The 57,671-nt window shown below is 63.9% G+C and carries 43 protein-coding genes (2 of these 43 cut by a window edge); 18 read left to right on the top strand and 25 right to left on the bottom strand.

The window, feature by feature from the left end; genetic code table 11:
• Positions 1-348, bottom strand: partial view of a site-specific tyrosine recombinase XerD gene (xerD, locus tag BN1119_RS01590; protein ID WP_041992890.1) — the beginning only. Its footprint begins 570 nt before the window's first position; only the first 348 of its 918 coding nucleotides appear in the window; its start codon is at positions 346-348; its stop codon lies beyond the left edge, outside the window.
• A gap of 157 nt (positions 349-505) precedes the next feature.
• Here xerD and fldB point away from each other — a divergent pair, with 157 nt between their 5' ends.
• The 4 genes from fldB (at position 506) to BN1119_RS01570 (ending at position 4,814) form a co-directional block, all read left to right on the top strand.
• Positions 506-1,024 carry a flavodoxin FldB gene (gene fldB, locus BN1119_RS01585; RefSeq protein ID WP_041992887.1) on the top strand — a complete coding sequence of 173 codons (519 nt, stop codon included), beginning with the start codon at positions 506-508 and terminating at the stop codon, positions 1,022-1,024.
• A 392-nt stretch (positions 1,025-1,416) separates the two neighbouring features.
• Positions 1,417-2,817 carry a TldD/PmbA family protein gene (locus BN1119_RS01580; RefSeq protein WP_041992884.1) on the top strand — a complete coding sequence of 467 codons (1,401 nt, stop codon included), beginning with the start codon at positions 1,417-1,419 and terminating at the stop codon, positions 2,815-2,817.
• Positions 2,818-2,875: 58 nt separating this feature from the next.
• A complete protein-coding gene (locus tag BN1119_RS01575) occupies positions 2,876-4,216 on the top strand; it encodes a TldD/PmbA family protein (protein ID WP_041992881.1) in 1,341 nt (446 codons plus the stop codon).
• A 223-nt stretch (positions 4,217-4,439) separates the two neighbouring features.
• A complete protein-coding gene (locus tag BN1119_RS01570; RefSeq protein ID WP_041993806.1) occupies positions 4,440-4,814 on the top strand; it encodes a VOC family protein in 375 nt (124 codons plus the stop codon).
• A 69-nt stretch (positions 4,815-4,883) separates the two neighbouring features.
• On the opposite strand, the gene BN1119_RS01565 is transcribed toward BN1119_RS01570, so the two are convergent.
• A complete protein-coding gene (locus BN1119_RS01565) occupies positions 4,884-5,822 on the bottom strand; it encodes a L,D-transpeptidase family protein (RefSeq protein WP_041992878.1) in 939 nt (312 codons plus the stop codon).
• Between the two features lie 351 nt (positions 5,823-6,173).
• Here BN1119_RS01565 and BN1119_RS01560 point away from each other — a divergent pair, with 351 nt between their 5' ends.
• Positions 6,174-7,541, top strand: coding sequence for an endonuclease/exonuclease/phosphatase family protein (locus tag BN1119_RS01560; protein WP_041992875.1), 1,368 nt, complete (start codon positions 6,174-6,176; stop codon positions 7,539-7,541).
• A gap of 62 nt (positions 7,542-7,603) precedes the next feature.
• On the opposite strand, the gene BN1119_RS01555 is transcribed toward BN1119_RS01560, so the two are convergent.
• The 3 genes from BN1119_RS01555 to dsrO are packed head-to-tail and all read right to left on the bottom strand — an operon-like array spanning position 7,604 to position 12,610.
• Entirely contained in the window at positions 7,604-10,711 is a 3,108-nt protein-coding gene (locus BN1119_RS01555; protein ID WP_041992872.1) for a tetrathionate reductase subunit A, read from the bottom strand.
• Positions 10,711-11,838 (bottom strand): NrfD/PsrC family molybdoenzyme membrane anchor subunit, encoded by a 1,128-nt coding sequence (nrfD, locus tag BN1119_RS01550; protein WP_041992869.1) that lies wholly within the window; start codon positions 11,836-11,838, stop codon positions 10,711-10,713. Before nrfD ends, BN1119_RS01555 begins: the two co-directional genes overlap by 1 nt.
• A complete protein-coding gene (dsrO, locus tag BN1119_RS01545; protein WP_041992866.1) occupies positions 11,828-12,610 on the bottom strand; it encodes a sulfate reduction electron transfer complex DsrMKJOP subunit DsrO in 783 nt (260 codons plus the stop codon). Before dsrO ends, nrfD begins: the two co-directional genes overlap by 11 nt.
• Positions 12,611-12,946: 336 nt before the next feature.
• Between dsrO and BN1119_RS01540 the strand changes: the two genes are divergently transcribed.
• The 3 genes from BN1119_RS01540 to pepE all read left to right on the top strand — a co-directional run bounded on the left by BN1119_RS01540 (position 12,947) and on the right by pepE (position 16,245).
• On the top strand, positions 12,947-14,749 hold the full coding sequence (locus BN1119_RS01540; RefSeq protein ID WP_244463662.1) for a sensor histidine kinase: 1,803 nt from the start codon (positions 12,947-12,949) through the stop codon (positions 14,747-14,749).
• A 1-nt stretch (position 14,750) separates the two neighbouring features.
• The gene (locus BN1119_RS01535; RefSeq protein WP_041992860.1) at positions 14,751-15,362 is read left to right on the top strand and encodes a response regulator transcription factor; all 612 of its coding nucleotides are present in this window, start codon (positions 14,751-14,753) and stop codon (positions 15,360-15,362) included.
• 142 nt (positions 15,363-15,504) lie between these two features.
• Positions 15,505-16,245, top strand: coding sequence for a dipeptidase PepE (pepE, locus tag BN1119_RS01530; protein WP_041992857.1), 741 nt, complete (start codon positions 15,505-15,507; stop codon positions 16,243-16,245).
• Between the two features lie 64 nt (positions 16,246-16,309).
• Here the strand turns inward: pepE and BN1119_RS01525 are convergent, their stop codons facing one another.
• From BN1119_RS01525 to BN1119_RS01510, 4 genes are all read right to left on the bottom strand, one after another.
• Positions 16,310-16,798, bottom strand: coding sequence for a DM13 domain-containing protein (locus tag BN1119_RS01525; protein ID WP_041992855.1), 489 nt, complete (start codon positions 16,796-16,798; stop codon positions 16,310-16,312).
• Positions 16,799-16,907: 109 nt separating this feature from the next.
• A complete protein-coding gene (locus BN1119_RS01520) occupies positions 16,908-18,449 on the bottom strand; it encodes a DHA2 family efflux MFS transporter permease subunit (protein WP_041992852.1) in 1,542 nt (513 codons plus the stop codon).
• Between the two features lies 1 nt (position 18,450).
• Complete coding sequence (locus tag BN1119_RS01515; protein ID WP_041992850.1) at positions 18,451-19,518, bottom strand: HlyD family secretion protein; 1,068 nt, start codon at positions 19,516-19,518, stop codon at positions 18,451-18,453.
• 37 nt (positions 19,519-19,555) lie between these two features.
• Entirely contained in the window at positions 19,556-19,984 is a 429-nt protein-coding gene (locus tag BN1119_RS01510) for a MarR family winged helix-turn-helix transcriptional regulator (RefSeq protein ID WP_041992847.1), read from the bottom strand.
• Positions 19,985-20,107: 123 nt separating this feature from the next.
• On the opposite strand from BN1119_RS01510, the gene fumC reads away from it, so the two are divergent.
• Positions 20,108-21,499 (top strand): class II fumarate hydratase, encoded by a 1,392-nt coding sequence (gene fumC, locus BN1119_RS01505; RefSeq protein ID WP_041992844.1) that lies wholly within the window; start codon positions 20,108-20,110, stop codon positions 21,497-21,499.
• A gap of 133 nt (positions 21,500-21,632) precedes the next feature.
• On the opposite strand, the gene BN1119_RS01500 is transcribed toward fumC, so the two are convergent.
• Positions 21,633-22,070 carry a VOC family protein gene (locus tag BN1119_RS01500; RefSeq protein WP_041992841.1) on the bottom strand — a complete coding sequence of 146 codons (438 nt, stop codon included), beginning with the start codon at positions 22,068-22,070 and terminating at the stop codon, positions 21,633-21,635.
• 411 nt (positions 22,071-22,481) lie between these two features.
• On the opposite strand from BN1119_RS01500, the gene putA reads away from it, so the two are divergent.
• Positions 22,482-26,444 carry a trifunctional transcriptional regulator/proline dehydrogenase/L-glutamate gamma-semialdehyde dehydrogenase gene (putA, locus tag BN1119_RS01495; protein ID WP_041992839.1) on the top strand — a complete coding sequence of 1,321 codons (3,963 nt, stop codon included), beginning with the start codon at positions 22,482-22,484 and terminating at the stop codon, positions 26,442-26,444.
• A 354-nt stretch (positions 26,445-26,798) separates the two neighbouring features.
• Here putA and alr read toward each other — a convergent pair whose 3' ends face one another.
• Both alr and dnaB read right to left on the bottom strand, forming a co-directional pair.
• A complete protein-coding gene (gene alr / locus BN1119_RS01490; RefSeq protein ID WP_041992837.1) occupies positions 26,799-27,872 on the bottom strand; it encodes an alanine racemase in 1,074 nt (357 codons plus the stop codon).
• Between the two features lie 190 nt (positions 27,873-28,062).
• Positions 28,063-29,457, bottom strand: a complete 1,395-nt coding sequence (dnaB, locus tag BN1119_RS01485) for a replicative DNA helicase (protein ID WP_041992836.1) — start codon at positions 29,455-29,457, stop codon at positions 28,063-28,065.
• 281 nt (positions 29,458-29,738) lie between these two features.
• Between dnaB and BN1119_RS01480 the strand changes: the two genes are divergently transcribed.
• Positions 29,739-30,593 carry a Tim44 domain-containing protein gene (locus BN1119_RS01480; RefSeq protein ID WP_041992834.1) on the top strand — a complete coding sequence of 285 codons (855 nt, stop codon included), beginning with the start codon at positions 29,739-29,741 and terminating at the stop codon, positions 30,591-30,593.
• A gap of 489 nt (positions 30,594-31,082) precedes the next feature.
• Here the strand turns inward: BN1119_RS01480 and BN1119_RS01475 are convergent, their stop codons facing one another.
• The gene (locus BN1119_RS01475) at positions 31,083-32,954 is read right to left on the bottom strand and encodes a methyl-accepting chemotaxis protein (protein ID WP_041993805.1); all 1,872 of its coding nucleotides are present in this window, start codon (positions 32,952-32,954) and stop codon (positions 31,083-31,085) included.
• 261 nt (positions 32,955-33,215) lie between these two features.
• On the opposite strand from BN1119_RS01475, the gene prfB reads away from it, so the two are divergent.
• The 5 genes from prfB (at position 33,216) to BN1119_RS01450 (ending at position 40,497) form a co-directional block, all read left to right on the top strand.
• A protein-coding gene (prfB, locus tag BN1119_RS01470) for a peptide chain release factor 2 (RefSeq protein ID WP_111874099.1) occupies positions 33,216-34,314 on the top strand; the annotation gives its coding sequence in 2 pieces (ribosomal slippage) (positions 33,216-33,290 and positions 33,292-34,314; 1,098 coding nt in all).
• A 22-nt stretch (positions 34,315-34,336) separates the two neighbouring features.
• The gene (gene lysS, locus BN1119_RS01465) at positions 34,337-35,872 is read left to right on the top strand and encodes a lysine--tRNA ligase (RefSeq protein ID WP_041992831.1); all 1,536 of its coding nucleotides are present in this window, start codon (positions 34,337-34,339) and stop codon (positions 35,870-35,872) included.
• 316 nt (positions 35,873-36,188) lie between these two features.
• Positions 36,189-37,976 carry an assimilatory sulfite reductase (NADPH) flavoprotein subunit gene (locus BN1119_RS01460; RefSeq protein WP_041992828.1) on the top strand — a complete coding sequence of 596 codons (1,788 nt, stop codon included), beginning with the start codon at positions 36,189-36,191 and terminating at the stop codon, positions 37,974-37,976.
• A complete protein-coding gene (cysI, locus tag BN1119_RS01455) occupies positions 37,976-39,688 on the top strand; it encodes an assimilatory sulfite reductase (NADPH) hemoprotein subunit (protein ID WP_041992826.1) in 1,713 nt (570 codons plus the stop codon). Before BN1119_RS01460 ends, cysI begins: the two co-directional genes overlap by 1 nt.
• 50 nt (positions 39,689-39,738) lie before the next feature.
• Positions 39,739-40,497: a phosphoadenylyl-sulfate reductase gene (locus BN1119_RS01450; RefSeq protein ID WP_041992824.1), complete on the top strand. Its 759-nt coding sequence runs from the start codon at positions 39,739-39,741 to the stop codon at positions 40,495-40,497.
• Between the two features lie 69 nt (positions 40,498-40,566).
• Here the strand turns inward: BN1119_RS01450 and BN1119_RS01445 are convergent, their stop codons facing one another.
• The 5 genes from BN1119_RS01445 to BN1119_RS01425 form a co-directional block, all read right to left on the bottom strand.
• Positions 40,567-41,040, bottom strand: coding sequence for a 2TM domain-containing protein (locus tag BN1119_RS01445; RefSeq protein ID WP_041992822.1), 474 nt, complete (start codon positions 41,038-41,040; stop codon positions 40,567-40,569).
• A gap of 179 nt (positions 41,041-41,219) precedes the next feature.
• Entirely contained in the window at positions 41,220-42,191 is a 972-nt protein-coding gene (gene proX / locus BN1119_RS01440; protein ID WP_041992820.1) for a glycine betaine/L-proline ABC transporter substrate-binding protein ProX, read from the bottom strand.
• Positions 42,188-43,339 (bottom strand): glycine betaine/L-proline ABC transporter permease ProW, encoded by a 1,152-nt coding sequence (gene proW, locus BN1119_RS01435; RefSeq protein WP_041992818.1) that lies wholly within the window; start codon positions 43,337-43,339, stop codon positions 42,188-42,190. Before proW ends, proX begins: the two co-directional genes overlap by 4 nt.
• Positions 43,336-44,532 carry a glycine betaine/L-proline ABC transporter ATP-binding protein ProV gene (gene proV / locus BN1119_RS01430; RefSeq protein WP_041992815.1) on the bottom strand — a complete coding sequence of 399 codons (1,197 nt, stop codon included), beginning with the start codon at positions 44,530-44,532 and terminating at the stop codon, positions 43,336-43,338. Before proV ends, proW begins: the two co-directional genes overlap by 4 nt.
• A gap of 538 nt (positions 44,533-45,070) precedes the next feature.
• Positions 45,071-46,054: an MsnO8 family LLM class oxidoreductase gene (locus BN1119_RS01425; protein WP_041992812.1), complete on the bottom strand. Its 984-nt coding sequence runs from the start codon at positions 46,052-46,054 to the stop codon at positions 45,071-45,073.
• 145 nt (positions 46,055-46,199) lie between these two features.
• Here BN1119_RS01425 and BN1119_RS01420 point away from each other — a divergent pair, with 145 nt between their 5' ends.
• Positions 46,200-49,136 (top strand): HD domain-containing phosphohydrolase, encoded by a 2,937-nt coding sequence (locus BN1119_RS01420; protein WP_052448014.1) that lies wholly within the window; start codon positions 46,200-46,202, stop codon positions 49,134-49,136.
• A gap of 7 nt (positions 49,137-49,143) precedes the next feature.
• Here BN1119_RS01420 and BN1119_RS01415 read toward each other — a convergent pair whose 3' ends face one another.
• The 5 genes from BN1119_RS01415 to rplU form a co-directional block, all read right to left on the bottom strand.
• Positions 49,144-50,820 carry an AMP-binding protein gene (locus tag BN1119_RS01415; protein ID WP_041992810.1) on the bottom strand — a complete coding sequence of 559 codons (1,677 nt, stop codon included), beginning with the start codon at positions 50,818-50,820 and terminating at the stop codon, positions 49,144-49,146.
• Between the two features lie 236 nt (positions 50,821-51,056).
• A complete protein-coding gene (locus tag BN1119_RS01410) occupies positions 51,057-52,427 on the bottom strand; it encodes a YjiH family protein (protein ID WP_041992807.1) in 1,371 nt (456 codons plus the stop codon).
• A 395-nt stretch (positions 52,428-52,822) separates the two neighbouring features.
• A complete protein-coding gene (cgtA, locus tag BN1119_RS01405) occupies positions 52,823-54,025 on the bottom strand; it encodes an Obg family GTPase CgtA (RefSeq protein ID WP_041992805.1) in 1,203 nt (400 codons plus the stop codon).
• 186 nt (positions 54,026-54,211) lie between these two features.
• Positions 54,212-54,469 (bottom strand): 50S ribosomal protein L27, encoded by a 258-nt coding sequence (rpmA, locus tag BN1119_RS01400; protein ID WP_041992803.1) that lies wholly within the window; start codon positions 54,467-54,469, stop codon positions 54,212-54,214.
• A gap of 19 nt (positions 54,470-54,488) precedes the next feature.
• Entirely contained in the window at positions 54,489-54,800 is a 312-nt protein-coding gene (rplU, locus tag BN1119_RS19745) for a 50S ribosomal protein L21 (RefSeq protein ID WP_005304210.1), read from the bottom strand.
• Positions 54,801-55,042: 242 nt separating this feature from the next.
• Here rplU and ispB point away from each other — a divergent pair, with 242 nt between their 5' ends.
• On the top strand, positions 55,043-56,014 hold the full coding sequence (ispB, locus tag BN1119_RS01390; protein WP_041992797.1) for an octaprenyl diphosphate synthase: 972 nt from the start codon (positions 55,043-55,045) through the stop codon (positions 56,012-56,014).
• A gap of 335 nt (positions 56,015-56,349) precedes the next feature.
• Here ispB and hflC read toward each other — a convergent pair whose 3' ends face one another.
• Both hflC and hflK read right to left on the bottom strand, forming a co-directional pair.
• Positions 56,350-57,234 carry a protease modulator HflC gene (hflC, locus tag BN1119_RS01385; RefSeq protein ID WP_041992793.1) on the bottom strand — a complete coding sequence of 295 codons (885 nt, stop codon included), beginning with the start codon at positions 57,232-57,234 and terminating at the stop codon, positions 56,350-56,352.
• Positions 57,235-57,237: 3 nt separating this feature from the next.
• On the bottom strand, positions 57,238-57,671 hold the end of the coding sequence (gene hflK, locus BN1119_RS01380) for an FtsH protease activity modulator HflK (protein WP_041992790.1). Its footprint extends 718 nt past the window's final position; only the last 434 of its 1,152 coding nucleotides appear in the window; its start codon lies off the right edge, out of view — the gene reads right to left on this strand; its stop codon occupies positions 57,238-57,240.

Raw genomic sequence — 57,671 nt, 5'->3', positions numbered from 1 at the left:
CTTCTTGGGCAGCTTGGGCCCCTCCAGCAGCACGGTGGGATCATCCCCCCTCAGCTTCTCCCGGTTGAGATACTGGTAGAAACGACGCAGGGCAGAGAGGAAGCGGGCCGTGCTGCTGGCGGCAAAGCCCTGATCCACCCGCCAGGCGAGGTAGTGCTGGATGTCGTCCATCCCGGCCAGCAACAGGGCGCCGCCCTGGCCATCGAGCCAGAGGGCAAACTTGCCCAGATCGACCCGGTAGGAGGCGATGGTGTTGTCTGACAGACCCCGCTCCAGCCAGAGGGCATCGAGGAACTGCTCGATCAAGGGATGAGGCGGCGTGGCGGACGAGGCGGCTTTGCGGGTCATGGCGCGAGTCGGGTTGGGAACGGACCTCCATTCTAACGCCAAGGCGGGGCGAGGCGGCAAGGGTTACCACGCCAGCCCGAAGCAGGATGAGCGGGCTGGGAAGGGGACGCCACTCTCTGGTAAACTCGCCCCTTTACTTGAGCTGGCGGGAAGAGCGATGAAGATTGGTCTGTTTTACGGTTCCACCACCTGTTACACCGAGATGGCCGCCGAGAAGATCCGCACCCTGCTGGGCCCGGAGCTGGTCGACATTCACAACATCAAGGATGTCCCCCTGGCGCGCATGACGGAGTACGAGATCCTGATCCTCGGCATCTCCACCTGGGATTTTGGCGAGCTGCAGGAAGATTGGGAATCCCGCTGGGAAGACATCGCCGATGTCGACCTGGAGGGGCGCATCATAGCCCTGTTCGGCATGGGAGATCAGCTGGGCTATGGCGAGTGGTATCAGGATGCCCTGGGACTCTTGCACGATCAGCTGGTGCCCAAGGGGGTCAGGCTGGTGGGTTACTGGCCCAATGAGGGCTACGAATTCGACGCCTCCAAGGCACTGATCGACGACGGTCGCCACTTCGTCGGCCTGGCCCTCGATGACGCCAACCAGTACGAACAGACCGACGAGCGACTCGAACAGTGGACCCTGCAGATCCTCGGCGAGATCCAGGCACTGCTCTGACAGAACAACCCCCACTGTGGGCCTGGCAAGATCACACCAGACACGGCTCTGACAGAGCGACCCCACTGTGGGCCTGGCAGCCCCTCGGCGAGATCACACCAGGCACGGCTCTGGCAGAGCGCCCCCCACAGTGGGCCTGGCAGCCCCTCGGCGAGATCACACCAGGCAAGGCTCTGACAGAGCGACCCCCACAGTGGGCCTGGCAGCCCCTCGGCGAGATCACACCAGGCACGGCGTCATGCCTTCCCTCGCGCCTGTTTTCTATCGTCGCCATCGGGTTTGGCCTAGCGACTTTTGTACCCTGGTCTGTAACAATGTTAACCAGCGCCCAACATAAGCCTAAAAATCAGGGCGCTGGAAGCAAACAGGAATAGACCAGAAAAGGACATTCTATGAATCAATTCTCTCTCCTGGCCCCCGCCATCGCCCGCGACGTGCTCGATCACGCCCTGGCGCTTGGGGCCGACTTTGCCGAGCTGTTTGTGGAGCGCAAGCGCCGCAGCCAGCTCAGCCTGCTCTCCAGCCAGATAGAAAACATCAGCGGTGGCCTCGATTTCGGCATAGGCGTGCGCCTGTGCTACGGCCACAAGGTGCTCTACGGCTACACCAACCTGGCCGACCGCGACGAGCTGCTGCGTATCGTCACCCTGCTGGCGGCCAAGGACAGGCGTGACCCCCTGGTCACCGCCACCGCCTTCGACTTCACCCGCTTGACCGATCGCAACCCTGTGGTCCTGCCGCTCTCGGCCGACAAACAGCTGGAGCAGAAGATTGCCTACCTGCACACCATGGACGCCGCGGCCCGCGCCGAGAGCGAGCGGGTGAGCCAGTTCTCGGGCAACCTGCTCGGCTGGGAGCAGGAGGTGGAGATCTTCAACAGCGAGGGGCTTTGGATAAGCGATCGCCGCCACTACAACCGCATCATGGCCCAGGCCATCGCCGCCCTTGGCAGCGAGCAGACCATGGGCTACGAAGCCCCCGGCGCCCTGATGGGCTGGGAGCATGCCGAGAGCATAGATCCCCGCGAGCTGGCCCTCACCGCCACCCGTCAGGCGCTGGTGAAGCTGGGGGCAGCCCCCTGCCCGAGCGGCAAGCTGCCAGTCATCATGGAGAGCGGCTTTGGCGGCGTCATCTTCCACGAGGCCTGCGGCCACCTGCTGGAGACCACCTCGGTGGCCAAGAAGGCCTCCGTGTTCCACGACAAGATGGGCCAGCTCATCGCCAATCCGGCGGTCAGCGCCGTGGATGAAGGCTTGCAGAGCAACGCCTGGGGCTCCATCAACATCGATGACGAAGGCATGGCGACCCAGCACACCCAGCTCATCAAGGAGGGGGTACTCACCGGCTTCCTGGTGGACAGGATGGGGGCCCTCAAGACCGGCCATGCCCGTACCGGTTCAGGACGGCGGGAATCCTACAAGTTCGCCCCCACCTCCCGCATGCGCAACACCTATATCGAGCCGGGCAGCCACAGCCTGGACGACATGCTGGCCACCGTCGAGCACGGCATCTATGCCAAGAAGATGGGAGGCGGCTCGGTGCAGCCGGGCACGGGCGAGTTCAACTTCAACGTGCAGGAGGCCTATCTCATCGAGGGGGGCAAGATCACCCGGCCCCTCAAGTCGGCGACCCTGATAGGCACGGGCCCCCAGGTGCTGAAAGAGATCTCCATGGTAGGGAGCAATCTGGCCCTGGCCGCCGGCATGTGCGGTTCGGTTTCCGGCTCTGTGCCCACTTCTGTGGGTCAGCCTGCCCTCAAGGTGGACAATATCCTGGTGGGAGGTAATTCCTGATGAATGACACCATTAAGCTCCTGAAAGTGGACCTGATGCTGATCGGGGGGAACGCCTGATGAGCCAGCTCGACATGAATCAACTGCTCACCCGCCTGCTGGACAAGGTCGCCGATCTCGGCGCCGAGGCGGACATCATCGCCAACCAGGACAAGGCCTTCTCCCTCAAGGCCGACAAGGGCGAGCTCAGTGAATACAAGGTCACCAGCAGCCAGCAGATCGGCATTCGCCTGATAAAGGAGGGCCGGGTCGGCATCGCCTACTCCGAGTCCCTCGATGAACCGGCACTGGATGCCATGGTGCAGGATGCCCTGGATGCCAGCCGCTTTGCCAAGGTCGATGCGGATCAGCGCATCTCGGTGACGGGCAGCCATATCACCACCGACTGCGCCGAGATAAGCCAGCCCGACACCACGGCGGTGGAGGAGAAAATAGCCCTGGCCCTGCGCCTCGAATCGGACATGCTGGCCCTGCCGGCTGTCACCGGTGCCCCCTACAACGGCTTCTTCGAAGGAGAGAGCCGGCTGTGGCTCGCCAACAGCCAGGGCAGCCTCTGCCAGCACCAGGAGTTCAGTGTCGGTTGCCACAGCTCGGCGCTGATCGAGCGGGACGGCCGTCAGTCCATGCACTACCAGGGACAGTACGCACGGCGCTTCGACGAGCTGGAGAGCCAGGCCCTCATCCGCCAGATCCACGCCGTAGCCGATGGCTTGCTGATGGGGGAGGCGGTGCAAAGCGGCCGCTACAGCGTCCTCTTCAGCACAAACTGCCTGGCCAGTCTGTTTGGCTGCTTCCAGTCGGCGCTGTCGGGCAAGTGGGCCCAGCAGGGGATCAACCCCTGGCGCGGCAAGCTTGGGCAGAGTGTGGCGTCCCGCTGGCTCACCCTGGAGAGCCGGGTCCATATGCCGGGGGGCATGAAGATCAAGGCATTCGACGGCGAGGGTGCCGCTACCTCGGATCTGCTGCTCATCGGCGAGGGGGAGCTCAAGACCCTGCTCCACAACAGCGCCACCGCCCGCCATTTCGGCGTGGCCAGTAATGGCGCTGCGGCCCGCAGCGCCCGCAGCGCCCTGGATGTGAGTCCGCGCCACCTGGTGTTCGGGCTCGGCCCTCACAGCGAGAGCGAGGTGCAGGGCGGCGACTATCTGGAGCTGCTCAAGCTCGACGGTCTGCATTCGGGGGCCGATGCGGTGAGCGGCGACTTCTCGTTCGGCGCCTCAGGCTTCCTGTGCCGGGACGGCGAGCGGGTGGCACCGGTGCGCGGCATCACGGTGGCGGGCAACTTCTACCGCCTGCTCGGCGAGCTGGAGGCCGTCGGCAATGTGTTGCACCACGACGATGGCAAGGGCTTCTACGCCCCCCTCATTCGTTTCGGCGGGCTGAGCATCGCCGGCAAGTGAGACCTTCGGACAAGGAGAGCCGCAGCCTGCCGGCACAGAGATGGATCGGTGGCCTGAACCTCGAAGGCAACTGACTGTATACAGCGCAGAAACGGCTGCTCTCCCCCACTCCAAAACGGCGCCTTATGGCGCCGTTTTTTCATTGATGGCGCCCCTGTTCAGCCACTCCTACCCTCAAGGAGCCACCGGTCGCATCGGCCAGAAACCGCTGGAGAATACGAAGATGGACAATACCCTGGTCTGGGCCGACATTCCGACTCGGGATCTGGATCGCGCCATGGCCTTCTATGCCGCCCTGCTCGACGTGGACGTCACGCCGGTACAGGAGGAGATACGCTTCGCCATGTTGCGCCACGACGGCAACAACGCGGCGGCCTGCCTCGGTCCCATGGATGAATACCACCAGCCCGGCGCCGCCGGCCCCCTCATCTACCTTTCCCTGGGCGATCGGCTGGAAGAGGCGCAGCGGCTGGTGCCCGGCCTTGGCGGGCGCGTGCTGGCTCCCCTGCACAGCATTGGCAGCGGCCATGGCTCCCGGGTCATCATAGAGGACACCGAAGGCAACCGGCTCGCCCTCTATGCCCCACCCGGCCCCTGAGTGGCCACCAGAAACAACAACGGCGACCCTGGGGTCGCCGTTGTTGTTACGCCTGGAGCGAGGAGTCGATCACGCCTCGGGATTGAGGCGGGTCGGCATACCGGAACGCTGCTCCAGCGCCTCTTTCACCAGCGCGGAGTCGCTCTCGGCGTTGGCGATGAAGCGGCTGATGGGGGCGGTCAGCTTGAGGGGCACGGGGGCATTGGAGTTGAACTCCGCCTCGCTGCGCGACAACGGCTCATGGACCTCCAGGTAGCGGCTGCCGTCCGGCTCCACCGTGGCCTTGACCGGCTGGTTGACGAACTGGACGCGAGTCCCGACCGGCACGTTGTCAAACAGGTACTTGATGTCGTCGGCACGCAGGCGCACGCAGCCGCTGCTCACCCGCAGGCCGATGCCGAAGGTGGCATTGGTACCATGGATGGCGTAGAGGTTGCCGATATAGAGGGCGTGCAACCCCATGGGGTTGTCCGGACCGGCCGGCCAGACCGCCGGCAGTGTCTTGCCCTGGGCAGCATAGCGGCGACGGATGTTCTCGGTCGGAGTCCAGGTCGGGTTGGCGCGCTTGCGCTCCACCTTGGTGACCCAGTTCTCCGGGGTATTCACCCCCAGCTGGCCGATACCGATGGGCAGCACATGCACCACCTTCTTGCCCTTGGGATAGTAATAGAGGCGCATCTCGGCCACGTTGACCACTATGCCTTGGCGCGGTGCGTCCGGCAGGATCAGCTGGTGGGGGATCACCAGTGTGCTGCCCGGCGTCGGCAGGAAGGGATCCACCCCGGGGTTCGCTTCCATGATATTGGTCAGCCCCAGCTGGAAGTCGGCGGCAATCTGCTCCAGCGGGCGATTGTCGGCGGGCACCACGTATTCCTGGTTCTCGCCGATCAGGCGGCTGTTGGCCGCGGGCAGAGCATATTCAACGGCGGCGGCCTGCTGGCTGACCAGCATCAGACTGCACAGCAGGGCCGAGGTGGCGGTGCTAACCGCGGTACTAAAGGCGTTCATACAATTCCTATGAGTGTTCCTGTCAACCAGGTCAGGGTGGTGCCCGTTCATCCCTTGATGAACACGGCGGCACGGCTGGTGCGCATTCTTCCCTGCCGAGGCGCAAATTTCAACGTCCAGACGGGGGATTTCTCACCCAGGGCGCCGCTTTTACCACCCTTTGCGTCATTTACCTTATCGCGCCCCACCTGATTATTCCATGAACAGGAGGGCGGGCCCCCGACCAAGCCCCCACCGGCACTCCGTGAGACGGCTCACAATCGAAGTCACTTGAAACCAAACTGCAGGGTTCGCGCCCTATAATGCCCGCGCCGCAAAAGGGCAATCTTCATAGTCGCTACGGAAAATATAATGAAACTGATCCCCAAGACCCTGCTCGCCGCTGCCATTTCCCTCGGATTGATGGCAGGCTGTCACAGCAACAATGACTCCAAGGCCCCTGATCCCATGGTTCGCTTCGCTACCTTCAACCTCTCCTTCGATCGCACCGCCCCCGGCATGCTCTCCGGCGAACTGGCGCTGGACCGCGCCGCCCAGGACGCCCTGCTGGCCCGCCTCGCCGACGGCACCTTGAGCGGGGCGGAGAAGACCAGGGCCCTCGACGTGCAGCAGATCCGCAATATCGCCGAAATCATCCAGCGCACCCGGCCGGATGTCTTCCTGCTCAACGAGTTCGACAACGACGGCAAGGGGGAGAGCACAGCCGATCTCAAGGCCTTCAACGACAACTACCTGGCCCACGCCCAGCACGGCGAGGTGCAGGCCATCAGCTACCCTGTGATGCAGAATTTCGCCACCAACACAGGGCTGATGAGCGGCCACGACCTCAATCTGGATGGCAAGCGCAACAGCGGGCCGGACGACGCCTGGGGCTTTGGCAACTACCACGGCCAGTACGCCTTCGCCCTGATGTCGAAGTATCCCATCGACACCAAGGGGATCCGTACCTTCCAGCACTTCAAGTGGAAGGACATGCCGGGCGAGACGAACCCCGTCATCGACGACTGCAACAACCCCAGGGCGCCGATCCCGGCGGGTCGCCAGTGCGGCGAGCCCTGGTATGACGCCGCCGCCTGGGAGCAGTTCCCGCTCTCCTCCAAGAATCACGCGGACGTGCCGGTGCGCATCAAGCAGGGCAACAAGGAGGAGGTGGTCCACTTCCTCATCTCCCACCCCACGCCCCCCATCTTTGGCAATGCGGCGCGCCACAACGTCAAGCACAACCGGGCCGAGGTCGCCTTCTGGCAAGACTATGTGGAGAGCGCCAGCTACATGGTGGACGACGCCGGCAAGGCGGGCGGCCTGCCACAGGGTGCCCGCTTCGTCATCGCCGGGGATCTCAACGCCGATCCGCAAGCAGGCGATGGGGATCTCAGTGCCATCCAGGACTTGCACAACCATGTGCTGGTCAACCAGGCGGTCACCAATGGCGCCCTGATCCCGGTGAGCCAGGGGGGCCCGGAGTGCCTCGCCAGCCAGCCGGATCTGTGCAAGCGCAACAACAACCGCACCACCCCGGAGCGCATCACCAGCAGCAGCGGCCTGCAGCTCGATCACCTGATCCCCTCAGCCAACCTCAATGCCATCGCCTCTGGGGTGTTCTGGCCGGCCAGCTTCGAGCCGGGCTACCACCTGGTGTATGACGCACAGCTTGGCATCGCCAAGGGGGTCAGCTCGGATCACCGCCTGGTGTGGGTGGACTTCGAACTGGACCAGTGATGTTCAGGGGAACGCAATGAAAAGCGGGGCCATGATGGCCCCGCTTTTTTTTGCCTCTGGCCCTACACCAGCTTCTCCACCCGGGCCGGCAAGCCCTGGCGCGCCGAGGAGCCGATGGCCCAGTCCACCAGGGGGTAACGGCCGTGACGGCTGGGATCCAGCACCGCCAGATCGTTGAGGTTCACCCCGGCGCCGCGCAGGGCACTGGCCACCACCTCCTTACCGTCGACCCAATGCGCCCTCGCCCCCAGCTCCTTGTGACCGAAGCCGTGCTCGATGGCGATGGCATCTTCCTGCACCCCGGCCACGCACTCCGCCAGCCCGATCACGCTGCCATTGGGGGTGCTGACCCGCACCCTGTCCCCGCTCACTATGCCAAGGCGGGCCGCCGTCTGGACGTTGAGCCGCACCCCGTTGCTGGGGTGCACCTGACGCAGGCGATCCGAGCCGATGCTCATGGAGCTCATGGTGTGGGACTTGTAGCTGGTGAGCAGCAGGGGCCACTGGGCCGGCTTGAACGCCTCCTTGAGCGGCGTGCCGTCCGCGAGCTGGGGGCGGAAGAAGCGCGGGGTGCCGCTCAAGTATTGGCCGCTCTGGCTGTGGCGCCGGCTACCCACCGCCGGGTTCCACACCATCAATGGCTTGGGCCAGCGCTTGCTCGGCTGCCCCGAATCATCGCGCCCCTTGGCCACCGGCTCGAAGCGCCCGCCCCGGGCGAAGAGGTAGGCGGCGCGACTCGCCTCCTCCGCGCTCAGTGTGGCGTTGAGGATCGGCATAATGCGCTCCACCCCGGACCAGGCGAGATCCTCAGGCCCAATGGCGGGTACTGGCTCACCCAGATAGGCGACGTTGGCCGCACCATAGAGGGAGAAGTCCGCCGCCTTGTGAAGACCGTACAGCTTGCCATCCGCCCCTTTGAGGGCCCCCTCGCCAAAGCCCGGCAACCCCAGGCGTTTGGCCACCGCGATAAAGAAGGACTCCATGCAGACCGGATCACCCTCGGCGGTCTTGGCGACACGGGGCTCCACCACGGGCCAGCGGCCGGTGGAGACCTTGGTCATGACCCCGTGCCAGGCGCTGGCCCAGCCCCAGGACTCGTAAGTCAGGGTGTCTGGCACTATGTAGTCCGACAGCGCCGAGGATTCGTTGATGAAGCTGTCGATGCTGACAAAGAGCGGCAGCACGGCAGGGTCCTTGAGCTGCTCGCCTATGGCATGGCTGAGCCCCGCCTGACCGTAGAGGGGGTTGCCCATGTGGTTGATCCAGGCTTTGGCACGGTAGGGATAACCGTTCACCGCCGCGGTCAGGTGCTCGCCGAGCAGGGGGCCCGAGATGGGGAACCAGGGCTCGTGAGCCGGATAGGGGTTCTGCCCCGCCTCTTTCTTGCGGCGATATTCGGAGGTCTTCTCGTAGGGGAACTTGGAGCGGGACAGGAAGACACCGGCGGGTTTCACCATGCCGGGGAAACTCGCCAGATCGTAGCGCGGCCCGGCGCCGAAGGGGTCGAACTTGCCGCCGCTCGCCACGGCGCCGCCCCGGGCGTTGAGGTTCCCTATCATGGCGTTGAGCATCATGATGGCCCAGGCCGAATAGAAGCCGTTGGCGCTCATGGTGCCACCATGGGTGATCACCGCCGCCCGGGTGCCGTGGCTGGTGAACTCCCGCGCCAGCTCCTTGATGTCGCTTACCGGCACGGCGCACTCGGCGCTGTATTGCTCGAGAGAGTGCTCCCGGCTCGCCTCGGCCAGTAGCTGGAAGCTGCTCTTGACCCTCAGCTCCCCCTTGGGGCCCTGAATGGGGCGATCCACCCAGAGCCGGGCCCGCTCACACTGGCCTGCGGGTCTCGGCTCGTCGCTCCCCTCCTCGACCACCAGCACCGCATCCCCCTCGCCATAGGGCTCACCGCCGTGGGACAGCCCCAGATCGCTGGCGTGCAGCATCTGGCCGAAGCGCGGGTGGGTCTCGTCGCAGACAACCAGATGGCTGGCGTTGCAAAAGCCGCGATAGCCGGCCCGCTCGGCGGCCTCGGCATGGGGGGCCGCCAGGAAGGGCTCGGCATAGCGCTCGTTGTCGATGATCCAGCGCAGCATGGCCATGGCCAGCGCCGAGTCCGTGGCGGGCCGGATGGGCAGCCAGCGGTTGGCGGGGGCGGACGGCAGGTTCACCGTGTTCGGCAGGCTGGGGGCCACCACCACGTAGGAGAACGGCTTGCCCTGCCGCGCCCGCCCTGCCGCCAGCTGGCGGGACTGGCGCTTGAAGGGGTTGCCGGACTGCTGGGGGGAGGTGCCCATGAACAGCAGGAAGTCGCTCTCGTCCCAGTCGGGCTTGAGGTGGGCGTTCTTCTCCAGATCGTCCAGCAGGGCGCCGGCCCCGACCCGGAACGACAGGCCGCAGTAGGCGCCGTGGTTCGCGAAATTGCGGGTGCCGAAGCTGTTGAAGGTGAAGCGCTTGATGAAGGCGTCGCGCCCCTCGTCCGAGGCGTTGCTCACCAGCAGCTGGTTCGCCCTGGGGCCATATTCCGGGCTCGCCGGGTCCAGCGGCTCATTGAGGTTGCGGATGGCTCTGAGCCCCTCCACTTTCCCCTCCCCGAACAGGTCGCCCCCCTCCACCACCTCCTCGATCAGCTGCTCGAAGGGAATGCTCTGCCAGCGGCCGCTGCCGCGGGGGCCGACCCGCTTGAGGCAGCGGGTGACCCTGTGGGGGCTGTCGAGCTGCTCCAGCATGGCGTTGCCCCGGGCGCAGGCGGTGGAGCGCCCCTCCAGCCCCCCTTCCTGATGGCCGCTGGTCGCGAGCAGCGCCTGCTTGACCGGCGTCTTGAAGTCGATGTGGTGCAGGGCGGAGAGCGGGTGGTAGGGGTTGCCCAGGATGCGCACTATCCTGTCGCTCTCGTTATCGATGCGAGCCCGCACCCCGCACAGGGTCCAGCAGCCGAGGCACATGGTGTTGGCGAGGCGCTGATCCGGGTTGGGATGAAGCTCCCCCTGCCCGTCGACCCTGTACTCCACGGCGAGCGAGTTGCCGTGAATGGGATCCCGGGTCGGCTTGCCCGAGCTGCCGGTGGCCAGCCCGCTCGCCACCTGCTTGAGGGTATCGCTGTAACCGGCCACGAAGAGCCCCGTGCCCCCGGCGATGGCGGCGCCCTTGAGAAATTTGCGTTTGCTGTGATCCATCAGATTGCCTCGCGGGCGGAATGGGTGGTGGCTGCCTGGGTGGCAGAGGAAGTGGTGGCAGATGGCAGAGCCGGGGCGCGCACCAGCTCGGAGAGCACCACCAGCAGGGCCAGCAGCAGGCCGAAGGTGCCGAGGATGCCGAGCACCCCGGCCGGCCCCCAGGCTATCTGGTAGACATAGACGCCGGCCCCATATTTCGGCGCCAACTGCCCCTGAATGAGCACCAACCAGCGCAGGCCCCACACCAGGTGCAGTGCCAGCAGCCCCAGACCCCAGGTTTGCAGGCGGGGGGAGAATCGGTGCCCCGCCAGCAGCAACAGGCCGAGCAGGCCGAGGGTCAGCAGCAGCCAGTGGGCCGCCAGCCGCCAGCTAGGATCCAGCCGATAGAGGGCCGCCGCCTCAGCCGCCGAGGCGCCACCGAGCAGGGCCCAGCCCAGCAGGGAGAGCACGAGCAGGGCCAGGGTCGGGCGGATCTGGCGCAGCAGATCTGCCTCGGTACGCCCCTGCCAGCCCGCCAGCAGGCGGTTGAGCAGCAGCAGGGCGCTCTGGGCCGCCAGCAGGGCGCTCAGCGCCAGCAGCCAGGGCAACCAGGGGGTATGCCAGAGGGGGCGCGCCTGCACCGCCATGGTCTCGAGCCCGGTGTAGAGGGCTATGCTGAGCCCGCTCAAAGCCGCCATCAAAGCAAGCGGTTTGAGCCAGGGCTCGCCGGACCAGTTCCCCAGGCAGAGCAGCCGCGCCAGGGCGGCGACCCTGTCCTGCTCCTCGCCGCGCCTGGCCAGGTTGGGCCTTATCAGCAGCCAGCCAAACAGCATGCTGAGCAGGCTGAACAGCGGCAGCAGGTAGGCGCCATACCACATGATGGAGGTGAAGCGGGTCTGGGCGTAGAAGTGCCAGGCCCGGGCGGGCTGGTGCAAGTCCGCGGTCAGGGCTATGGGCGCCACCACCCCTGCCCCCATCATCAGCACGGCGGCCAGGGTCTGCAGCCGCCGATCCGGTGCCTTGCGCCACAGATCGGCCGCGCCCAGCCAGAGGGCCCCATAGGCGAGGCCAATGAGGAAGAAATATTGCACCGCCCAGGGCAGCCAGGTGATGGGTTGATCCGGGGCCAGCAGTTCGTTAATGGTCATGGGCTATCTCCTTGCCGTCGTCGCCGAGCAGGGTGCGCTGCGCCGGGTGGCCGTCGATCTTGCTGACGAAGGCCTCATCCATGCCGAGATAGAAGACCCGCGGCTGGGTATGGGCCTCGGGCTTGAGCACCTTGAGGGCCGGCTCGTATTCCCGCAGCAGCCGGCTTATCTGGCTCTTGGGATCGTTGAGATCCCCTATGATGCGCGCCTCGCCGACGCAGCTCTCCACACAGGCGGGCAGCAATCCCGCCTCCAGCCGGTGGGCGCAGAAGGTGCACTTGTCGGCGGTGTTGGTCTCATGGTTGATGAAGCGGGCGTCATAGGGGCAGGCCTGCACGCAGTAGCCGCAGGCGACGCACCAGTCGTTGTTGACCACCACTATGCCGTCATCGCGCTGGAAGGTAGCGCCCGTGGGGCAGACGTCGAGGCAGGCGGGCTCGGCGCAGTGGTTGCAGAGCCTGGGCAACATCAAGAGGGAGGCGGGGGCATCGAGTGCCGCCACATCGCTCACCTCGTACTGGCTGACAGTGGTGCGAAACTGGCCGAGGGGGGGCTGGTTCTCTATGGTGCAGGCCACTGTGCAGGCCTGGCAGCCGACGCAGCGGCGCAAGTCGATCAGCATGCCGTAACGCTTGCGGCCATCCCCCCGGCCGATGGCCGCCCGCCCATTGCGGGGCACGGGGACGGACTGGGCCTGAGCGACGGGGATCAGGGCCGCCCCTGCGGTGAGGGCGGCGATCCCGGATAACAATCGGCGCTTGCTGAGCTCCATGGCTTCTTTCCTTCTGCTGAGCTGGCTTCCCCCAAGAGGGGGGTTGGGCCGATTGTCCGCAACGCAGCAAGTCGCCTCTATTGTGGTTTTCCACATACCGGGAGCCGGGTTGATCCAGCGCAATAAAACCGGCCCCATAACCGCCAAACTGTGACCTAAGCCCCATTCGCCGCCCCATCACGGCGCCAGGGCGGCCCAGCACATCGCCCCGGTGATAGACTGGCCTCCCCCCATCTGCCGCCCAAGGAGAGCGCCCTGTTCCGTCACGCCCCCTCATCGCTCGCCCGCCAGGCCCTGTTGCTCTGGATCTGGGTCGCCCCTGCCCTGGCCGGGCCTGTGCCCCCACCGACCGAGCCGGAGCAGGTCCAGAGCGAGCCGGTCCGAATAGGGGTGCTGGCGACCCGTGGCCCGGCGCTGGCGCGAGCACAGTGGCAGCCGCTGATGGGCTGGCTGAATGAGCGCGTGCCAGAGCGGCGCTTCGCGCTGGTGCCCCTGGAGCTCGATGCCCTGGCCGAGGCCGTCGCGCAAAGCAGGCTCGACTTTGTCATCACCAACCCGGGCCAGTCGGTCAGCCTGGCGCGCCAGTATCCGCTGGCCTGGCTCGCCACCCTCAAGAGCCCGGCCGGGGGTGACAACCTCGCCATAGGCGCCGCCCTGGTGGTGCGCGCCCATGCCCCCTACCTGCACTGGCAGGATCTCGAAGGGCGGCCGGTCGCCGCCGTGTCGGAAAACGCCTTCGGTGGCTACCTCGCCTACCGCTTCGAGGCGGACGAGCAGGGGGTCAGGCTGGAGCGCTTCTTCTCCGCCGTGCGCTTCACCGGCACCGGCTTCCCCCTCGATCGGCTCATCGAGCAGCTGGCGGCGGACCAGGTGGCCGCCGCCATAGTGCCGGTGTGCCAGCTGGAGCGCATGGTGCGGGAGGGCAAGGTCGCCGACTCGGATTTTCGGGTGCTGGACAACCAGGCGCCGGCGGGCTTTGGCTGCCAGAGCTCGACCCGGCTCTACCCGAACTGGGCCTTCGCCCAGACGGAGCAGGCTTCCCCTGCGCTTGCCCTGGCGGTGACGCGAGCGCTGTTCGACCTGCCAGCAGACAGCGAGGCAGCCATGGCCGCCGATTCGGCGGGCTGGACAGTGCCCACCAGCCAGCTTGGCATCGACCGCCTGCTCAAGGCGCTGGATCGCCACCCCCTGCAGGGCCCCTGGTGGCAATCGGCCTGGCACTGGCTGCGCCAGCATCAGCAGTGGGGCTGGGGCGCCCTGGCGCTGGTGCTGCTGCTCGGTGGCCACCACCTGCTGCTGCAACGGCTGTTCAACCGCAGCCAGCGCCGACTGCTCGCCACCCGCCAGCAACTCGAGGAGAAGGGACGCCAGCTCGAGCAGGCCAGGCGCCTCGCCGAACTCGGCGAACTCGGCGCCAACATGGCCCACGAGATCAACCAGCCCCTCACCGCCATCGCCAACTACAGCCAGGGTGCCCTGCTGCGCCTCGCGAGGCAGGGGCAGGATCCGGTCACGGCCGCATCACAGGAGCCCCTGCGCCAGGCCCTGGAGCAGATTGGCCTGCAGGTCCAGCGCATCACCCAGACAGTCAACCGGCTGAGAGCCCGGCTGCAAAAGCGCCCGCGCCAAGCCGAGCCCACGGACCTGGTCGCCCTGGTGGAGGGCCTGCAGCCCCTGCTCGGTCAGATGCTGGCCCCCCTCGGCGTCACCTTCACCCTGCGCTGGCAGGGGCAGCCGCGCCTGCTCCCCCTGGATGGCATAGGGGTGGAGCAGTTGCTGATGAACCTCATCAAGAATGGCGCCGAGAGCGCGGCCCGAACGGACGGCCCAGCGGCGCAAAGGGCTGAACCGGGCCGGGTCGAGCTGCTTGTCTGCTTCGAGGCGGCGCTCTTGATCCTGGAGATCCGCGACAACGGCCCCGGCCTGAGGATGCCAGAGGCCTGGCTGCAGCAGGCGTTTCACAGCGACAAGGACGACGGCATGGGGCTGGGGCTCGCCATCTGCCGGGACGTGATCGAGTGTCATCGCGGCCAGCTCGCCTTGATCAACCTGAGCCCCCATGGCTGCCTGGCCCGAGTGATCCTGCCCGCCCCTCAGCAGCGGCTTGAGGCCGCTCCCCATCCCAATCCAAGGAGCTGACATGCAACCCACTGACCGCCCTCCCCTCTACCTGGTCGATGATGATCAGGCCGTGCTCGACTCCCTGCGCTTCATGCTGGAGAGCTGCGACGAGCGGCAGCTGCGCTGCTTTGCCGACGGCGAGCGCTTCCTGGCAGAGGTCGATCTGCGCCTGCCCGCCTGTCTCATCCTGGATTGCCGCATGCCGGGGCTGTCGGGCCCCGAGGTGCAGCAGCGGCTGAAGGCGGCCCAGAGCCCCATCGCCATACTGTTTCTCACCGGTCACGGGGAGGTGCCCCTGGCGGTGGAGTCCCTCAAGCAGGGGGCGGTGGATTTCTTGCAAAAGCCGGTGCAGCTGGCCCCCCTGCTCGCCGCCATCGCGCGGGCCGAGCAGGCGACCCTAGCCGCGGCGGCGCGGCTTGCCCATCGGCACGCTTTCGAGCGGCTCACCCCCCGCGAGCACCAGCTGTTGCAGCTCATCGCCCAAGGCCACAAGAACCAGCAGATAGCGCAGGATCTCTGCATCTCGGTGCGCACCGTCGAGGTGTGCCGCGCCAGCCTGATGAGGCGGCTCGAGGTGGGCTCACTGGCCGAGCTGATGCTGCGCTATGCGGCGGTCAATGGGCAGCCCTGAATCGCTCACGCCATGGGCAAACCCCAGCCCCGGGAGATAAAACGTGGCGAGATCACACACTTGGCGCCGCCTTGGGGGTAGAGTAGCCCCTTCCCTTTATCAGGGCCGACCTAGGTCCTGCGCATTATTTCGAGGAGACATCATGGAACTGCTGTTACTGAGCAACGGAAAAACCACCGAACACCCGGGCCTGCTCGGCTGGGCCCGCGACCGGGTGCAGACCCTGCTCGCCCGCAAACAGGTCAAGCGCATTCTGCTCATCCCCTATGCGGTGATCCGCAGCGACTGGGATGCCCGCGCCCAGGATCTCAGCGAGAGCCTGGGAGTGGAGACCATCAGCATCCACCAGTTCGACGATCCCGTGGCGGCCATCAACCAGGCAGACGCCATCTTTATCAGCGGCGGCAACACCTGGCGCCTGAACCAGCTGCTGCACGAATACGGTCTGGTGGTGCCCATCCAGCGCGCCGTGCGTGAACGGGGCGTGCCCTATGTGGGCTGGAGCGCAGGTTGCAACGTGGCGACCCCGAGCATCCGCACCACCAACGACATGCCGGTGTGCAGCGCCGCCGTGCTGCCGGCCCTGGGCCTGTTCCCGCTGCAGATCAATCCCCACTATCTGGACGCCAGCATCAGCGGCCACATGGGGGAGACCCGGGACGAGCGGCTCGCCGAGTTCTGCGCCATCAACCCGAGCGAGTTCGTGGTGGCCCTGCGCGAAGCCAGCCTGCTGCAGATCAGCGGCGAGAGCGGCGGCGAGACAGTCGAGTACTGGAGCGTGCGCGGCGAAGGCTTCAAGATCTTCAAGCACGGCGAGGCGATCCAGGAGCATGAGGACGCAGCTCCCCTGGCCGCCCTCACCCCCTTCATCCCCAAGATCTGAGTCAGGGGCGCCGCAATGAAAAGAGGGATGGCCAGGGCCATCCCTCTTTTCACCTGGCATGGGGTCACAACCCGGCGCTGCCCTGATACTGGGCGGCGCTGATGAATTTGCCAAACGACTCGCACCATATGATGGCGGTGGTGTAGATATCCGGATTGACATGGCCGGGCACGGAGATCACGAAGCTGTCGAAGCTGCGCACATCCCCTACCAGCGCCATCTTGTCCTTGAGCGCCAGGAAGTCCACCTCCGTCTCGACGAAGGTCGGTGAGAGATAGAGCTTGTAGTCCGGCCCCGGAGCCATCTCCCCCACCATGGCAATGGCATGATCACCCACGAACAACCTGCCCTGCGCCCAATGCAAGGAGTCGCTGCCCGCCAGCTCCCGGCGAAACGTCCCCTGGTAGTGCGCGGCATCCTGGGCCAGTTGCAGGCTCGCCTGGGCAGGGGTATGGGACTGCGCCACCAGGATTGGCAAGGCATAGATGCCCGCCATGAAGCCCAGCACAGCCACCAGACCATGGGATACCAGATTTCTTGCCAACCGCGCCATCCTTGCGCTCTCCTTGTGCTCGTGCCCCCCATGAACAGGGCACCATGATGATCCGCAGACACCGTCATGGGATATCCATCCGGCCCTGTCCGACAAGACTCTATCAGCATCAATCCAGCAGGGGTACCCCCTCCCCGGTGCTCCCGTCTCGTTTGGGTGACTTGAGCAGCAGCACCAGGGGAATGGCGCACAGGCTGACCCACATCATCAGACGAAAATCCTGCAGGTAGGCGAGCAGGCTGGCCTGGCGGGTCACCTCGCCGTTGAGCTCCACCAGCCCCTTGACCGTGTCCAGCTTGGCGATCTCGCCGCTCTGATGCAGCGCCATGTTGAACGGATTGATGTAGGAGGCGAACACCTCGTGATTCATCTGGGTGCGCTGGGCCAGGTAGGTGATCACCACAGAGATGCCGATGCTGCTGCCGATGTTGCGCACCAGGCTGAACAGCGCCGTGCCCTCGTTGCGATAGCGCGGCGCCAGGGTCGCGAAGGTGATGGTGGAGAGGGGCACGAAGATGAAGCCGAGCCCCAGCCCCTGGATGATGCCGGTGCGCACTATGTCCCAGCTGCCGATATCGGTGTTGAACAGGGTCATCTCCCACATGGAGAGGCTGGTGAGCAGCAAGCCCAGCAGGATCAGGATGCGCACATCCACCCGGCCCGACAGCCGACCCACCAGCATCATGGCGAACATGGTCCCCACCCCGCGCGGGGCCAGCAGGTAGCCCACATCGATCACCGGATAGCCCATCAACCCCTGCATGAAGGGGGGCAGCAGCGTCATGGTCGCCAGCAGTATGATGCCGACGATGAAGATGAACACCAGGCCGACGCTGAAGTTGCGATCCCGAAACAGGGCCGGCTCTATGTAGGGATGGGGGTGGGTGAAGATGTGCACCACGAACAGATAGAAGGCCATCACCATCAGGGCGGTCTCGATCACTATCTCCCGGCTGGCGAACCAGTTCTGGGACTCCCCGCGGTCCAGCGCCATCTGCAGCGCCCCTATGCCGAGGCTCAACAGGGCGAACCCCAGCAGATCGAAGCGGCGGCTGGCATCGATCTTCGTCTCCTCGATGAAGGCGGCAAGCCCGAACCAGGCCAGCAGGCCGAACGGCAGGTTGATGTAGAAGACCCAGCGCCAGTTGTAGTACTCGGTGAGCCAGCCCCCGAGAGACGGCCCCAGGATGGGGCCCACCATGACCCCTATGCCCCACATCGCCATGGCGGAGCCGTGTTTCTCGGGGGGATAGGTATCGAGCAGCACCGCCTGGGAGAGGGGCACCAGGCTGGCGCCGAAGATCCCCTGCAGCAGGCGGAACAGCACTATCTGATCCAGGCTCTGGGCCGCGCCGCACAGCATGGAGGCGACGGTAAAGCCCGCCACCGACCACATGAACAGTCTTTTGCGGCCAATTCTTGCCGAGATAAAGCCGGTCAGCGGCATGAAGATGGCGGCCGCGACTATGTAGGAGGTGAGCACCCAGGAGATCTGATCCTGGGTCGCCCCCATGGCCCCCTGCATGTGGGGCAGGGCCACGTTGGCGATGGTGGTGTCCAGGGCCTGCATGATGGTGGCCAGCATCACCGACAGTGTGATGAAGGTGCGACGGGAAGCCTGGTCGGCCTGCCCTGTGGCTGCACTCGTCATATCAACCTCGACCTGACAGGCCGGGCAGAGTGCGCTGGTGACCGGTATCGATTTCGGCGGTGGCGCTCAGGCCGGCGCGCAGGGTGGGCAGGTCCGCCTCCTCGTCCAGCTTGATCCGCACCGCGACGCGCTGGGCTATCTTGACCCAGTTGCCGGTGGCGTTCTGGGCCGGGATCACCGAGAACTCGGAGCCGGTGGCCGGGCTCAGGCTCTCCACTACCCCGTGCCAGCGGGCGTCCGGGTAGGTGTCCACGCTGATGTCCACCTTCTGACCCGGCTGCACATGGGTCAGCTCCGTCTCGGTGAAGTTTGCCTCCACCCAGGGGGTGTCCGTCTCCACCAGCATCATGGCGGTCATGCCCACTATGCTGTACTGGCCGGGCTTGGGTAGCTGGCTGGCGATGCCGTTGGCGGGGGCATAAATGGTGGTGCGGGCCAGATCCAGCCTGGCCTTGGCCAGCTCGGCGGCGGCTTCCCGGTAGGCGGGCTGCTGCTCCACCGGCAAGTTGACGTCGCCGCTGAGGGAAGCCTCTATCTTTTTGAGTCCCTCCTCCAGCGCCACCTGCTGCTGACCTGTCTGTATGGTGAGCTGGCGGGCGTCATCGTAGTTGGCGGTGGAGGTGAAGTGCCTGGCCACCAGATCCGCCTGACGACGTTCCTCCTTCAGGGCATAGGCATGGCGAGTGCGGGCCACGGCAATCTCCGCCTGCTGACCGCGATAGCTGGTCTGTAGCGCCACCAGATCGGTACGCACCTTGGCAAGTTCCGCTTCGGCCTTGGTCACGGCGACCTGGAAGGACTCGGGATCCAGTTCGAACAGCGGCTGACCGGCCTTGACCTGCTGGTTTTCGGCGACGAACACCTTGGCCACCCGGCCCAGCACCTCGGTGCTGATGGGCACCTTGTCCGCCTTCACATAGGCGTTGTCCGTCTCCACATAGCGTCCGCCATGCAGATAGATGGCGCCCGCCCCGAGCAGGGCCAGCGCCGGCACCACCACCAGCAACAGCAGGCGGGTACGGCGTCGGTTGGCCGCGGGACGGGAGGAAGAGGGGGAATCAGTGGTCATGATATGGCTCCACGTTGGTTGGCATCACAGGAAAACATCAGAGGTGGCCCAGGTTGGCACGCAGGATCTTGAGGGAGCGGCACAGCGCATCCGTCGCCTCCTCCCCCAGCTCGCCGATGGCTCTCTGATGCACCTGATCCGAGGCCTGCTTGATCATCGCCAGATAGGGGGTCGCGGCCTCGGTCAGAAACAGCTGATGGGCTCGTCTGTCATGGGGGTCGCTGCGCCGCTCCACCAGGCCGCTCTCCGCCAACTGATCGAGCTGGCGGGCCAGGGTGATGGGCTGGATATCGAGCCGATCCGCCAGATCCACCTGACGGATCCCCTCGCTGCGGGCGATGTGCACCAGGGCGCGGGCCTGGGCCAGGGTAAGGCAGCTCCCTTCCAGCTGCTGCTGGAACTGGCGGCGCATCAGACGCTGGACGTCGCCGATGAGAAAGCCAAGGGTGTCGGGTTGTTGGTTCATAGTACGCAACCTATATAGTAAGCTTTGCTTATTATAAGCAATACCGTGTCATGTGCAAGCTGGCCCCGACCGCCGTTTGGGTTCATGCTGGGGAACACCCCTCTCATCGGCAGGAGAATCCCCATGAACATCAGGATGGAACGAGACAGCCTGGGAGAGATAGCCGTCCCGGCAGACAGGCTCTGGGGGGCCCAGACCCAGCGCTCCCTGCACCACTTCAACATCTCGGGAGAACGCCAGCCCATGGCGATCATTCATGCTCTGGCCCGGATCAAGCAGGCCTGCGCCCGAGCCAATCTGAGCCTGGGCCTGCTCAACTATCAGGTGGCCGAGGCCATCATGGCCGCCGCCGCCGAGGTGCTGGCGGGGCGCCATGACGAGGAGTTTCCCCTGGTGGTGTGGCAGACAGGTTCCGGCACCCAGACCAACATGAACCTCAACGAGGTGCTGGCGAACCGGGCCAGCGAACTGCTGGGGGGCCCGAGGGGAGAGGGGCGTCTGGTGCATCCCAACGACGAGGTGAACAAGAGCCAGTCCAGCAACGACGTCTTCCCGAGCGCCATGAACCTGGCGGCGGTCACCGCCATCAGGGGCCAGCTGCTGCCGGCCCTCATCACCCTCAGAGAGACCCTGGCCGACAAGGCCGCCGCCTTCGACGACATCGTCAAGATAGGGCGCACCCATTTGCAGGACGCCACCCCCCTCACCCTGGGCCAGGAGATCTCCGGCTGGGTCGCCCAGCTCGCACAGGGTGAGCGTCACATCCGGGCCGCCCTGCCCCATCTGTGTGAGCTGGCGCTCGGTGGCACCGCGGTGGGCACCGGTCTGAACTGCCCCCCTGGCTTTGCCGAGGCGGTGGCCAGGGAGCTCGCCAGCCAGACGGGGTTGCCCCTGGTCACGGCGCCGAACAAGTTCGAGGCCCTGGCGGCGAGCGACGCCCAGGTTCATGCCCACGGCGCCCTCAAGACGCTGGCGGCTTCTCTCATGAAGATCGCCAACGACGTGCGCTGGCTGGCGAGCGGCCCCCGCAGCGGGCTGGGGGAGCTCATCATCCCCGAGAACGAGCCCGGCTCCTCCATCATGCCGGGCAAGGTCAACCCGACCCAGAGCGAGGCACTCACCATGCTCTGCGCCCAGGTGATGGGCAACGACGTGGCCATCAACATCGGCGGGGCCAGCGGCAACTTCGAGCTCAACGTGTTCAGACCCATGATCGCCTACAACTTCCTGCAGAGCGTGCGGCTGCTGGCGGACGGCATGCAGAGCTTCCACGATCACTGCGCCGTGGGCATCGCTGCTAACCGTGCGCGCATCGACGAGCTGCTCTCCCGCTCCCTGATGCTGGTGACGGCCCTCAATCCCCATATCGGCTATGACAAGGCGGCCGAAATCGCCAAACTGGCGCACCATCAGGGGCTGAGTCTGCGGGAGGCGGCCATCGCCTCGGGCCACCTCAGCGCGGAGCAGTTCGACGCCTGGGTGGTGCCCGCCGACATGGTGGGCCGGCAGCCATAAGGCAGCTCGGCGCACGGCCATCCGATGCCCGGGTAATACCGGCGAAAATGGTGGGATTCAACAAAGAGGAAAAGAGATAGACAAGACAAGATGAAAAGGGCGCCATGGCGCCCTTTTCATTGCAGATCTGCCGTCAGGTCTTGCTCTGGCAGTTGAACATCCAGTGGGTGCCGAACTTGTCCACCAGGGATCCGAAATAGTCGCCCCAGAACATCTCCGCCAGCGGCATCTCCACCTGGCCCCCCTCCCCCAGGGCCGCAAACAGGCGGTCGGTCTCGGCTCGGCTGTCCGGCTCCAGGTTGAGGTAGCTGTTGTTGCCCTGCACCAGGGTGAATCCCATGCTGGCCGGGGCGTCCGTGCCCATCAGCACGTGGCCGCCGAGGATGGGCAGGGCCACATGCATCACCAGCTCCCCGTCTTCCTGTGACAGAGGGGGCTGGCCCGGGCAACCCGGGGACTCCTTGAACCTGTGAATGGGGCCGTCAAACTCGCCGCCGAACACCTCGCGATAGAAGAGGAAAGCCGCCTCCGTCTCCCGGGCAAAATTGAGATAGGTACTGACACGCGCCATGGGTTTCTCCTTGATCACCAATAGCTGGCCCCTGTGGCCAGCTAACAGCATAGAAGAGCACGGGACGCTGTCAGGTGGCGATCCGGCGCCCCTCCCCGCATGGGGTGCAGGGAATGGCCCGCTCGCTGGCCTCGCTTCGGTCGCACCAGCAAAAAGCGCAACCCGATTTTCAAAAGGTTGCACCTCGTGTCCAGCCTTCATAAGGTGCATTGCCAACCCATTAATAATGCAGTGAAAAGGGGACAAGCGGCGGATTTGAAGAGAGCCTGATGGAGACCTGATTCATGGAAGAATTCAACAATGTAACCAATACATTAAAATTTCTTGCTTGAAGGTTGCACCTAGTTGCACCATCATCGGCGAAATTTAACCGTCCGGTAATATTGTTACCTTATAGACACAGGAAGTCCCATGGCCACTACCACCCTCGGCGTCAAACTCGATGAAGCGACCCGCGACCGTCTCAAGCAGGCAGCTCAGACCCTGGATCGCACCCCCCACTGGCTGATCAAGCAAGCCATCTTCACCTATCTGGAGCAGCTGGATCGCGGCCTGACCCCGCCCGAGCACTCCGGGCTGGCTGCCGCCGCCGGGGAAGAGGCCGTCGAGACCCTGACCGAACAGGGCATCCAGATCTTCCTCGAGTTTGCCGAGAGCATTCTGCCCCAGTCCGTGCTGCGGGCCGCCATCACGGGGGCTTATCGTCGCCCCGAGACCGAGGCCGTCCCCATGCTGCTGGAGCAGGCCCGTCTGCCCAGGGAGAAGGCTGACGCGACCCAGAAGCTGGCCATGGGCATCGCCGAGAAACTGCGCAACCAGAAGAGCGCCAGCGGCCGTCAGGGCCTGGTGCAGGGGCTGCTGCAGGAGTTCTCCCTCTCCTCCCAGGAAGGGGTGGCCCTGATGTGCCTGGCGGAGGCGCTGCTGCGCATCCCCGACAAGGCGACCCGGGATGCCCTGATCCGCGACAAGATAAGCGGTGGCAACTGGAGCCAGCATCTGGGCCAGAGCACCTCACTGTTCGTCAACGCCGCCTCCTGGGGCCTGCTCATCACCGGCAAGCTGGTGGCCACCCACAACGAGGCGGGCATGAACAGCTCCCTCAAGGGGCTGATCGGCAAGGGGGGTGAGCCGCTCATCCGCAAGGGCGTCGACATGGCGATGCGCCTGATGGGTGAGCAGTTCGTCACCGGCGAGACCATCGCCGAGGCGCTGGCGAACGCAGGCGGCATGGAGAGCAAGGGGTTCCGCTACTCCTACGACATGCTGGGGGAAGCGGCCCTGACGGAAGAAGACGCCAAACGCTATCTCGCCTCCTACGAGCAGGCCATCCACGCCATCGGCAAGGCCTCCCACGGTCGCGGCATCTACGAGGGGCCGGGCATCTCCATCAAGCTCTCCGCCCTGCATCCGCGCTACAGCCGCGCCCAGTACGATCGCGTCATGGAGGAGCTCTACCCCACCCTGCTGGGCCTGACCCAGCTCGCCAGGCAGTACGACATCGGCATCAACATCGACGCCGAGGAGGCCGATCGCCTGGAGATCTCCCTCGATCTGCTGGAAAAACTCTGCTTCGATCCGTCCCTCGCCGATTGGAACGGCATCGGTTTCGTCATCCAGGCCTACCAGAAGCGCTGCCCCTATGTGATCGACTATGTCATCGATCTCGCCAAGCGCAGCCGTCACCGCCTGATGATCCGCCTGGTGAAGGGCGCCTACTGGGACAGCGAGATCAAGCGCGCCCAGCAGGAAGGGCTGGAAGGCTACCCCGTCTATACCCGCAAGCCCTACACGGACGTCTCCTACCTCGCCTGCGCCCGCAAGCTGCTGGCGGTGCCCGAGTCCATCTATCCCCAGTTCGCCACCCACAACGCCCATTCGTTGTCGGCGATTTACCAGCTCGCCGGTCAGAACTACTACCCGGGCCAGTACGAGTTCCAGTGCCTGCACGGCATGGGTGAACCGCTCTACGAACAGGTGGTCGGCAAGGTGGCCGACGGCAAGCTGGGTCGCCCCTGCCGCATCTATGCCCCGGTGGGCAGCCACGAGACCCTGCTCGCCTACCTGGTGCGCCGCCTGCTGGAGAACGGGGCCAACACCTCCTTCGTCAACCGCATCGCGGACAACAACATCTCCCTCTCGGATCTGGTGCAGGATCCGGTGCAGCAGATCGAGCAGATGGCCGCCCGTGAAGGGGCCCTGGGTCTGCCCCATCCGCGCATCCCCCTGCCCCGGGATCTCTACGGCGAGGCGCGCCCGAACTCCGCCGGTCTGGATCTCGCCAACGAGCACCGCCTGGGGTCACTCTCCGCCGCCCTGCTCGCCAGCACCAACACCGCCTATCAGGCCGTGCCCATGTTGGGTAATGAACAGCTGGGTTGCGACACCGAGGCGCCGACCCAGTTCCAACCCGTGGTCAACCCGGCGGATCACCGCGATATCGTCGGTCAGGTGAGTGAAGCCACGGTAGCGCAGGTGGACAAGGCTCTCGCCTGCTCCCTCACGAGCGGCCAGATCTGGCAAGCGACCCCCCCTGCCGAGCGGGCCGCCGTGCTGGAGCGCGCCGCCGATCTGATGGAGTCCGAGCTGCAACCCCTGATGGGCCTGCTGGTACGCGAATCCGGCAAGACCTTCGCCAACGCCATCGCCGAGGTGCGCGAGGCGGTGGACTTCCTGCGCTACTACGCCGCCCAGGCGCGCAACCACTTCACCAATGACACCCACAGACCGCTCGGCCCCGTGGTCTGCATCAGCCCCTGGAACTTCCCGCTGGCCATCTTCAGCGGCCAGGTGTGCGCGGCCCTGGCCGCCGGCAATACGGTGCTGGCCAAGCCTGCCGAGCAGACCCCCCTCATCGCGGCACAAGCGGTGCGCATCCTGCTGGAAGCTGGGGTACCCGCCGGTGCGGTGCAACTGCTGCCGGGCCGGGGTGAAACCGTGGGTGCTGCCCTCATTGCGGACGAACGGGTGCGCGGCGTCATGTTCACCGGCTCCACCGAGGTGGCGGGCATCATCTCCCGCAACCTGGCCGGTCGCCTCGACGCCCAGGGTCGCACCATTCCGCTCATCGCCGAGACCGGCGGCCAGAACGCCATGATCGTCGACTCTTCCGCCTTGACCGAACAGGTGGTGATGGATGTCATCTCCTCGGCGTTCGACAGCGCCGGTCAGCGCTGCTCCGCCCTGCGGGTGCTGTGCGTGCAGGATGACGTGGCGGATCGGGTGATCCGGATGCTCAAGGGCGCCATGGCCGAATACAAGGTCGGCAGCCCCGAGCACCTCTCCACCGACATAGGCCCCGTCATCGACGCCGAGGCCAAGGCCAACATAGAGCGCCACATCAAGGCCATGGGCGACAAGGGGCGCAAGGTGCACCAGATCGCCCGCACCCAGGGGGATGCCTGCAGCCGCGGCACCTTCGTGCTGCCGACGCTCATCGAGCTAGACAGCCTGGACGAGCTGGGACCCGAGGTGTTCGGCCCCGTGCTGCACCTGGTCCGCTACCCCCGTACCAGACTCGGCGAGCTGCTCGCGCAGATCAACGGCAGCGGCTACGGCCTGACCCTGGGTGTCCATACCCGCATCGACGAGACCATCGCCCAGGTGGTCAACACCGCCAAGGTCGGCAACCTCTACGTCAACCGCAACATAGTGGGCGCCGTGGTCGGGGTGCAGCCCTTCGGCGGGGAAGGGCTCTCCGGCACCGGTCCCAAGGCCGGTGGCCCGCTCTACATGTATCGCCTGCTCGGCGCCCGTCCCCAGGAGGCGGTGGCCAACCAGCTGCATCAGGAGTCCGGTGCCCTGCATGCCGAGGCGAAAGCCCCCCTCTTGGCCCTGCGCGACTGGGCGAGCAAGCAGGATCCGGCACTCGCCGCCCTGTGCGATCACTACGCCGCACTCTCCCAGAGCGGCCGTACCCAGTTGCTGACCGGCCCCACCGGCGAGCGCAACAGCTACAGCCTGCTGCCCCGGGAACGGGTGCTCTGCCTGGCAGAAGAGAAGGCAGACCTGCTGGCCCAGTTGGCCGCCTGTCTGGCGGTCGGCAGCCAGGTGCTGCTGCCGGACGATGCCCAGACCCGCTCCCTGCTCTCTTCCCTGCCGACCGAGGTGCGGGATCCCATCGCGCTGGTGGCGGACTGGGCCACGGGGGAGGCGGACTTCGATGCCCTGCTGCACCACGGCGACTCGGATCAGTTGCGAGAGGTGAGCAAGCTCGCCGCCGCGCGCCAGGCGGCCCGTAACGGCGCCATCATAGGCGTGCACGGCCTGCATCGCGGCGAGACCGACATCCCGCTGGAACGCCTGCTCATCGAGCACGCCCTCTCGGTCAACACCGCCGCCGCCGGTGGCAACGCCAGCCTGATGACCATAGGCTAAGCGCCGAAGCGTTCCCTGAATCCAAGCCCCGCTTTTGCGGGGCTTGTTCTTTCGTCTGTGGGACACGCCCATGAAAAAGGCCGCCCTTGTCGGGGCGGCCTTTTTGTTCTCCCTTCTCCCCTCGCGGGAGAAGGGTTGGGGATGAGGGGCAACTCGCCTACACATACTCCATAAAGACGCGGGAAGTGAGCTTGGTGATGAGCTCGTAGGGGGAAGATCGTGCCTATCTCCTCGACCGCCATCCCGAGTCAAAGTGTTAGACGTACTCCATAAAGACTCTGGACGTCAGCTTGGTGATGAGCTCATAGGGGGAAGACGTGCCTATCTACTCGGCCGCCATCCCGAGTCAAAGTGTTAGACGTACTCCATAAACACCCGGGAAGTGAGCTTGGTGATGAGCTCATAGGGAATGGTGCCGATCTGGTCGGCCACCCGCTCCACCGGCAGGCCTTCCCCCCAGAGCACCGCCTCGTCACCGGCCTTGTCGGTGGCGCCGGGGCCGAGATCCACCGTCGTCATGTCCATGGAGACGCGACCCACCAGGGGCACGATGCGGCCATTGACCAGCACTGGCGTGCCGTTGGGGGCCATGCGCGGATAACCGTCGCCATAGCCGATGGCAATCACCCCGAGCCGGGTATCGCGATCCGACACCCAGTTGGCGCCATAGCCCACCGGCTCCCCCGCCTTGTGCTCCCGCACCGCAATCAGTTGTGTCTTGAGGGTCATCACCGGCTTGAGGTCGTAATCGGCCGCCACCGTATTGGGGAAAGGCGAAACGCCGTAGAGGATGACGCCGGGGCGCACCCAGTCGCAGTGAGAATCCGGCCAGGCCAGGATGCCCGCCGAGTTCGCCATGGCCCGCTCGCCCAACAGCGGCGCGGTCAGCTGGCTGAACAAGTCAATCTGCTCGCGGGTGGTGGGTTGCTCCAGCTCATCGGAGCGGCTGAAGTGGGTCATGACGTTGAACGGCTGCACCAGGTTCTTGCACTTGCCGAGGCGCTCGATAAAAGCAGGCATCTCGTCGGCCCGCACCCCGAGCCGGTGCATGCCGGTGTCGAGCTTGAGCCAGGCCACCACGGGAGCGGGCAGCTCGGCCTGCTCCAGCGCCTCGAGCTGCTCCCAGGTGTGCACCGCGGTCTGCAGGTTGTTGGCCGCCAGCACCGGCAGGTCGGCACTCGAGAAGAATCCCTCCAGCAGCACTATGGGTTTGACCACGGCGCAGGAGCGCAGCATCAGTGCCTCCTCGATGCGAGCCACCGCATAGGCGTCCGCATCCACCAGGGTACGGGCCACCGGCAGCAGGCCATGGCCATAGGCATTGGCCTTGACCACGGCGATGATCTTGCATTGGGGAGCGTGGCGCTTGACCACGGCGAGGTTGTGGCGCAGGGCCGCTGTATTGATCTGGGCGATAGCCGCTTTCATCTGTTTTCCCTTACGAGGGCATGATAATCAGGCACCGGGTGGTGTCAGCCCTCAAATCTCATCGTCTAAGGCCGGACCGGCAGAATTGTCGAACCGGGAAAACAAGCCCTGACGGTCGGCCACTATCTGAGTTGGCCATCGGTCAGGGCAGTTGTAGTGATGGCTACGCAGCCTTCACCTTGGGTTTACATCAATAGTCATCATCAAACGCAGGACCCGCGTAGTTGTCAAAGCGCGAGAACTGGCCCTGGAAGGTGAGCCGCACCCGGCCTATGGGACCGTTACGCTGCTTGCCGATGATGATCTCGGCGATCCCCTTGTCGGGACTGTCGTCGTGATAGACCTCGTCGCGGTAGATGAACATGATCAAATCCGCATCCTGCTCGATGGAGCCCGATTCCCGCAGATCCGAGTTGACCGGCCGCTTGTCGGCCCGCTGTTCCAGGCTTCGGTTCAGCTGGGAGAGCGCCACCACTGGGCATTGCAGTTCTTTGGCCAGGGCCTTGAGAGAGCGGGAGATCTCACCTATCTCCAGGGTCCGGTTGTCGGAAAGCGCAGGCACCCGCATCAGCTGCAGGTAGTCGATCATGATCATGGAGAGGCCGCCGTGCTCGCGGGCGATGCGCCGGGCGCGGGAGCGCACGTCGGTCGGGGTCAGGCCGGAGGCGTCGTCTATGTACATCTTGCCCTTCTCGAGCAGCAACCCCATGGTGGAGGAGAGGCGGGCCCAATCCTCGTCGTCGAGCTGGCCGGTCCGCACCTTGGTCTGGTCGATGCGCCCCACCGAGGCGAGCATACGCATGATGATCTGCTCGGAGGGCATCTCCAGGGAGAAGATGAGCACCGGCTTGTCGGCGGTGAGGGCCGCGTGCTCGCACAGGTTCATGGCAAAGGTGGTCTTGCCCATGGAGGGACGGGCCGCGACGATGACGAGATCCGAGCGCTGCAGGCCGGCGGTCATCTTGTCCAGATCGTTGTAGCCCGACGAGACGCCGGTCACCCCGTTGTGGGGGGTCTTGAACAGCTCCTCAATCTTGTCGACGGTCTGTTCGAGAATGAGCTTCAAGGGCTGGGGACCCTCGTTGGCGCTGGTGCGCTGCTCGGCGATCTTGAACACCTTGCTCTCGGCGAGATCCAGCAGATCGCCGGAGGTACGGCCCTGGGGCTCGTAGCCCGCCTCGACTATCTCGTTGGCGACCGAGATCATCTCCCGCACCACGGCGCGCTCGCGCACGATTTCGGCGTAGGCGCTGATGTTGGCGGCGCTCGGGGTGTTCTTGGCGATCTCCACCAGATAGGCGAAGCCACCGGCCTCCTCCAGCTGCTCGGAGCGCTCCAGCTCCTCCTGCAGGGTGATGAGGTCGATGGGGTTGCCGGCGTTGGAGAGCCTGTCCATGGCCTGGAAGATCAGCCTGTGGGGTCGGCTGTAGAAGTCCTTGTCGATCACCCGCTCGGCCACCCGATCCCAGGCCTCGTTGTCCAGCATCAGGCCGCCCAGTACGGACTGCTCTGCCTCGAAGGAGTGGGGGGGAACTTTCAGCTGTTGTGTCTTGGCGTCTTTTTTCGCCGTCACTTGCTCTGCCATACACCTAAAAACCGCAGCGGGAAGGGGACGGGAATTTTACAAAAGAAAGCCCGCCACCGCGAGCGCTAATCTGGCGAGAAACCGGATCGGCCCGCGCCGCCCTTGCCAGGGAGGCACCACTCGGGCAGGCTGTCTCCCCCTTACTTCGTTCATGAACAATTCATGCCTGGGATGATACTCCTAGCGCCAAGCTGCGCCACATTGCGGGACTGGCAGCCTGCCATGCGCCTTGCCACTAGCGGGACATGCCCCACCCATAGCTGAGAGTGAAACGCGTCAAAATGAAAAAAATGCTGACCCTGTTTGCCCTGATCCTGGCCATTGGCCTGGGGGCCCCCATCGCCGAAGCCAAGAAATTTGGCGGCGGCAAATCCTTTGGCAAGAGCTACAAGACGGCGCCGGCCCAACCGGCGGCCAAGCCTGTGGACAACAAGAATCCGACCCTGGGCGCGCAAGCGGCTCCCAAGAAGAGCGGCATGATGGGCGGCCTGCTGGGCGGCCTGCTGGCCGGTGGCCTGTTCGCCTACCTGCTGGGCAGCGGCGCCTTCGAAGGTCTGCAGGGCATGGACATGCTGCTGATAGCGGCTCTGGCCCTCGGCGCCTTCTTCCTGATCCGCGCCCTGCGCCGCAGCAAGGCGGCCCAGATGTCACCCCAGCAGCGCACGGCCTATGCCGGCTACCAGCCTCAGGCTCCCCAGCAGTTCGAGCAGAGCGCCAGCGCCCCGCAGGCGACCGGTTTCGCCGACAGCGACGTGCCCTTCCGCCTGCCGCCGGGCTTTGACATGAACGGTTTCCTGTCCGGTGCCCGCGATCACTACCGCACCCTGCAAGAGGCCTGGAACCAGAACGATCTGGAGAAGATGCGCGAGTACGTCAGCCCCGAGCTGTTCGAGCAGCTCAAGGCGGAGCGCGCCGAGCTCTCCGGCGAGCAGCATACCGAAGTCATGTACGTGGACACCCAGCTGGTGCGCGCCGACCACGGCAGCGACTGGGCCCAGGTGAGCGTGCGCTTCAGCGGCCGCTACATGGACCGTCAGGAGCAGGTCGAGGAAGATATCAAGGAGGTATGGCACCTGGAGCGCAACCTGGCCAAGGCCGGCGCCCCCTGGCATATCGTGGGTATCGAGCAGCTCTGATCCCGCGCTCTGCATGCTGAAAAGGCGACCTTGCGGTCGCCTTTTTCATTGCCGGGGGCTGCACGCGCCTTCGCTTTCGGCCCTGTCATGCGTCACGCAAGGCTGCATCCTCTACGCCCTGGGCCCTGCGAGACCAGGATGCGCCCGCAATAGCATCCCGGGATGCGTGATCTGACCCGCCTCGCCCTCCCCCGCTCATGCCATGCAGCCCCGTGGGCTCAGGCGCTCGGCACAGATGCTGGCACGGCAATGCCCTGGGCCGCGCCATGGCAACACCGTCCTTGCAGCAGGCCACCGCGAGCCAGGCAGCAGGCCGAACTCCCAAACGGACATGAGTGCTCTCCCCATGGCTCCTCGAAAGTCACCAGCAATCGACGCCTGGGCCGGGCGGCATGGAATCCAGCCCCTGCGTCCAACCCCTCCCCCCTCAAACCCGGCCATAAAAAAAGAGCCCTCTCGGGCTCTTCCTCATGACGCGGACCTTGTGTCTTAGAGGATAAAGGTCGACACCTGCTTGCTGAGATCCGTGGCCCGGCCCTTGAGGCTGTGGGCCTGATCCAGATCGCGCATGGCGGAGGCGGTGATCTCGTCGGTCACGTCCTTGATCGCCGTGGTGTTCTGAGTGATCTCGCCGGTTACCTGGGTCTGCTCCTCGGCGGCGGTCGCTATCTGGCCCGCCATGTCGGAGATGAGGGACACGGCCTGGGTGATCTCTTCGAGCGCGGCGGCGGCGGCATCGGCATCCTGCACGCTGTTGTCCGCCAGACCCTGGCTGGTCTGCATCAGGCTGACCGCACGGGCCGTGGTCTGTTGCAGGGTCTCTATGGTGGACTGGATCTCCTGGGTGGAGTCCTGGGTGCGGCGCGACAGCACCCGCACCTCGTCCGCCACCACGGCGAAACCGCGGCCCTGCTCACCGGCACGGGCGGCCTCGATGGCGGCGTTGAGCGCCAGCAGGTTGGTCTGCTCGGCGATGCCCTGGATGGTGGAGAGGATGCCGGAGATGGCCTGGGCGTGGCGGCTCAGCTCGCCGATCACCTCGGTCGCCTGCCCCACTTCACTGGCCAGGCTGTTGATGGATTGCCGGGTCTGGTTCACCAGCTGCTTGCCCTGCTCGCTGCTCTGGGTCGACTGCTGGGCCGCCGCCGCCGTGTTTTCGGCGTTGCCGGCGATCTCCATGGTGGCGCTGGCCATCTCGGTGACGGCGGTGGCGACCATGGTCACCTCCTGCTGTTGGCGCTGCAGCTCTTCCACCGCAGCCTGGTTGGTGACCAGACTACGCTCCGCGTCCGCGTCCAGCTCGTGGGCCAGGTTGCGAATGTGGCCAATCAGCTGATGCTGGCTGCCGACGAAGCGGTTGAAGCTGTCCGCCAGCTGACCCACCTCGTCATTGGCATCTATCTTGATGCGCTGGGTCAGGTCGCCGTTGCCGTCGGCGATGCGGGCCAGGGCCTGGGAGACCTTGACCAGGGGGCCCAGCAGCAGGCTGACTAGCCAGGAGATGGCGAGTATGCTGCCCACCAGCACCACCAGCGCCATGGCCAGCTGGGTCATCAGCAGGGAGGAGAGGGGCGCCTCCAGGGTCCCCTTGTCCAGCACCAGTACCAGCTCCCAGTCGGTGCCCGGCACATCGACCGCCAGCAGCAGCTTGTCGCGGCCTTCGCCGTCAAAGTAGGCCGGCACCAGGCTCTGGCTCGCCTTGCTCTGATCGATCAGGGCATTGGTGAGATCGTTGTCGATCTCGGTGGCCGGCTTCATCGCCTTGGCGGCATCCTTGTAGGCGATGACGGTGCCGTCCTTGTGCATCATGATGGCAAAACCGTCGGCGGGCAGCTTCATCTTGGTGATGTCTTCCACCAGGGCCGCGATGGAGAGATCCCCCCCCACCACGCCACCCTGGGCCGGCTGGGCCAGGGTGACCACCATGACGTTGTAGGCCACGTCCAGGTACGGCTTGGTCACTATCATACCGCCCTTGGCCATGGCTTCCTGATACCAGCCGCGGGAGCGGGGATCATAACCGTCACGGTTGATGGAAGGGTCGGAGTCATGCATCTTGCCGCTGCCCTCACCAAAATAGGTGAGCTGAAAACGGCCGGAGACCTGGGCCTGCTGCAGGGCATCGAGGGGCTGGGCACTCGCCTTGTTGCCGAGCGCCTGGATGACGTCCCGGCGGGCCGCGAGCCAGTCACTGACACTCTGGGCCTGCTGGTCGCCCAGACGCAGCACCTGCTCCTGACTGCCTTGCAGCAACTGGTTTTTCTGGCTGGAGTAGCTCTGCCAGGAGAGCAGCAGGATCACCAGCGAGAGCGCGATCACCACAGATAACAGTATCTTCTGCTTGAGTGAGAGGTTTTTCATCATGTGTGCTTCTTATGTCAGGAAGAGAGTGTGCCCACCGATGCCATCGGCATCCTAGTCTTGCAGCAATGAATAGCGGCCGGTTGCGGAAAATCTGAACCCGGATCTTGCCAACCCGGCAAATTTTTCGCCCCCGCGGCCAAAAATGCACCACTCATTGCACCATCGAAGACGACAAGGGCGGGGCAACCCTGTTTATTCCTTCCACAATTGGCTAGAATATCCCGTTTTTAAATCACATCGACCCCGAGAGTTTTCACGATGTTTGAAGTCAATCCTGTATTAAACAAGCTTAAGGAGCTGTCTGAGAGGACCGAGCTGCTTAGGGGGTACCTTTGACTATGACGCCAAGAAAGAGCGTCTAGAAGAGGTCAATGCCGAGCTGGAACAGCCGGACGTCTGGAATGAACCCGAGCGTGCCCAGGCCCTGGGCAAGGAGCGCGTCGCGCTGGAAAACGTGGTCGGCACAATCGACACCCTGACCCAGGGCGCCGACGACGTGGCCATGCTGGTCGAGCTGGCCGTGGAAGGCGAGGACGAGGACACCTTCAATGAAGCCGTGGCCGAAGCCGACGGGCTGGAGGCCAAGCTGGTGGATCTCGAGTTCCGCCGCATGTTCTCCGGCCAGCACGACGCCTCCGACTGCTATATCGACATCCAGTCCGGCTCCGGCGGCACCGAGGCCCAGGACTGGGCCAACATGGTGCTGCGCATGTACCTGCGCTGGGGCGATGCCCACGGCTACAAGCCCGAGCTCATCGAATGCTCCGAAGGGGACGTGGCCGGCATCAAGTCCGCCACCATCAAGTTCACCGGCGAGTATGCCTTCGGCTGGCTGCGCACCGAGACCGGCGTGCACCGTCTGGTACGGAAATCGCCGTTCGATTCCGGTGGCCGTCGTCACACCTCGTTCTGCTCCGTGTTCGTCTATCCCGAGATCGATGACGACATCGACATCGAGATCAACCCGGCGGATCTGCGCATCGACGTCTACCGCGCCTCCGGTGCCGGTGGTCAGCACGTCAACCGGACCGAGTCCGCGGTGCGTATCACCCACATCCCGACCGGGGTGGTGGTGCAGTGCCAGAACGACCGTTCCCAGCACAAGAACAAAGATCAGTGTATGAAGCAGCTGAAGGCCAAGCTCTACGAGCTGGAAATTCAGAAGCAGAATGCCGAGAAGCAAGCCCTGGAAGAGACCAAGTCCGACATCGGCTGGGGCAGCCAGATCCGCTCCTACGTGCTCGATGACGCCCGTATCAAGGATCTGCGCACCGGCGTCGAGACCCGCAACACCCAAGGGGTGCTCGACGGCGATCTGGACAAGTTTATCGAAGCCAGCCTGAAGTCAGGCCTGTAAACACAGAACAGCAGGAATCACCATGTCTGAACAAACCACCACTGCGGAAGTCGATCAATCACTCGAACTCAACAACGAGATGACTGAGCGTCGTTCCAAGCTGGCCGCCTTGCGCGCCCAGGGCAATCCCTTCCCCAACGATTTTCGTCGTGACAGCCTCTCCGGCGATCTGCACGCCGAGTTCGGTGACAAGAGCAGCGATGAGCTGGTCGCCCTGGGTAAACGGGTATCGATCGCCGGTCGCATCATGACCCGCCGGATCATGGGCAAGGCATCGTTTGCGACTCTGCAGGACATGGCTGGCAAGATCCAGATCTACGTGACCCGTGACGACCTGCCGGAAGGCTTCTACAACGAGCAGTTCAAGAAGTGGGATCTCGGTGACATCGTCGGTGTCGAAGGTACCCTGTTCAAGACCCAGACCGGCGAGCTCTCCGTGCACGTCGAAGCCATCCGCCTGCTGACCAAGGCCCTGCGCCCGCTGCCCGAGAAGCACAAGGGGCTGACTGACCAGGAAGCCCGCTGCCGTCAGCGTTACCTGGATCTCATCGCCAACGAAGAGTCCCGCAAGACCTTCGTGACCCGTACCAAGGTGGTGGCAGGTATCCGCAAGTTCCTGAACGACAAGCGTTTCATGGAAGTGGAAACCCCCATGATGCAGGTCATCCCGGGTGGCGCCTCCGCCCGTCCCTTCGTCACCCACCACAATGCGCTGGACATCGACATGTACCTGCGTATCGCTCCCGAGCTCTATCTGAAGCGTCTGGTGGTCGGTGGTTTCGAGCGTGTCTACGAGATCAACCGCAACTTCCGTAACGAAGGTATCTCCGTTCGCCATAACCCCGAGTTCACCATGCTCGAGTTCTATATGGCCTACGCCGACTACATCGATCTGATGGATCTCACCGAGGAGATGCTGCGCACCCTGGCCCAGGACATCCTGGGGGACACCAAAATCCGTTACGCCAAAGAGGGCGAAGAGGGCCTGACCATCGATTTCGGTCAGCCGTTCCAGCGCCTCTCCATGGTGGACTCCATCCTGAAGTACAACCCGGATGTGACCCGTGACGATCTGGCCACCCTGGAGAAGGCCACCGCCGTCGCCAAGGGCCTGAAGATCGAGCTGATGAAGAGCTGGGAGCTGGGCCACGTGATCACCGCGATCTTCGAAGAGACGGTGGAACACATGCTGCTGCAACCGACCTTCATCACCGAGTACCCGGCCGCCGTCTCCCCGCTGGCCCGTCGCAACGACCAGAACCCGGACGTGACCGACCGCTTCGAATTCTTCATCGGCGGCCGCGAGCTGGCCAACGGCTTCTCCGAGCTGAACGATGCGGAAGATCAGGCCGAGCGCTTCCAGGCTCAGGTTGACCAGAAAGCCGCAGGGGACGACGAAGCCATGTTCTACGACGCCGACTTCGTCACCGCGCTGGAACACGGTCTGCCCCCCACTGCCGGTCAGGGCATAGGTATCGACCGTCTGGTGATGTTGTTCACCAACAGCCACACCATCCGCGACGTCATCCTGTTCCCGGCCCTGCGTCCGCAGAAATAAGGTCCGCAGACGGCAAGCTGTCAGGCCACCCCTGACAGCCAGTGCAACGAGAGGCTCCGCCATGGCGGGGCCTCTTTTTTTATGGTTACATCATGACAATGGCGCCCCATGGACCTTAGCCAAGCGGGAGCAGCCACTCTCTCTTGACTCAGGATCAGGACACTCTCCCGACGCCACCATGGGCGCCATCCCGCATCCAGCGTCCGTCCGACTCTTCTTAATGCCTCAATCGAATAAAAAAGACATTTTTATTCTTTGTTGTTATCCATCGTACCCCTTACCCTGACCAAAAATCAGACCATGGAAGACGTGTGTGATGCAAGTGACGGACTCTTTGACCCAGATAACCCCCCTCTCCGATGAGCAGCAGCGCCAGCTGAGCCAGGCCCTCGCCACCCTCAACAGCCAGCAACTGACCTGGGTCAGCGGCTACCTCTATGGTCTGGCCCAGGCCGGTGGCGGGGTGGTGGCGGCTCCGATCCCAGCCGCAGCGGCCGGCGGCAGCCTGACCATTCTGTACGGCTCCCAGACCGGCAACGCCAAGGGGGTGGCCAGCGCCATCCACCAGCAAGCCCAGGCACAGGGACTGCCGGTGACCCTGGTCTCCATGGCGGACTACAAGCCCAAGCAGCTCAAGAAGGAGACCCACCTGCTGGTGGTGGTGAGCACCTATGGCGAGGGCGAGCCGCCCGAGCCCGCAGTGGATCTGCACGAGCAGCTCAAGAAGGGCAAGCTCGGCAAGCTCGACGGCGTCAAGTTCGCCGTGCTGGGGCTGGGGGACAGCTCCTATGAATTCTTCTGCAAGACAGGTCAGGATTTCGATGGCTGGCTGGCCCAGGCCGGCGGTGAGCGCATCGCCCCCCTCGCCAGCCTGGACGTGGATTACGAGGCCGGCGCCAAGGCCTGGACCGAACAGGCCCTGGCTGCGGTCGCCGCGACCCTGAATACGGGCCCGACCGGCTCTGTGGCTGGCGCCGTCAAGGCGGCCGTGGGTCACAGCCAGTTCGACAAGGCCAACCCCTTCCCGGCACGGCTGTCAGTCAACCAGAAGATCACCGGCCGCGACTCCACCAAGGACATCCGTCACATCGAGATCAGCCTGGAAGAGTCCGGCATCCACTATCAGCCCGGTGACGCCCTCGGGGTCTGGTTCGACAACGAACCCGACCTGGTGGGCGAGGTGCTGGCCCTGGCCGGTCTGACCGGTGACGAGGCCACCCCCCATGGCAGCCTGCGCGAGGCGCTGACCCGTCACTACGAGCTGACCCGGCTGCACGGCGGCTTCATCACCGGATTGGCCGAGATCTCCACCGATGCGGCGCTCCATGACATCGCCGGTGACAAGGCCCAGCTCAATGCCCTGGTGGCGTCCGCCCAGGTGGTGGATGTGCTCAAGCGCTTCCCGACCCCCCTTGGCGCCGAGCAGCTGACCGGCCTGCTGCGCCCGCTCACCCCCCGCCTCTACTCCATCGCCTCCGCCCAGAGCGAGGTGGAGGAAGAGGTCCACCTGACCGTCGGCGTGGTGCGCTACCCCCAGGAAGATGGCACTGTGCGCAGTGGCGCCGCCTCCTCCTATCTGGCCGACAGGCTGGATGACGGGGCCGAGGTGCGGGTGTTCGTGGAGCACAACGACAACTTCCGCCTGCCGGCCAATCCCGATACCCCCGTCATCATGGTGGGTCCGGGCACCGGCATCGCCCCCTTCCGCGCCTTCTTGCAGGAGCGAGACGCCATCGGAGCCTCTGGCAAGAACTGGCTCTTCTTCGGCAACCCCCACTTTACCCAGGACTTCCTCTATCAGGTGGAGTGGCAGCGCTATGTGAAGTCGGGCCTGCTGTCGAAGATCTCCCTGGCCTTCAGCCGGGATCAGGCCGAGAAGATCTATGTGCAGGATCGCCTGCGCGAGGCGGGGCTTGAGCTCTACCAGTGGCTGGAAGCCGGCGCCCACTTCTATGTGTGCGGCGACGCCAACCACATGGCCAGGGATGTGCAGGAAGCCCTGCTGGATGTGATTAGCGAGCACGGCCACAAGAGCCGTGAGGAAGCAGAAGAGTATTTGAGCGAATTGCGTCGTGCCAAACGTTATCAAAGGGATGTCTATTGATGAGCAAGCAACTTATTCCGGGACCGGTCGAAGGGCCGCTGGCTGACAACGAACGCCTCAAGCGCGAGAGCAACTTCCTGCGCGGCACCATAGAGCAGGATCTCAAGGATCCCCTCACCGGCGGCTTCAACGGCGACAACTTCCAGCTGATCCGCTTCCACGGCATGTACCAGCAGGATGACCGCGACATCCGCCCCGAGCGCGCCGCCCAGAAGCTCGAGCCCCTGCACAACGTCATGCTGCGCGCCCGTCTGCCGGGCGGCATCATCACCCCGGCCCAGTGGCAGGTGATCGACAAGTTCGCCGAGGAGCACAGCCTGTACGGCAGCATCCGCCTGACCACCCGCCAGACCTTCCAGTTCCACGGGGTACTGAAGCGCGACATCAAGCTGATGCACCAGACCCTCAACAGCACAGGCATCGACAGCATAGCCACCGCCGGGGACGTGAACCGCAACGTGCTCTGCACCAGCAACCCGGTGGAGTCCGAACTGCACCAGGAGGCCTACGAGTGGGCCAAGCAGATCTCAGAGCACCTGCTGCCCAAGACCCGTGCCTACGTGGAGATCTGGCTGGACGGCGAGAAGCTTGGCGAAGACGAGGAGCCCATCCTGGGTTCCAACTACCTGCCGCGCAAGTTCAAGACGACAGTAGTGATCCCGCCCCACAACGACATCGATGTCCACGCCAACGATCTCAACTTCGTGGCCATCGCAGATGGCGGCAAGCTGGTGGGCTTCAACGTGCTGGTGGGCGGGGGTCTGGCCATGACCCACGGCGACACCAGCACCTATCCGCGCAAGGCGAGCGACTTCGGCTTCATTCCGCTCTCCCACGTGCTGGACGTGGCGGCGGCCGTGGTCAGCACCCAGCGCGACTGGGGCAACCGGGTCAACCGCAAGAACGCCAAGACCAAGTACACCCTCGAGCGGGTGGGCGTGGAGGCCTTCAAGGCCGAGGTGGAGCGCCGCGCCGGCATCGCGTTTGCCGAGAGCCGCCCCTATGTCTTCACCAGCCGTGGCGATCGTTTTGGCTGGGTGGAGGGGATCGACGGCAAGCATCACCTGACCCTGTTCATCGAGAACGGCCGCCTGCTGGACTTCCCGGGCAAGCCCCTCAAGACCGGTATGCTGGAGATCGCCAAGATCCACCAGGGGGATTTTCGCCTCACCGCCAACCAGAACCTGATCATCGCCGGGGTGCCTGCCGGCGAAAAGGCCCGCATCGAAGCCCTGGCCCGCCAGTACGGCCTCATCGATGATGGTGTGAGCGAGCAGCGCAAACAGTCCATGGCCTGCGTGGCCCTGCCCACCTGCCCCCTGGCGATGGCCGAGGCCGAGCGCATGCTGCCGGCCTTTGTCACCGACATCGAAGGACTGCTGACCAAGCACGGCCTGGCGCAGGATGCCATCATCTTCCGGGTCACCGGCTGCCCCAACGGTTGCGGGCGCGCCATGCTGGCGGAGGTGGGTCTGGTGGGCAAGGCCCCGGGCCGTTACAACCTGCACCTGGGCGGCAACCTGGAGGGGACCCGCATCCCCCGCATGTATCAGGAGAACATCACAGAGCCGCAGATCCTGGCAGAGCTGGATGCCCTCATCGGCCGCTGGGCCAAGGAGCGCAACCAAGGCGAGTGCTTCGGCGACTTCGTGATCCGTGCCGGCATCATAGCCCCCGTGGTCAACTCCGCCGTGGACTTCTACGCCGCCTGATCCCAAGGGCGCCGCGAGGCGCCCGTTTCTTCACAGAGCGAGACACAGAGATGACACTGGATCTGACACAACTGCTCACCCTCTCCAAAGAGGAGCAGGTCGCCGCCCTGGCCCCCCACAACCGCGAGCTGGAGGCCATGAGCGCCCCCGAGCGGGTACGCTGGGCCCTGGCCAACCTGCCGGGACAGCACATCCTCTCTTCGAGTTTTGGCATTCAGGCGGCCCTGATGCTGCACCTGGTGAGCCGCGAGCAGGCCGATATCCCCGTGGTGCTGACCGACACAGGTTATCTGTTCCCCGAAACCTACCGCTTCATCGACGAGCTGAGCGAGCGCCTCGCCCTCAACCTCAAGATCTACCGGGCCGATCTCAGCCCGGCCTGGCAGGAGGCCCGCTTCGGCCTGTTGTGGGAGCAGGGGGTGGAGGGGATCACCCGCTACAACCAGCTCAACAAGGTGGAGCCCATGGACAGGGCCCTGAATGATCTCGGCGCCCAGACCTGGTTCTCGGGCCTGCGCCGGGAGCAGTCCGGCAGCCGCGGCAAGCTGCCGGTGCTGGCCATCCAGCGCGGCCGCTTCAAGTTCCTGCCGGTCATAGACTGGAGCAACAAGGACGTCTTCTACTACTTCAAGGAGCACGACCTCCCCTACCACCCCCTGTGGGAGCAAGGCTACCTGTCGGTGGGCGATGTCCACACCACCGCCAAGTGGGAGCCCGGCATGAGCGAGGAGCAGACCCGCTTCTTCGGCCTCAAGCGCGAATGCGGCCTGCACGAAGAGAGTGGCGAGAGCGACGGCTCGGGGATCTGATCCCGCCGCCCCCAATACAAACGCCCGGGTCATCCCGGGCGTTTTCATGGCTGGACACAGTGGCAAGGATTAGAGCTTGCGCCCGAGCCGCCTCTCGACCTGGCGTCGCTCCCAGTCGGGGCCGAGCCACTTGGGCAGCTTGAACAGGTTGAAGGCGTGGGCCCCCAGCCCTATGCCCCAGCCCAGCATGGGCCACCAGGCCCAGATATGTCCCGGGCTGGTCACCAGGTTGATGACCCAGAGCAGGCTGATCACCAGCCCGTAGCTGATGAGGTGGCCGTAGAACCCCTTCAATCCCTGCACAAATTCCATCGCCTCGCGCTCGTCCGGCGCAACGCCTTGCGCTCCCTTGGTTTCACTCATCTCGCTCTCCTGCAGTTGACTGATGTCGAGTTCGAAGACGGCGGCCAGGGCCTTGAGGGATTCGAGACCGGGGGCCTGGCCCCCCTCTATCCGTTGCACCGTGCGGACACTCAACCCGGACAGGGTGGCCAGTTGATCCTGTGACCAGCCGCGCTGCAATCTCAACTTCCTGACGATCATCGATGAACTCCTTGTGGTAGTGACGAGAGCAAGCGTACCCGGCTTAGGCGAAATCCTTGACGACAGCGACCCGACATTCGGGTGACAGTCATTGCAGATCAATATCTTATAGCCGATTTACCCGGATGAAAAAAGCCCGGCACACAGGCCGGGCGGGGAGAGTGACGGGGGGATGGCGCCTAGTTGGCGGCCCGCGCCGCCGTGAGCCACTGCGTGACCAGGGCCTCGTGCCCCTTGAGCCAGGCGTCGGCATGACGCGCTATATCCGCCGGCTTGTTCTGCCCCTGCTTCATCAGGCTGTTCTGGATATTGATGTCATTGATGGGCAGCTTCATCTGCGCAAACAGCGTGGCCGCCGAGGGGTTCGCCTCGGCGAATGCCTTGTTGGCGACGATGTGCATGCTGTTCATCTCGAAGCCATAGTTCTTGCCATTGGCCAGCTTGGTGTCGCCCTCGCGGCCATCCGGCAGGGCGGTGAAGGGCACCTCCAGCCAGACCACATCCTTGCCCGGCACCAGTTCACCGCTCACCCAGTAAGGGGTCCAGGTGTAGTAGAACACCGGCTTGTGCTCCTTGTAGCGGGTGATGGTGTCGGCAATGATGGCCGCGTAGTTGCCCTGCTGGTGGGTCACCGTCTTGTCCAGCTCGTAGGCCTTGAGCTGGTGGTTGATCACCCCCTCGCAGCCCCAGCCCGGGTTGCAACCGGCCAGATCGGCCTTGCCGTCACCGTCGCTGTCAAACAGGGCCGCCAGCTTGGGGTCCTTGAGCTGGGCGATATTGGTGATGCCGTACTTGTCGGCGGTCGCCTTGTCGATGAGATACCCCTGGGCCGCACCGGTCACATAGTCCCCATGGCGGTAGAACTTGGCGTCCCCACCCGACTTCTCGTACTTGTCCTTGTGCAGCGGATTCCAGTTGAAGGCGAGGAAGGTCGCATCGCCACTGGCGACCGAGGCATAACCCACGTTGTAGTCCGCCTCCTTGGCGGGCTTGACGTCATAGCCAAGCTCCCCCAGCAACTTGCTCACCAGCAGGGTCTGGAACGCCTCCTCCGGCACGTTGCTCTGAATGGGCTGCACCAGGGTGGCGGCCATGGCGGTCGAGCTCAGCAGCAGGGTGCTCAGGGTCAATCCCTTGGTGATGGTTCTCATAATACTTCTCCTTTGGTGTGAGTCTGATGATGGCGCCCGAACGGGGCGAGCAGCAGGCCGACGGGGCCTCGTTGATACCAGCGCCCGACGCGCCCGCCCCCCGACTGGCCCATGGCCTGGGTGAGGCGATCGAGCACTATGGCCAGCAGCACTATGCCAAGACCACCGACCGAGGCCATGCCCATGTCGAGGCGACCTATGCCCCGCAGCACCATCTGCCCCAGACCACCCACCGCGATCATGGAGGCGATCACCACCATGGAGAGGGAGAGCATGAGCGACTGGTTGACCCCGGCCATGATGGTGGGCATGGCCAGGGGCAGTTGCACCTTGAACAGCAACTGACGCGGGCTGGCGCCAAATGAATGGCCCGCCTCGATGAGATCCGCCGGGACCTGGCGAATACCGAGAATGGTCAGCCGTATCATGGGGGGCAGGGCGAAGATGATGGTCACCACCACTCCGGGCACGTTGCCGATGCCAAACAGCATGACGATGGGGATGAGGTAGACGAAGGCCGGCGTGGTCTGCATGGCATCGAGCAGGGGCCGGGTCCAGGCGGTGGCTCGCTCGCTGCGCGCCAGCAGTATGCCGGTCGGCAGGCCGATGACCATGCAAAACAGCAGGGAGGTCATCACCAGGGCCAGGGTCACCATGGCATCAGACCAGACACCGATGAGGCCTATCGCAACAAGGGAACCGAGCGCCCCCAGGGCCATGGCGCCGCTGACCAGCTGCCAGGCAATCAGGGTCAGCAGGAGCACCATGATGGCGGAGGGCACGGTTTGCAGCGCCTGGGTCAAGGCGTTGAGGGTCACCTCCACCGGCGCCCTGATGATCTGGAACAGGGGTCGAAAGTGGGTGACCAGCACGTCGATGCCCTGCTCCACCCAGGCATCGAGCGGCAGCCAGGCCTGCTGGAAGGGATCCAGGGGGTCGAAGGCGGGCCCGTCATCGGCCTCGGCTATCTGGTCTTGCCAGTCATTGCTGGCCACGGCGGTTTGAGTGGTGCTGCCCCAGGGATCCGCTTCGCTCTGGCTGGCGGAGGCGCTGGCCCAGGGATCCTCGGCCGCACCGGCGGCGTCGGCCCAGGTCGGTTGGCTGGCCAGCAGCAGCGTCGCCAGCCAGAGGGATATCAGCTGTTTCATGCCGGGGTACTCCTGTCCAGGGTGTTGAGCAGACTGGCCTTGGAGATCAGACCGAGATAGGTGCCATCTTCCTCGACCACGGGCACCTGGCAGGGGGCCGCCGCCACCTGACTGATCAGTTCGTGCAAGGGAGTATCCGCCAGCAAGGGGGGGATCTCCCCCAGCAGGGCCTGATCCAGGCTGCCCTTGCTCGCCACGGCGCGATCCAGGGAGTCGAGGGAGACGACACCGACGAAGCGCCGGCTGCGATCCACGACATAGCCGAACTCCCTCTCCTGCTCCTTGAGCTGGCGCAGGGCATTGGCCGGGCCATCGGTGACATGCTTCTTGATGAGGGGCATCTGCTTGCGGCTGACGATATCCCGGGCGCTGAAGACGTTGGCGAGATCCACCCCGCGAAAGAAGGCGCGCACATAGTCGTTGGCCGGCTGGCTCAGGATCTCGTCCGGGGTGCCCACCTGGATCACCCGGCCATCCTGCATGATGGCGATGCGATCGCCGATGCGCATCGCCTCGTCCAGATCGTGGGAGATGAAGATGATGGTGCGCTGATGGTTCGCCTGCAGCTTGAGCAGCTCATCTTGCATCTCGGTGCGGATCAGGGGGTCGAGCGCCGAGAACGCCTCATCCATCAACAGGATATCCGGGTCGTTTGCCAGGGCGCGCGCCAGGCCGACCCGCTGCTTCATGCCGCCGGAGAGGGCATCGGGGTAGGCGTGCTCCCAGGTATCCAGGCCAACCTGGGCCAGGGCCTGATGGGCACTGCGATGGCGCGTCGCCAGGGGGACCCCGGCCAGCTCCAGACCGAAGGCGGCATTGTCCAGCACCGTCAGATGAGGCATGAGTGCGAAGGATTGGAACACCATGCTGATCTTGTTGCGACGCACCTGGCGCAGGGCCTCGTCCGAGATGGTGGCAATGTCTTCGCCATCGATCAGCACCTGGCCACGGGTCGGCTCGATCAGGCGATTGAGCAGCCGCACCAGGGTGGATTTTCCGGATCCGGACAGTCCCATCACCACGAAGATCTCGCCCTCATGGATCTGCAGGTTCACGTCATGAACGCCGAGAGTCTGCCCGGTCTTTTGCAAGATACCGGTGCGATCCTCTCCCTCTTCCAATAGTTTGAATGCCTTGTCAGGCTGATCGCCAAAGATCTTGTACAGGGTCTTTACTTCCAGTTTGACTGTCATGTTGCCCTTTTTTAATGGATGACTACCGTAGCGCCATGGAGTGACCATGGCGCAATTCCATTACTACACTAAACACTTTACAGGAACATTAAAAGGGTAAATAGCCACTACGATACGGTGATACATTCATAAGCTCGTGATTTAACGCTATTTAACAGCTGAAGAGAGATATCAGATCTCTGCCCTCATCGTTAGCCTAGTAATGAAATTTCAATTTTTTGTTTAATGATCTAAACATTAATTTACCCATGGGTCGCTGCGGGCCAGAAGGGACGGCGAGCAGGCCCCTTGCGAGCGCCGGCACCTGACAGGCAGCCCACTGACCACTCGGCAAAAACACGAAAAAAGTCACGCTCAATGCACGAACGTCGGTGAAATACCGGAAAAATACTGGAAATCTGGCGCTGACAGAGAAGGGATTGGCGCTGACTCGGGAAGATGAACGGATGGGATGACAGGGGCTGGAAAGGGTTGAAAGCGAAGGAAGGGGACGGCGATCACCCGGCCCATGGCGCCAGGTGATCGCCGGAGCAGAGACTTAGAGGGACTGCATGACTCGGGCCCCCAGTTCGAAGGAGCGCAGCCTGGCCTCCTGATCGAAGATGGGGCCATTGAACATCAGCTCGTCGGCCCGGGTCTCGGCAAGCAGCGCCTGGATGCCATGGCGCACCGCCGCCTCATCCCCCACCAGGGAGCGCGACAAGGTCTTTTCCATCGCCACCAGCTCATGGGGAGCCCAGCCGGTGAGCTCCTCCACCGGCGCTGGCAGCTCGCCCGCGTCCCCCCGATAGAGACGCAGGAACTGCTGCTGCACCGTGCTGAACAGGAAGCGCGCCTCGGCCGTGCTCCGGGCGGCGATCAGATTGACACAGACCAGGGCATAGGGCTTGGGCCAGCGGGCCGAGGGGCGATACTGGCTGCGATAGATCTCCAGTGCCTGGGACAACAGAGCAGGGGCAAAATGGGAGGCGAAACCGAACGGCAAACCCATGGCCGCCGCCAGCTGGGCGCTGTAGAGGCTGGATCCGAGCAGCCAGACGGGGAGATGGAGCCCGAGCCCAGGCACGGCGCGCACCGGGCCCGCCTCATCCCCGAAATAGGCTATCAGTTCGGCCACGTCGGCGGGAAAATCATCCACCTCACCGCTGCGCTGGCGACGCAAGGCCTGCATGGTACGCTGATCCGAGCCGGGCGCCCGGCCAAGACCGAGATCGATCCGATCCGGATAGAGAGAGGCGAGCGTGCCGAACTGCTCGGCGATCACCAGGGGGGAGTGGTTGGACAACATGATGCCACCCGCCCCGAGGCGCAGGGTGCGGGTACCGCCGGCCAGGTGACCGATGAGCACAGACGTGGCCGCACTGGCGATGCCGGGCATGTTGTGATGCTCCGCCAGCCAGTATCTGTGATAGCCCCAGGCCTCGGCCTGCTGGGCCAGCGCCAGGGAGCGGCGAAAGGAATCGGCGGGGTGAGAGCCGACGGGAACGGGTACCAGATCCAGTACCGAATAGGGAACGCGCATGACTCACTCCTGGGAGGGGAAAGGGCTCACTCTATCATTAGCTCTAAATGAGACACAATCGTTCCCTCACTGGCGATCCTGATGTCATGAGCCACACTCATTGCTGGTCAACCATGGATGAATGACCATCACAAGGATACGGATCATGAGGCTAACCGGTGCACGACGCCGCCCCTTCTACGTGCATATCGCCACCCTGTTTATCGGCCTGTTCGGCCTGCTCGGCGCCCTGTTGATACTACAGCAGTTCGACCAGCATAGAGCCCTGGGCATGGCTTATGAATATCGCAGTTTCCAGCAGTATCGCGACCAGCTGGCCCTGGCACTGCGACTCAACGAGCGCCCCGCCCGCACCAGCCTCTCCCTGCTGGCGGCGGGGACACTGATGCAGGCCCAGACCCAGGAGGCCCGGCTCGCCTTCCTGCCCCAGCTGACCGAGGCACTGGCCAGCAACCACGGCTATGGCGCCATCTTTGTCGGCTATGACAACGGGGATTTCTTTCTGGTTCGCCCCTTGACCGACAGGGTCAAGGGGCAGCTGGGCCCCCTGCCCGAGGGGAGCAGCCTGCTGGTGCAGAGCCTGGTCGGCGGCAGGGGAGAATACCTCTACTATGATGCCCGCCAGCAGCTGATCGCTCGCACGGCCATGGCAGACTACCAGTTCGATCCCCGCGCCCGCCGCTGGTATCAACAAGCCCTGCGCAACAGCGGCATCACCAGTACCCCGCCCTATCTCTTCTTCACCACCCAGGAACCGGGGATCACCCTGGCCATGGCGAGTCGGGACAAGAAGGCGGTGATCGGCATCGATGCCAGTGTCGAGCGCATCTCCACCCTCATCGGCAAGATACAGCAGGAGGGAACCCTGCTGGTGCTGTTCGATCATCACGGCACCCTGCTGGCGACGGATCCGGCCCAGCTGCCCGGCTACGAGCGGCTGAGGGTCTTGCCCAAGATCTCGAGCCTCAACGATCCCGTCTTCACCCTGTTGCAGCGTCGCCTCAGCGCCGAGCCCACCCTGCTTGATGGACATAGCGCCCTGACCCTGGACGATCCCGAGCGGGGGGAGTGGCAGGTCAATCTCTCCCCCATCGGCGAGGGATCCCCCTTCTACCTGGGGCTGCTGATCCGCAGCGAGCGCCTGTTCGCGGGGGCCAAACAGCAGGCCTTGCACAATCTTGGCAGCGCCCTGCTTGCCCTGTTGCTGCTGCTCCCCATCATCTGGCTGGTGGCCAGGCGCACCGCCATGCCCCTGCGGGCCCTGACCCGGGAGGCCGAGCGCATCCAGCACTTCGATTTCAGTCAGGGGGAAGATCCCCACTCCGCCATCCTGGAGATAGACGATCTCTCCCGTACCATGTCGGGCATGCGCCTGACCCTGGGCAACTTCATGAACATAGGTCGGGCACTCGGGGCCGAACACGACGTCGATGCCCTGTTCCAGCGGGTGCTCGGCGAGACCATAGCCGCGGCGGGCGCCAACGGCGGGGCCCTCTATCTGGTCGTATCGGGGGAATTGCAACCGGAGCGCGCCTTCTGGCGGGGCCAGCCGCCGCAACGGATCGATGGCGCCCCCCTGCTGCGCCCCGTGTTGCGCGGCGAGCGGGTGAAGCTGGTCCTCGAGGCCGGGCTCTGGCAGCGCCATCTCGCGGGCTGGGGTGATTATCCGGGTGAGGGGCATCTGGTGGCCGAACCCCTGCATGATCATCATCAGGAGGTGATCGGTTGCCTGCTGATCCTGCTGCCTCCCTGCTCGCCCGCCGAACTGGGCGCCCGCATCAGCCTCATCGAGGCGCTGGCCGGCACCTCGGCCTCGGCCATCGAGAACCAGCGCCTGCTGGCGGAACAGAAGCGGCTGCTGGCGGCCTTCATCGAGCTCATCGCCGGCGCCATCGATGCCAAGAGCCCTTACACGGGCGGCCACTGCCAGCGGGTGCCTGAGCTGACCCGGTTGCTGGCCGAGGCGGCCAGCGCCGAGCGGCAAGGCCCCTTCGCCAGCTTCAACCCGAGCGAACAGGAGTGGGAGGCCATCCACATTGCCAGCTGGCTCCATGATTGCGGCAAGGTGACCACCCCGGAGTTCGTGGTCGACAAGGCGACCAAGCTGGAGACCCTCTACGATCGCATCCACGAGGTACGCACCCGCTTCGAGGTGCTCAAGCGCGATGCCCACATCGCGGCCCTGAGCGAGCAGTTGACCGAGGCGCAGCAGAGCGCGGCCCGGACCGCCGCACTGCCGTGCTGGGCCGAGCTGGATGCGGAGTTTGCCTTCGTGGCCGAGTGCAACCAGGGGGGGGAGTGGATGGCCCCCGAGCGGCTCGATCAGTTGCAGCGCATCGCCAGCCGCAGCTGGTGGCGCACCCTGGACAACCGGCTCGGCCTCGGTACCGAGGAGCTGGGGCGCTACCAGGGCGCCCCGGCTGTCCTGCCCTGCCGCGAGTCACTGCTGTCCGACAGGCCGGAGCACAGGATCCCCCGCAGCCAGGATGAGCAGCTGAACCCGGACAATCCCTGGGGCTTCAAGGTGGCCGTGCCCGCGTATCGCTATGATCGCGGCGAGCTTCACAACCTCGGGATCCGTCGAGGCACCCTGAGCGAGGAGGAGCGCTACAAGATCAACGAACACATCATACAGACCATCAAGATGCTGGAGCGGCTGCCCTTCCCCCGCCACCTCAAGCAGGTGCCCGAGATAGCCGGCGGCCACCACGAGAGGATGGATGGCGGCGGCTACCCCAGGGGACTGACCCGGGAGCAGATGAGCATACCGGCCCGCATCATGGCCATCGCCGACATCTTCGAGGCCCTGACCGCCAGGGATCGCCCCTACAAGTCGGGCAAGTCCCTCAGCCAGTCCCTCGCCATCATGAGCCAGATGGCCGACGAGGGGCACATAGACCCTGACCTCTTCGCCCTCTTCCTGCGCAGCCGCATCTGGCAGCACTATGGCGAACGCTTCCTGGAGGAGAGCCAGTGTGACCGGGTCGATCTGGTCGCCTTCCTGCCCCCGGCCCAACGCGGGCAAGCAGGCGCCCACACCAGGCCAGCCCGCCGAGTCAGCAGGGAGGCGCCTCCCCGCTGAGTCGCGGCTAGTGCCCGCCCAGCTCGGCGCTCATCAGCTCCTTCATGCGAAATTTCTGCAGCTTGCCGGTCACCGTCATGGGGTACTCCTCCACGAAGCGGATGTAACGGGGCACCTTGAAGTAGGCGATCCGCGCCGACAGGAAGTGCTTGATGGCCTCTTCATCGGCATCGCAGCCGGGCCTGAGCTTGATCCAGGCACACACCTCCTCCCCGTAGCGATCGCTGTCGATGCCGAACACGGCGGCATCCTGCACTGCCGGGTGGTCGTAGAGCCGCTCCTCCACCTCTCGCGGGTAGATATTCTCGCCGCCGCGGATGATCAGCTCCTTGCTGCGACCGACGATCTGCACATACCCCTCCTCGTCCATCACCCCTATGTCGCCCGAATGCAGCCATCCCTCGGCGTCTATGGTCTCGGCCGTCTTGGCCGCGTCCTGCCAGTAGCCGCTCATGACGCCGTAACCCCGGCAGCAGATCTCCCCCTTCTCGCCGATGGCAACCGTCTCACCACCCGGGCTGACCAGCTTGATCTCGGTATGACCTATGGCCCGGCCCACCTTGGTGACCCGCTTGTCGAGGGGGCAATCCACCGCCGTCATATGGTTGATGGGGCTGCACTCGGTCTGGCCATAGGCGATGGTCACCTCCCTCATGTGCATCAGGGTCTGCACCCGCAGCATCAGTGGCTCCGGGCAGATGGCTCCCGCCATGATGCCGGTGCGCAGCGAGCCCAGATCGAACTCGGCAAAGTGCGGCAGCTCCAACTCGGCGATAAACATGGTCGGCACCCCGTGCAGGGCAGTGCAGCGCTCTTCCTCCACCATCTGCAAGGTGGTCGCGGGGTCGAAGGATTCGGCCGGAAACAAGGCACAGGCCCCCACGCTCAGACAGACCAGATTGCCGAGCACCATGCCAAAGCAGTGATAGAGGGGAACAGGGATGCAGAGCCTGTCCTGCTCCGTCAGTCCCATGCCGGCGGCGACCAGCATGCCGTTGTTGAGAATGTTGTGGTGGCTCAACGTGGCCCCCTTGGGGCTGCCCGTGGTGCCCGAGGTGAACTGGATATTGATGGGATCCGAGGCCCTGAGTCCGGCGGCCACCCGCGTCAGATGGTCAAGGTCCGCTTCATCCCCCAGGGTCTGCAGGTCGCCGAAATTGAGCATGCCAGGGCTTTTGTCCTCTCCCAGCCGCACCACCCAGGACAGGGTCGGCAAGGCGGCCGCCTTGAGCGCTCCCGGCTCGGCACTGGCCAGCTCGGGGGCCAGCGCAGCCAGCATGGCGAGGTAGTCGCTGCCCTTGAACCGGCTCGCACAGATGAGGGCACGGCAGCCGACATTGTTGATGGCAAATGCCAGCTCTTCCTGGCGATAGGCGGGATTGATGCAGACCATGATGGCGCCGATACGGGCGGTGGCAAATTGCACCAGGCACCACTCTATGTTGTTGGGAGACCAGATGCCGACCCGATCGCCGGGGCGGAGCCCGATGGCCAGCAGGCCTCTGGCCAGCCTGTCTATCTCGCGGACGTACTCCTGCCAGTTCCAGCGGATCTGCTGGTGACGCACCACCACGGCGGGTCGCTCCGGGAAGCGGCGCGCCATGGTGTGCAGGTATTCACCTATGGTCTGTTCGAGCAGGGGGGCGTCGGTCGGGCCGGCGCGATAGCTGAGTGGTGCGGACATGAGGGCTCCTTGCCATGAGGGGAACGAGTGGCCTAAGGCTCGGCTGGCGACGTCTCGCGGTCGAATGTTACGTTAGTGTAAAAACATGGAAATTCAACGCCCACTTTGGTCTAAGCAGGCCATCGGCAGCCCGGAGATCCACAAAAGGAGGATCCGATCACAAAGTGGAAAAGTGCCATAAAAAACGGCCAACCCTGGGGTTGACCGTTTTTCTGACAAAATCTAGTGACAAATGCTTAGAACAGCAGGTGCGCTACCCCGGCTATCACTGGCAGGGTCACCAGGGTACGCAGCAGGAACACCACGAACAGCTCCCACAGCTTGACCGGGATCTTGCTGCCCAGCAGCAGGGCACCCACTTCAGACATATAGATGAGCTGGGTCACCGACATGGCGGCGATGACGAAGCGGGTCATCTCGCTCTCTATGCTGGAGGCCAGGATCGCCGGGATGAACATGTCGGCAAATCCCACCACTATGGTCTTGGATGCGGCTTCCGCTTCCGGCAGTTGCAGCAGCTCGAGCAATGGGATGAAAGGAGCCCCCAGCCAGTTGAAGATGGGAGTGTGCTCGGCCAGCAGCAGGGCGCAGGTTCCGATCGCCATCACCACGGGCAAGACCCCAAACACCATATCCAGGGCATTCTTCACCCCTTCCCGGGCCACGGCCCCCAGATCGTTGACGCTGTCGGCCTTCTTGAGGGCACGCTCGAAGCCATAACTCACCAGGCTATGCTCGTGGGGCACCGCCTCCTGCTTGCGACACAGCGGGGTGCCGTCACTGTAGACATCCTTCTTCCAGGAAAGCGGCGGCAGGCGCGGCACTACGATGGCCGCCACCACGCCAGCCAGGCAGACCGTCAGATAGAAGGGTACAAACATGTGCTCCAGTTTGACCTGGGAGATCACCACCAGACAGAAGGTGATGGAGACGGCGGAGAAGGTGGTGCCGATGACGGCGGCTTCCCGCTGGGTGTAGAACTTGCCTTCGTACTGCTTGCTGGTCAGCAGGATGCCGACACTGCCATCGCCGAGCCAGGAGGCGAAGCAGTCCACTGCCGAGCGGCCGGGCAGACGGAACACGGGGCGCATGATGCGGGTCATCAGGGTGCCGATGAACTCAAGCAGTCCGAAATCCAGCAGCAGGGGCAGCAGGAGACCGGCGAAGATGAACACGGAGAACAGCACGGGCAGCAGATCGTGCAGCACCAGTCCCCCGGTGGCATCGGATCGCAGCGCCTCGGGCCCGACGCCGAAGAAGACCAGCAGGGCAAAGATACCACCCAGCACCCGTACGCAGGCCCAGAAGGGGGAGACATTGAACAGGGCATTGAGGAAGGGACGACGCACCAGGATGGCGGGCTTGAACAACCAGGCGACCAGGGTCAGCAACATGGTGGTGGTGATGAGACCACTCACCACGGCCACCAGAGAGTCGGCGAACACGGCCTGCACCGTCTTGGCCAGCACGGCCACAGGTATGGTGATATTGCCGTCGTAGAGCACCGGGGTCATGAACAGCAGGATCCCGATGAGTGACGGGACCAAGAACATCAGCAAGTTACGGCGGGTATTCACCGTGGGGGCATCGAGAGTCTTTTCCAGCATGGTATTACAGCCTTAATGTTACTTTTCCTTAGCCAGGTCGCCTGCATACTCATGCCCCGCCCAGCAAAACGGGCGAAAGAATACTCCAAAAAAACGCACAAACAAGCTTTTAATGCATTATTTTCAGCATAAGTATTTTCACAGACGAAGCGTCCATCAGAACATACCCAAACAGATATGCATATTGATTCACACCAAAGTGTTAGCATATTGTTTCAGTCAGGTTGCGTTCAGGTGCGCAGTATAACCAGCTGAAGATGCCAGGCAAGAACTGGCATCACAAATCCCACAATTGGCGCGCTTCGAGTCCATCGCTATCCCTGGACACCTCGATAAAAAAAACCGGAGTCCGTTGCCGGACTCCGGTATTCATGCGATGACACGAAAGGCGACTATCAATCGCGGACGTAAATGACCTCTACCCCGTCATCATCGTCTTCATCCCAGTCATCGTCGCCAAGGGATTCATCGAAGGCACGGGAGGCCGCCGCTGCGTCCGCTTCGGCCTGGGCCAGCTGGTTCTTGTGGTAGTCATCCCACTTGAACTCCACCTTCTCGATGGCGTCTTTGGCATCCTGCTCCAGCTGACGAGGCATGGTGTCCAGCAGATCCAGGATGTCGTAGCACAGCTTCTTGGTGCCTTCCTTGCTAATGGCCGTGATGGCGTAGACAGGACCTTCATGGTTCAGGGCCGCCTTGACACGATCCATCACCTCCACCGCTTCCTCTTCCAGGATCAGGTCCATCTTGTTGAACACCAGCCAGCGCGGCTTGTTCGCCAGCTCAGGGCTGTACTTCTCCAGCTCACGGACTATGGTGAGGGCATTTTCGGCCGGATCGGAACCATCCACCGGGCAGATATCCACCAGATGGATCAGCACGCGGCAACGCTCGAGGTGCTTGAGGAAGCGGATCCCGAGGCCTGCCCCCTCGGCGGCGCCCTCGATAAGACCCGGGATATCGGCGATCACGAAGGAGCGGGAGTTCTCCCCGCGCACTACCCCCAGGTTCGGTACCAGGGTAGTGAAGGGGTAGTCGGCCACTTTCGGACGGGCGGCGGAAACGGCGCGAATGAAGGTGGACTTGCCCGCATTGGGCAGCCCCAGCATGCCGACGTCAGCCAGCAGCAGCAGTTCCATTTTGAGGCTGCGCACCTCGCCAGGAGTGCCGTTGCTCTTCTGGCGCGGCGCCCGGTTGACCGAGCTCTTGAAACGGGTGTTGCCAAGGCCGTGGAAACCGCCCTTGGCGACCAGCAGCTTCTGGCCATGATGGGTCAGATCGCCGAGCAGCTCACCCGTATCCTCATCGCTGGCACGGGTACCGACCGGCACCTTCAGGGTGAGATCCTTGCCGCGGCGACCGGTACAGTTCGCACTCTGGCCGTTCTCGCCACGCTCGGCGGCATGAAAACGCTCGAAACGGTAGTCGATCAGGGTGTTCAGGTTCTCGTCGGCGATCAGGTAAACGTCGCCACCGTCGCCACCATCGCCACCATCCGGGCCACCGTTGGGGATGTACTTCTCACGGCGAAAACTCACACAACCGTTACCACCGTCACCGGCATCGACTCGAATCTGGACTTCATCAACAAACTTCATAGGTAACCGTCACCTTAATTCGAAAAACCGATACGCAATTATAGTGGTACAGGCCCCTGCGGGCGATACGCATCTGGATGATGGCGCCTGCGGCAGACCATCGGCGTCCCGTTTTTTCGTGCAAATGCTGTATAAAAACAAAAGCCCCGCCATACTGGCGGGGCCTCGGATCCTTGCGGTCCGTAATTACTCAGCAACGATGCTGATGTATTTACGATTCTGCGGACCTTTAACTTCGAACTTCACCTTGCCATTCGCGGTTGCGAAGATGGTGTGGTCCTTGCCCACGCCAGCGTTCTCACCGGCGTGGAACTTGGTACCACGCTGACGAACGATGATGCTGCCAGCCAGTACAGTTTCGCCGCCGAAGCGCTTCACGCCGAGACGTTTGGCTTCTGAGTCGCGACCGTTACGGGATGAACCGCCAGCTTTTTTATGTGCCATTTTTCAGATTCCTCTCGAATTAAGCGCTGATGCCAGTGATTTTGACTTCAGTGAACCACTGACGGTGGCCCGCTTGCTTGCGATGGTGCTTACGACGACGGAACTTGACGATAGTCACTTTCTCGCCACGGCCGTGAGCCACAACTTCAGCTACAACCTTGCCACCTTCAACGAAAGGAGCACCTACTTTAAAAGTGTCGCCTGCTGCAACCATCAGCACTTCGTTGAAGTCGATGGTAGCGCCAGTCTCAACGTTCAGCTTTTCCAGACGAACGATTTGACCTTCGGCCACACGGTGTTGTTTTCCGCCGCTTTGGAATACCGCGTACATTTGATTAACTCCGTAAAGGCGAGTCTTTTGCTCAAGGCCAGACCCGCACAAAAACTATAACAATGGGCCGGCATTCTACGCATATCGGTCTATTCAGGCAAGACCAATTTAGCAAAAAGTTTATTTTGTGCGCATATGCCCGACCGTGAATAAACGCTTAACTGTAACCCATTGTGAAATCGTGTAGAATCCCCGCCATTACTAAAACTGCAGACATTGCTGCCCGTCACGTTACGAGACTTATGGACCAACAGACTATTCGAGCGCTCTGTGCCGCCGACATGACGGCGGTCAATGAGCTGATCCTGGCCCGGCTCCAGTCCGATGTCAGCCTGATCAATCAGCTGGGTTTCTACATTGTCAGTGCCGGCGGCAAGCGGATGCGCCCCATGCTGACCGTCATGGCCGCCAGGGCGCTGGGTTACGAGGGACAAGATCACCTCAAACTCGCCGCCATCATCGAATTCATCCATACCTCGACCCTGCTGCACGACGACGTGGTCGATGAATCCGACCTGCGCCGCGGCCGGGAAACCGCCAACGCCATGTTTGGCAATGCCGCCAGCGTCCTGGTGGGGGATTATCTCTACAGCCGCTCCTTCCAGATGATGGCGGAGCTCGCCGACCTGCGGGTAATGGAGATACTGTCCGATGCCACCAACACCATCGCCGAAGGCGAGGTGATGCAGCTGATGAATTGCAACGATCCGGACACCACGGAACAGAGCTACATGACGGTCATCTACTGCAAGACCGCCAAGCTGTTCGAAGCCGCCACCCGGCTCGCCGCCGTGCTGACCCAACAGCCCGAACCCATCGAGCAGGCGATGACAGATTACGGCAAGTACCTGGGTACGGCGTTCCAGATCATCGATGATGTGATGGATTACTGCTCCCAGAGCGACGAGATGGGCAAGAACGTCGGCGATGACCTGGCCGAGGGCAAGCCCACCCTGCCCCTGCTGCGCGCCATGGAGATGGGCAGCCCGGCTCAGCGCCAGCGCATTCGTGATGCCATCGAACACCGCAACGGCATGGCGCACCTTGACGAAATCCTCGCCATCCTCGACGACACTGGCGCCCTGGAATACTCCCGTCAGCGTGCCCGGGAAGAGGCCGACAAGGCCATCGCCGCCCTCATGGTCCTGCCGGACACCCAACACCGCCAGGCCCTGATCCAGCTGGCCCAGATGGCGGTTCAACGCAGCACCTGAACCTTCCTTTCCAATATCAGCACAAAGAGGCCCGCTGCGGCCTCTTTTTCATGGGCCGTCATGGCCCTCTCCCACGATTTGGGAGAAGGCCTCCTTACTCCCTGATAGAAAACCGCCTCGCTCCCCGCGCCCTTGACCACAAGGCCGGGAGCCTCCTGTCGGCGAGGCTCTGAACCAGCAAGAATAGAATGAGATCCCCTGGAGAGCGCTCTTTCATGGTTTGGGAGACGGCGCCGCTCACACTCCATGCCGCCCCCTCGCCACACCGGGCTTTGAGCCGGCAGAAATAGAAAGAGGGCCCCTTGAGGGCCCTCTTGCATCTGCACCGTCTGCGCTTACGGCTGGCTGCCTTGCGGCGACTTGAGGTAGCGGAAGAACTCGCTGTCCGGCTTGAGCACCATCAGGTCGTTGCCACCGGCGAAGCTCTTGCGATAGGCCTCCATGCTGCGCACGAAGCTGAAGAACTCGGGGTCCTTCTTGTAGCTGTCGGCATAGATCCTGGCGGCTTCGGCATCCCCTTCACCACGCAACTGACGCGCATTACTCTCGGCGTCGGCGATCATGACGGTCACCTTGCGGTCGATGTCGGCCCGCAGGATTTCGGCCTGCTCGCGACCCTGGGAGCGGTGCTCACGGGCAACCGCAGTCCGCTCGGCACGCATCCGCTGATAGATGGAGTTGGACACTTCCACCGGCAGGTTGATCTGCTTGATCCGCACATCCACCACCTTGATGCCGAGCTCGGAGGAGCGCGCCATCTTCATCAGGGCATCTTCCATCACGGTACTGCGCTCACCGGAGACGATGTCCTTGATGGTGCGGTTACCTATCTCGGAACGCAGACCGTTGTTGATCTTGCGCTTGAGCAGGTCTTCGGCCTGGATCTTGTTGCCACCACCTGTGGCCAGGTAGTACTTGGAGAAGTCCTCTATCTTCCACTTCACATAGGAGTCGATGATGAGGTCTTTCTTCTCGGAGGTCACGAAGCGATCCGCCTGGCCTTCCAGGGTCTGGATACGGGCATCCATCTTGCGCACCTGATCGATGAGCGGCACCTTGAAGTGCAGTCCAGGCTCATAGAGCCGTGGCTCGCCGGATTCAACCCGCTTCACCTTGCCAAACTGCACGACTATGCCCTTCTGCCCTTCATCGACGATGAAGACGGAGGAGAAGCAGACCATGGCGGCCACAGCGATGACACCAATAGCTAGTTTTTTCATCTATTAGTTTCTCCCTGAGCTGAAACGGTCGCCGCTACGCAGCGGAGTCGGGGTGGAGTTGGCTCCCTCGTTGGACACCGGGGTCGATTCAACCACAGCGCTGCCTGCAGGACGCGCAGCTTGCACCGCATTCGCCTTGCCGGAGAGCTTGTCGAGCGGCAGGTAGATCATGCTGTTGTTGCCAGCCGGCATGTCCACCACCACCTTGTTGGTCTGCTGATACAGCTCTTCCATGGTTTCCAGGTAGATACGCTCACGAGTCAACTCGGGGGCAGCCTGATACTGGGGCAACAGCTCGTTGAAGCGAGCCACTTCCCCCTTGGCCTTGAGCACGATCTGGGACTTGTAACCCTCGGCTTCCTGTTCCAGGCGCTTGACCTGGCCACGGGCCTTGGGCTCCACCTCACGGGCATAAGCTTCCGCTTCACGGATGAAGC

This window comes from Aeromonas bivalvium, assembly GCF_000819765.1.
GTDB lineage: Bacteria > Pseudomonadota > Gammaproteobacteria > Enterobacterales > Aeromonadaceae > Aeromonas > Aeromonas bivalvium.
Note: the sequence above shows the minus strand (reverse complement) of the source record. Positions and strands in the feature narration are given on the sequence as shown.

Excerpts from the sequence above, each read along its gene's own strand:
- BN1119_RS01565 (WP_041992878.1), bottom strand. The coding sequence starts at position 5,822 with ATGAACGCCTTTAGTACCGCGGTTAGCACCGCCACCTCGGCCCTGCTG.
- cysI (WP_041992826.1), top strand. The coding sequence starts at position 37,976 with ATGAGCAAGCAACTTATTCCGGGACCGGTCGAAGGGCCGCTGGCTGAC.
- BN1119_RS01420 (WP_052448014.1), top strand. The coding sequence starts at position 46,200 with ATGAGGCTAACCGGTGCACGACGCCGCCCCTTCTACGTGCATATCGCC.
- BN1119_RS01475 (WP_041993805.1), bottom strand. The coding sequence starts at position 32,954 with ATGAAAAACCTCTCACTCAAGCAGAAGATACTGTTATCTGTGGTGATC.
- proW (WP_041992818.1), bottom strand. The coding sequence starts at position 43,339 with ATGAAACAGCTGATATCCCTCTGGCTGGCGACGCTGCTGCTGGCCAGC.
- lysS (WP_041992831.1), top strand. The coding sequence starts at position 34,337 with ATGTCTGAACAAACCACCACTGCGGAAGTCGATCAATCACTCGAACTC.
- BN1119_RS01510 (WP_041992847.1), bottom strand. The coding sequence starts at position 19,984 with ATGAACCAACAACCCGACACCCTTGGCTTTCTCATCGGCGACGTCCAG.
- BN1119_RS01520 (WP_041992852.1), bottom strand. The coding sequence starts at position 18,449 with ATGACGAGTGCAGCCACAGGGCAGGCCGACCAGGCTTCCCGTCGCACC.
- BN1119_RS01410 (WP_041992807.1), bottom strand. The coding sequence starts at position 52,427 with ATGCTGGAAAAGACTCTCGATGCCCCCACGGTGAATACCCGCCGTAAC.
- BN1119_RS01575 (WP_041992881.1), top strand. The coding sequence starts at position 2,876 with ATGAGCCAGCTCGACATGAATCAACTGCTCACCCGCCTGCTGGACAAG.
- dnaB (WP_041992836.1), bottom strand. The coding sequence starts at position 29,457 with ATGGCAGAGCAAGTGACGGCGAAAAAAGACGCCAAGACACAACAGCTG.
- BN1119_RS01560 (WP_041992875.1), top strand. The coding sequence starts at position 6,174 with ATGAAACTGATCCCCAAGACCCTGCTCGCCGCTGCCATTTCCCTCGGA.
- fldB (WP_041992887.1), top strand. The coding sequence starts at position 506 with ATGAAGATTGGTCTGTTTTACGGTTCCACCACCTGTTACACCGAGATG.
- rplU (WP_005304210.1), bottom strand. The coding sequence starts at position 54,800 with ATGTACGCGGTATTCCAAAGCGGCGGAAAACAACACCGTGTGGCCGAA.
- hflC (WP_041992793.1), bottom strand. The coding sequence starts at position 57,234 with ATGAAAAAACTAGCTATTGGTGTCATCGCTGTGGCCGCCATGGTCTGC.
- ispB (WP_041992797.1), top strand. The coding sequence starts at position 55,043 with ATGGACCAACAGACTATTCGAGCGCTCTGTGCCGCCGACATGACGGCG.
- BN1119_RS01570 (WP_041993806.1), top strand. The coding sequence starts at position 4,440 with ATGGACAATACCCTGGTCTGGGCCGACATTCCGACTCGGGATCTGGAT.
- BN1119_RS01460 (WP_041992828.1), top strand. The coding sequence starts at position 36,189 with ATGCAAGTGACGGACTCTTTGACCCAGATAACCCCCCTCTCCGATGAG.
- BN1119_RS01535 (WP_041992860.1), top strand. The coding sequence starts at position 14,751 with ATGCAACCCACTGACCGCCCTCCCCTCTACCTGGTCGATGATGATCAG.
- BN1119_RS01480 (WP_041992834.1), top strand. The coding sequence starts at position 29,739 with ATGAAAAAAATGCTGACCCTGTTTGCCCTGATCCTGGCCATTGGCCTG.
- fumC (WP_041992844.1), top strand. The coding sequence starts at position 20,108 with ATGAACATCAGGATGGAACGAGACAGCCTGGGAGAGATAGCCGTCCCG.
- putA (WP_041992839.1), top strand. The coding sequence starts at position 22,482 with ATGGCCACTACCACCCTCGGCGTCAAACTCGATGAAGCGACCCGCGAC.
- BN1119_RS01555 (WP_041992872.1), bottom strand. The coding sequence starts at position 10,711 with ATGGATCACAGCAAACGCAAATTTCTCAAGGGCGCCGCCATCGCCGGG.
- proX (WP_041992820.1), bottom strand. The coding sequence starts at position 42,191 with ATGAGAACCATCACCAAGGGATTGACCCTGAGCACCCTGCTGCTGAGC.
- pepE (WP_041992857.1), top strand. The coding sequence starts at position 15,505 with ATGGAACTGCTGTTACTGAGCAACGGAAAAACCACCGAACACCCGGGC.
- proV (WP_041992815.1), bottom strand. The coding sequence starts at position 44,532 with ATGACAGTCAAACTGGAAGTAAAGACCCTGTACAAGATCTTTGGCGAT.
- dsrO (WP_041992866.1), bottom strand. The coding sequence starts at position 12,610 with ATGGAGCTCAGCAAGCGCCGATTGTTATCCGGGATCGCCGCCCTCACC.
- alr (WP_041992837.1), bottom strand. The coding sequence starts at position 27,872 with ATGAAAGCGGCTATCGCCCAGATCAATACAGCGGCCCTGCGCCACAAC.
- BN1119_RS01515 (WP_041992850.1), bottom strand. The coding sequence starts at position 19,518 with ATGACCACTGATTCCCCCTCTTCCTCCCGTCCCGCGGCCAACCGACGC.
- BN1119_RS01580 (WP_041992884.1), top strand. The coding sequence starts at position 1,417 with ATGAATCAATTCTCTCTCCTGGCCCCCGCCATCGCCCGCGACGTGCTC.
- nrfD (WP_041992869.1), bottom strand. The coding sequence starts at position 11,838 with ATGACCATTAACGAACTGCTGGCCCCGGATCAACCCATCACCTGGCTG.
- BN1119_RS01450 (WP_041992824.1), top strand. The coding sequence starts at position 39,739 with ATGACACTGGATCTGACACAACTGCTCACCCTCTCCAAAGAGGAGCAG.
- BN1119_RS01500 (WP_041992841.1), bottom strand. The coding sequence starts at position 22,070 with ATGGCGCGTGTCAGTACCTATCTCAATTTTGCCCGGGAGACGGAGGCG.
- rpmA (WP_041992803.1), bottom strand. The coding sequence starts at position 54,469 with ATGGCACATAAAAAAGCTGGCGGTTCATCCCGTAACGGTCGCGACTCA.
- BN1119_RS01525 (WP_041992855.1), bottom strand. The coding sequence starts at position 16,798 with ATGGCGCGGTTGGCAAGAAATCTGGTATCCCATGGTCTGGTGGCTGTG.
- cgtA (WP_041992805.1), bottom strand. The coding sequence starts at position 54,025 with ATGAAGTTTGTTGATGAAGTCCAGATTCGAGTCGATGCCGGTGACGGT.
- BN1119_RS01415 (WP_041992810.1), bottom strand. The coding sequence starts at position 50,820 with ATGTCCGCACCACTCAGCTATCGCGCCGGCCCGACCGACGCCCCCCTG.
- BN1119_RS01425 (WP_041992812.1), bottom strand. The coding sequence starts at position 46,054 with ATGCGCGTTCCCTATTCGGTACTGGATCTGGTACCCGTTCCCGTCGGC.
- BN1119_RS01445 (WP_041992822.1), bottom strand. The coding sequence starts at position 41,040 with ATGATCGTCAGGAAGTTGAGATTGCAGCGCGGCTGGTCACAGGATCAA.